We start from the raw sequence: 56,376 nt of genomic DNA on the forward strand, positions 1-56,376 counted from the left end.
ACCGGGGGACCGGTATCGCCTGCGCCGAACTGGCCGTGCTCGCGGGCGCGCAACGCGTGGAAGGCTGTGTCTTCGGCAACGGTGAACGCACCGGCAACGTCGACATCGCCACGCTGGCCCTGAATCTGCACGCCCAGGGTGTCGACCCGATGATCGACTTCTCCGACATCGACGAGATCCGCCGCACCGTCGAACACTGCACCCGCCTGCCCGTGCACGAGAGGCATCCGTACGTAGGCGATCTCGTCCACACCGCCTTCTCCGGCACCCATCAGGACGCGATCGGTAAGGGCATGGCCGAACATCGCGAGCGGGCAGCGGCCCAGGGCATCGCCGAGCGCGAATCACAGTGGCGGGTACCGTATCTGCCGATCGACCCCGCCGACCTCGGCCGCTCCTACGACGCCGTGATCCGGGTCAACTCCCAGTCGGGCAAAGGCGGTATCGCCTACCTGCTGCACACCGAATACGGTCTGGACCTGCCACGTCGTCTGCAGATCGACCTCGCGAAGCGGGTGCAGGAACACACCGACGACACCGGCACGGAAATCACCGCCAAGGATCTGTTCACGCTGTTCGAGCAGACCTACACCGTCTCCGATCAGCGAATCACGCTGGTGGGGTGGCAGATCGCCGACGGCGCCACCGGGATCGTCCTCGACGTGCACGGCAGTGAACGGCATTCGGTGCACCGTGAGGTGGGCCCGGTCGAGGCACTGACCGCCGCACTCGACGAGGCGGGCTATCGCATCGAGATCCTCGGCCTGACCCAGCATTCGGTGGGTGAGGGCGCCGCAGGCGCCGCCGTGAGCTACGTCGAGTACCGAGCGGCGGACCGCATCGGATGGGCATTCGGTCGCGACACCTCGGTCGTCGCGGCCTCGCTGGCAGCGGTGATGAACGCCGTCAACGCGGCGGGATAGGTCGACCGGGGCGGTCGCCCTGTCGGCCGCCCCACCACACCGGGCGAGTCAGTCCGCGTCGCCCTCGCACCAGTCGTCGAACGCGTCGAACTCCGGCTCGTACCGGGGTGGGATCGAATCCTCGACGGCATTCTCGATCGGGTCCCACCTCGCGTTGCACCATTCGGGGGCGGGTGGCCACGACTCGATGTACTCGACCAACGGCGACGAGGGTGGCTCGGCGTCCTCGGCCGCCGCGACGCCCGCGGCGACCAGCGTCACTGCCGCGGCGGCACCCGCGGTGGCGATGATCCGGTACACGCTGTTCATGACATCCTCCTGTCCGCGCCGACCTGCGATGTCCAGCAATCCTAGCTCCGCGACGCGGGCCCGATCAGGCCCCGCGCGCACGTCGGTGGGGCCGTTGTTGTCAGCACCAGCCGGTCACGTACATGAGGCCGAGGCTGGTGGTGCCGAGGATCAGGCCGAGGGTGCCACCGAGGATCAGGGGGCGGATGCCCGCGGTGCGCAGGCGGGCGATGCTCAGCGAGGTGCCGATGGCGGCGAGGACGGCGGCGATCAGCCAACCGCTGACAGTGGCGAGCGGTGCGGTGAGTTCGCTGGGAACGATGCCGAGGCCCGCGATGACGGAGGCGGCCAGGAACAAGATCACGAACAGGGGGACCGCCCGGCGCAGGGAGGCATGGGGGAGATCGGTGTCCTCGGCGATGTGGCGGCGGCCGACGTGCAGGCCGACGCAGAGCGGGATGATGGCGAGGCTGCGAACCATCTTCACGATCACGGCGAACTGTGCGGCGCCCGCGCCGAAGATGACGCCGGCGGCCAGGACGGACGACGTGTCGTTGATCGCGGTGCCCGCCCAGAGTCCGAACGCCTCCTGCGACAGGCCGAGAGCGCGGCCCAGCGGCGGATACACCAGCACGGCCGTGACATTGAAGATGAAGATGGTGCACAGGGCGTAGGCGACCCGTTGTTTGTCGGGCCGCAGGACCGCGGTGGCGGCGGCGATCGCGGACGCGCCACAGATCGTGGTGCCCACGGCGATGAGGGTCGCCGACTCCTTGTCCACCGCGAGCATCCGTCCCACGAAGAACGCCGCCACACCGCCGACGAGCAGCGTCCCGATCAGCACCACCGCCGTCTCGCGCCCCACGCTCATCACCGACCCGAGCGGCAGGCCGAGCCCCAGCAGCACGATCGCCAGCCCGAGCAAGCGCTGGCGGGCAACGTCGAGCCCAGGGCCGAACGTCTCGCCCGTCACGTCCTTGCGACGCAGCACCATCCCGGCGACGGCGCCCGCGCCGAGCGCGAGCACCGGCGTGCCGATCATCGGCAGCGCCTTGCCGAACGGCGTGGCCACGGTGGCCAGGAGCGCGGCGAGGATCAGGCCGGGAGCGAGAGCGGGTGCGCGGTTCACTCCTTCACCTTCGCGGTACGCAGGAGCCCGAGGTAGAGAGCGAATTCGCAGGTGGTCATAATTTCGGCTTATGGCCCTGCCGACGGCGTGTGTGGTTTGCTGGAGACGTGCGGAAACGAACCCGGCTGACGATCGCCACCGGTGTCGGAGTGATGCTGTGGGGCGAATGGGCGAATCGACGGGCCTCCCGTCGGGGCGTCGGAGCCCCACGCTCAGGGTCGGAGGCCGTCGTGGTCCTCGGATATCGCAACACCGGTTCGCGTGCCAACGGCATGAACCGCTGGCGAGTGCGCGCCGGTCTACGTTCCATCGATCCGCACGCGTCCGAGACTCGCCTCGTGCTGTGTGGAGGTGCCTGCGCGGGACCGGAGACCGAGGCGGCGGTGATGGGCCGCTACGCCGTGGAAACCCGCGGTTACGAGGGCGAACTCGTTTTGGAGGAGTCGAGCCGGTCCACCTGGGAGAACATCGCCTTCGCGATCCCGTACCTGAAGGACGTCGACCGGATCAAGATCGTCTCGCTGCCGACGCATGCCGAGACCGCCCGCGCCTATCTCGCGGAACAGAGCCCGGAACTGGCCGCCCGCTTGGTCCCTGGCCGGGAGTATCGGTTCGGTGAATGGATGCCACTGAAACCGGTGTTCGCCCTCTACGGTGTGGCGAAGAAGCTGCGAGGCCGATTCGGTCCCGATCACGACGGCTACGGTGCCTGATGTGGCGTCGCGCCACCCGTCACCCATAATCGGGCCATGACCCTGCCACCCGGAACCCCCGACCTGGAGGTCCTCGATCTCCTGGTGTCGGTGGCGGAGCTGGGCAGTCTGGGCGCCGCCGCCCGCAGGCACGGGGTCAGTCAGCCGGCCGCGAGTATGCGGATCAGCGCACTGGAACGCCGCCTGCACGTGAAGCTGCTCGACCGCGCGCCGACCGGCTCCGAACTCACCGACGCGGGTCGCGCCGTCGTCGCCCACGCGCGCACCGTCCTGGCCGCCGTCACAGACCTCGTCGACGACGTCGCCCGCCTGCGCGCCGCGCAAGCGCCACGCCTGCGCATCGCCGCCTCTAAAACCATTGCCGACCACCGCATTCCGCACTGGCTGGCCGCACTGCGCGCCGATCATCCCGAGGTCGTGATCTCCCTCGAGGTCGAGAACTCGACCCAGGTCGCGGGCCTCGTGCGGGACGGCACCGCCGATCTGGGCTTCGTGGAAGGCCCGCATCCACCGGCCGGGCTCGGCAGCCGCGTGCTGGGCGCCGACGACCTCGTCGTAGTCGTGGCGCCGAATCATCCATGGGCGCAACGGAAGACGCCGGTCACGCTGACCGAGCTGGCAGGCACCGCCCTGCTGTGGCGCGAACCGGGTTCGGGTACCCGCGACACCGTGTGGGACCTGCTCGCCACCGCGGCCCCACCCATGGGCCCGGCGGCCGAACTCGGGTCTACCGCCGCGATCGTGGCCGCCGCCCGAACCGGCATGGCACCCGCGGTCCTGAGTCGATTGATCGCCGCACCCGACCTCGTCACCGGCGCCCTGGTGGAAGTCCCCTCGGCCGAGGCTGCCCGGCTGACGCGCAAATTCCGGGCCATCTGGCGCCGCAACACCCCACCGGCCGGGCCGGGCGAACTGCTCGTGGAGCGGGCCGCGCTGCTCGAGAACGCGCGCGGTTGAGCGTCACCCGAGCGCCTCGAGCACGGCAACGGCTTTCGCCGCGCCGCCGTATGCGCTGATGCCGACGGCCAACTGTTCGGCGGACGAGGCGAAGCTGCTCTCGCCGAGGATCTGAGCGGCGGTCTGTGCGATCACCTCGCTGCTCGCGTCGGGCATCAGCATCAGGCCCGCGCCGAGGGTTCGGACCTGCTCTGCGTTGAAGAACTGATCGCGGCCCATCGGGGTGCACAGCAGCGGCACGCCACGACCGAGCGCGGCCATGGTCGTTCCGAGCCCGGCGTGGGTGATCACCAGTGATGCCGCAGGAAGGATGTCGGCGTGTGGCGCGTACCGCACGACCTGGGTATCCACCCCCGCGCGCACGGTCGCCGGGTCGACCGCCGCTCCGGTCGTGACAATGGCGCGCACCGGCATCCGCGCGACCGCATCGACACAGCGCTGCAACAGATCGGCCTGACCTTGCTCGCTCGTGCTCAGCGCGACCAGAACCAGTGGCTTCGCACCGTCACCGACATCGACCTCGTCGATCTCGCGCGACAACGCGGGCGCGTCGAGCACCGGTCCGATGCGTACCACATTGGCTGCGTCGGCAACGTCGGGCTCGAACTCCTCGGGCACCGCGACGAGCGCCTGCGCGCACGCGTCGTGGATCTCGGCGAGACTCTCGATCGCGGGCAGGCCGAGGTCCGCGCGTGCCGCGTTCGCGATCGCGATACCCGGCGTGAACATCTCGACCAGTGGTCCGCCCCGAAAGATGCTGTACGCCGTGTGGAACAGCGTCGCGGTCGGAGTGCCCGAGGCCAGCGCAACGTCGATTGCGGTGAAGAGCAGACAATCGACGATCACCACATCGGCGGGCTCGCGGTCCAGCTCCCGGGCGAGGTCCCGCGCGATCGCGGAACTGAAGCACAGCTGGTCGATCATGAGTTTCACTTCGGCTTCGAAGTCGTCCGGGGTGTCCATCGCGTCCCAGCCCTCGCTCTGGGTCAAGGTGACGAAGCGGGCGCCGACATCGGCGCATCGTTGAGCGATCGTCTCGTGTCCGAGTATTCGGACATCGTGGCCGCTATCGACCAGCTCGCGGGCGATGCCGAGCGTTGGGACCAGGTTTCCCGCACCGTCCCAGGTGGTGATCAGGTAGCGAGCCATGGCGTTCCTCCTCGGGGATTGCTTGACAGCTTGTAAAGTACGGTAAGGTTGACAGCGTGTCAAGTGGCGGACGACCCCAAACCCGGACTCAGATCCTCGAGTCGGCGCGCGCGATGTTCGAGGAACACGGCTATCACGGCGCCGGCCTCGGAGCAGTCGCGAAAGAGGCGGGAGTCTCACGCCAGGCGATCTACCTGCATTTCCCCTCGAAGGTCGAGCTGTTGACGGCCCTGCATCTGCACATCTACGCCACCGATGTCGTTCCGGTTCTCGAACGGCATCCGGTCACGGACACGATGACCGCGTGGGAGGCGCTCGACGCGACAATCACCGCCGATGTCGAGGTCGCGTCCAGAGTGTGGCGGATTCACGAGGCGCTGGTGGTGGCTCGGCGCCAGTACCCGGAGGTCGAGGAGACATTGCGGGTACGCGAGGCGGATCGCTACGGCGAGTTGCTCGATCTCGGGCGGCGACTCGAGCGAGCGGGCGCACTGCCGCAGCAGGTCGATGTCGATGCGGTGGCCGACATGCTGTGGGGCCTCGTCAACACCGGAACCTACGGCAATCTCGTCAACGAACGAGGCTGGTCGCTCGACCGGTACCGGTGCTGGGTACGCGACACGATCCACCTCCATCTCGGAGCGCAGTGACCGCACAGGGGGGCGGTCCGGCCAGTGCGGTGGTGGTGGGATTCGTAGTGGCGTCGGAATCATCGCAGGTCACGGCCCTCGCCAACGGCCAGGAACTGGCGTAACCACCCGGTAATTGCCCGAAACGTCCGTCGTAACGCGGCGTTCGCAGCATTTGCCGCATGACAGCCACTCTCACCTCCTCGGCGAGGCCACGGCCCCCCGATCCGGGTTCGGGCAGACGCAGCGCACCGGCCCGGCGCATCCGCGACATCCTGCGCGCACGTATCCGCAGCGGCGTCTACGGCACCCGCGCACTGCCCGCCGAAGCCCAGCTCGCCGCCGACTTCGCCACCAGCCGCAATATCGTGCGCGACGCGCTCACCCTGCTCCGCGACGAAGGCCTGATCGACCGGGTCCCCGGTGCGGGTACTTTCGTCGTCGCCGACAAGGCGGTACAGGGCCTCGACCGCCTGCGCGGCCTCGCCGAAACCTTCGAGACCAGCAGCGACCGGGTGGTGAACCAGGTCCTGCTCGCCGAGGTCGTGCCCGCCACACCACTGGTCGCCGAACGGCTCGAGCTCCAGCCCGGCGACCCGGTCGTCGCCCTGGAACGGGTGCGCTACCTCGACGGGGCGCCGCTCTCGCTCGACGCCAGCTACCTCACCGCCGATGTCGGCATCCCGCTCCTGGACAAAGACCTCACCGGGTGCGACGTGTTCGGCCTGCTCGAAGCCGAACTCGGCCTGCCGCTGGGCTCAGCCGCGGTCGCGATCGAGGCGGTCGCCGCCGATCCCACCGTCGCCGGACTGTTGCAGGTCCGTGCGGGATCTCCGCTGCTGTTCCTGGAACGGCTCACCTACACCGACTCCGGTCGGCCCGTCGATCTCGAATACATCCGCTATCGCGGCGACCGGTTCTCCCTGTCCGGGCGGCTCGACCGCATCCCGGTGACCCCGCGGCGCACCCGCGACAACCACGAAAGGGGTTGATCCCCATGCAGATTCCACCGCTGACCGACCGGCGAGAACTGGTCTGCGACGTCCTGATCGTCGGTGGCGGCACGGCGGGCACCATGGCCGCGCTCACCGCCGCCCGCCACGGCGCCAGCGTGCTGCTGCTCGAGAAGGCCCACGTCCGGCACTCCGGCGCACTCGCCATGGGCATGGACGGCGTCAACAACGCCGTGGTCCCGGGCAAGGCGAGCCCGGAGGACTACGTCGCCGACATCACCGTCGCCAACGACGGCATCGTCAACCAGCGCACCGTCTACGAAACCGCCACCCGGGGTTTCGAGATGGTCCAGCGCCTCGAGGGCTACGGCGTCAAATTCGAGAAGGACGAGCACGGCGAATACGCGGTCCGCAAAGTGCACCGCTCCGGCTCCTATGTCCTGCCGATGCCCGAGGGACGCGACGTGAAGAAGGTGCTCTACCGCACCCTGCGCGCCCGCGACGTCCGATCCAAGGTGACCATCAGCAACCGGGTGATGCCGGTGCGGGTGCTCACCGTCGACGGACGCGCGGTCGGCGCGGTCGGATTCGACACGCGCACCGGCGAATTCGTCACCATCTCGGCAGGCGCGGTGATCCTGGCAGCGGGAGCGTGTGGCCGGCTCGGCTTGCCCGCGTCGGGCTACCTCTACGGCACCTACGAGAACCCGACCAACGCCGGCGACGGTTACGCCATGGCCTATCACGCCGGTGCCGAACTCTCCGGCATCGAGTGCTTCCAGATCAACCCGCTGATCAAGGATTACAACGGTCCTGCTTGCGCGTATGTGGCCAATCCGTTCGGTGGCTACCAGGTCAACTCCGAAGGCAATCGCTTCGTCGACTGCGACTACTGGTCCGGTCAGATGATGGCCGAGGTCAAACGCGAACTCGACAGTGCCCGCGGCCCGATCTACCTGAAACTGAGCCACCTGCCCGATGCCACGATCCGCGAGATCGAAGGCATCCTGCACACCACCGAACGTCCCACCCGCGGCACCTTCCACGAAGGCCGCGGCACCGACTACCGCACCAGCGACATCGAGATGCACATCTCCGAGATCGGTTTGTGCAGTGGGCATTCCGCCTCGGGAGTCTGGGTCGACGAACACGCCGCCACCACCGTGCCCGGCCTCTACGCGGCGGGCGATATGGCGCTGGTTCCGCACAACTACATGATCGGCGCCTTCGTCTACGGCGACATCGCCGGTGAGCATGCGAGCGAATTCGCCCGTGGCGCAGCACATCCAGAGCTGCCCACCGATCAGATCGAGGCCGCCCACGAGCTGATCTACCGCCCGCTGCGCAACCCCGACGGCCCACCCCAAACCCAGGTCGAGTACAAACTGCGGCGCTTCGTCAACGACTACCTCCAGCCGCCCAAGGCGCAGTCGTATCTGACGCTCGGCGTCGAGGCCTTCGAACGGATGAACACCGACATCGCCGCGATGGGCGGCCGGACGCCGCACGAACTGATGCGCTGCGCCGAGGTGACCTTCATTCGCGACTGCGCCGAAATGGCGGCCCGGGCCTCACTGCGGCGCACCGAAAGCCGTTGGGGGCTCTACCATCAGCGTGCCGACTGGCCCGGGCGCAACGATGCCGAATGGTTCTGTCATCTGAACCTGTATCGCGGTGCCACCGGTGCGATGGAGTTCCGCACCAGGCCGGTCGCCCCCTACATCGTGCCGGTGCCGGGCTTCGTCCGTCCCGACGGCGTCGCCGACGTCTCCGCACCCGAACTCGTCGGCGCGTGGGGTACGCGATGAGTACACCCGTGCCCGGCCCGCGCGATGTCGGCGACCTCGACGTGAGGGATGTGCGATGAGCGCCCGCCTGCTGGCCCTGCTCGAACTGGCCGACGAGTGCCCCGAGCTCGACGAACTCACCCCGTTCATCACCGATCCCGACCCGGAGGTGCGCCGCACGGCGCTGTCGGTGCTCAGCGAGACCACCGACGCCTGGGCCGAGGCCGCCCCGATCTTCGCCACCGCACTCGCCGATGTCGATGTCGACGTGCGTCACGCCGCCATCGGCTTGCTCACCGAACTCCTCGAGGTCATCGTGCCCGGGCCGGAATTCGATGCGGCGCTGCGCCATTGCGTCACCGCAGCGGAGCCGGCGGTGCGCTCGGCCGCGATCGAGGCGCTGTGGCGGCACCGCAGGACCGACGCGGCGGAGCTGGCGGGGTGGCTCGCCGATCCGAATGCGGCGGTTCGCCGCACCGTCGTGGGCGGGCTCACCTCTGTCGACGCTCTCGACGAACTGAGCCTCGGCGCCGCTGACGAAGACGAGGACGTGCGCATCGCAGTGGCGAAAGGTGTCGCGGCGATCGGTGATCCACGCGGCGCGGTGACCCTGCTCGTCCTCGCCGCCGACCCCCGACCGCTTGTCCGCGCCGCCGCGCTGTCGAGTCTGGCCGGGACCGGCTGCGACGAACACGCTGCCGCGGCGGCCGCCGCATCGATGACCGACCCGGCCTGGCAGGTCCGGCAGGCGGCGGCCATCGCCCTGGCCGCCGCCGACCCCGAACTCGCCGCGGCACCGCTGCTGTCGGCGGTCTCCGATCCCAACCTCGACGTCCGCAAGGCGGCGGTGCGCGCACTGGCCGAGCGGATCGCCGAACGACGCGACATCACCACGGCGCTGCAGGCCGCGCTCGACGACCCGGACGCCGACGTCCGCGCCTTCGCCCGCATCGGCATCGCCAACTCTGGAAAGGAACTCTGATGGCCCAGGCCAATGCCCGTCTCGATGTCCCCGTCTCGGTCGACGAAGCGAAATGTATCGACGGCTGCACCCTCTGCGTGGACATGTGCCCACTCGATTCCCTTGCCATCCACCCGGATTCGGGCAAGGCCTACATGCACGTCGACGAATGCTGGTACTGCGGGCCGTGTGCCGCGCGGTGCCCGGTCGGCGCCGTCACCGTGAACATCCCGTTCCTGTTGCGTTGAGAGAGCCGACCATGAGCACCCGAATCCCCGCGCTGCTGCTCGGCATCGCCGCGGTGGCCGCCCTGGCCACCGGCTGCGGGAGCGCCGACGACGCCAAGACCGTCACCGTGAACATCGGTTACCAGTCCAAGACGATCAACACCGTCACCGCGGGCACGCTGCTGCGTGATCGCGGCACTTTCGAGGCCGAACTCGCCGAACTCGGCAAGACGACAGGGCTCACCTACAAGGTGGAGTGGAAGGACTTCGCCGCGGGCCCACCGCTGACCGCGCAGATGCTGGCGGGCCAGGTCGACATCGGGTCGATGGGAGACGCGCCGATCCTGGTCAACGGCTCCAAGACTCGCGACCACGCCGACGTGAAGTCCGAACTGATCGCCGTCACCGGCTACAACCTGCGCGGTTCGCTGAATCAGATCGTGGTGCCGACGGATTCGAAGGCGGCCACGATCACCGACCTGCGTGGTGAGATCGTGTCGACCAGCGTGGGGTCGGCCGCGCACGGCATGCTCGCCACCGGGCTCTCGGCCGCCGGGATGACTCTAGACGATGTGAAGCTGCTCGGTCAGGATCCGGCCGTCGGCGCCTCGGCGCTGCAGGGGGATCAGGTGGCCGCGCTGGCCCAATTCGTGCCGTGGCCACAGAAACTCGTCTACGACGGTCAAGCCAAGCTGCTCTATGACGGTGGCAGCGCCGGCATCCCGACCTTCCACGCCGTGGTCGCGAGCGAGCGCTTTGGCATCGGTAACCCCGATATCGTCACGGCGTTCCTCACCGCGGTGCGCAAGACCACCGACTACCTCAATCAGAACCCATTGGCGGCCGCACAGCGCGTCGCCGAGATCACCGGGCTGCCTGCCGAGGTCGTGTATCTCTACAACGGCCCGAACGGCCTGGTGAGCTTCGATCCGACGATCAAGCCCCAACAGGTGGACGCTCTGGGCACGCTGTTGCCGTTCCTGAAAAGCCTCGGTGCGCTGTCGGATCTGAACCTCGGCGAATTCGTCGACGACCGTTACCTGCGCACCGTCTACGGTCCCGGCTACGACGCCGCCCGCGCGTCGGTGACGGCTCCCGCACCACTGACCGGTACCGATGCGGCGTGCGGGGGAGCGGTGGACGGCCTTCCCACCGCTTCGGAGGTGTGGTTCGCCGACGCCACGACCACCGCCGTCGCCAAGACCCCGACCTGTCTGCTGCGACAGATCGCGGCCACCGGCAGCACCGTCCGCGCCGCCTACGTGCCCGACCACAGCACCGGCACCCGGCTCTTCGCCGCGACCGCGACCTGGGTCAGCGAACCCACTGCGAGCCCCGACGATCGGTTGCTGCCCTTCGCGACCGGTGCCGCCGCACAGCAGTACGCCGCCGCCCATCCGGGCGTCACGGTGATCGACTACCAAGCAGCACTGAAGGCCCGCTAGATCCGTCACGTGAGACCAGGAGGCTCACCATGACCGTTTCCGCCGAACCCCGCACCGCGCCCGTCGCGAAGCCCGACATCATCACCGCACCACCGAGTTCACCCACCCGATTCATCGTTCCCCGCAAAGCCCGCAAGGCCGTACTGACCGCCGTGCCACTGGCCGCGTTGCTCCTGGCCTGGTACCTGCTCACCACCAATCAGGTCGTGTTCTGGCTGCGTTTCGACAAGATCCCCACGCCCGCACAAGTATTCGACTCCTTTCGTACGCAGCTCGGTGCGGCCACCTACTACCGCGACATCTTCTCCAGCACCCGCCGCATCCTGATCGGCTTCGGCCTCGCCACGGTGTCGGGCGTGCTGATCGGCATGGCGGTCGGTCGCTCGGCCGTGGTCAGCGCACTCGTGCGGCCGGTACTCGAGGTGTTCCGGCCGATCCCCGCGATCGCACTGGTGCCCCTGGCCATCCTGCTGTTCCCGACCGGGGAACAGGGCATCGTGTTCATCACCTTCTTCGCCGCGTTCTTCCCGGTCGCGGTGAGCACCATCCACGCCATGCACGCGCTGCCCAAGGTGTGGGAGGAAGCGGCCCACACCCTCGGCGCGCGTCGACGCGACATTCTGTTCCAGATCGCCCTGCCCGGTGCGCTACCCGGCATCTTCTCGGGCCTGTCGGTGGCGATGGGCGTGGCCTGGATCTGTGTGATCAGCGCGGAGATGATCTCGGGCCAGTTCGGCATCGGGTACTTCACCTGGCAGTCCTACGGGCTCCTGGACTATCCGGGGGTGATCGTCGGGATGCTCACCATCGGGTTGCTCGGCTGGTTCACCGCCTGGCTGGTCGAACTGGCGGGGCGCCGGGTGAACCGGTGGCTGCCCAGGGCGCAGCGATGAGCGCCGGTGCCGCGGTGCGGCTGCACGGATTGCGCATCGCCTACGGCGAAAGTCTCGCCGCCGAAGTAGATCTCGACGTCGATGCCGGCCAGATCGTGGTTCTGCTCGGTCCGTCGGGTTGCGGCAAATCCACGGTGCTGCGGGCGATGGCCGGGTTGCTGCCGCCGATCGGCGGCAGCGTCACCGTCGACGGTGGGCCCAGCGCCCAGCACTGTTCGATGGTGTTCCAGGAGGACGCGCTGCTGCCGTGGCGCACCGCCCGGCGCAATGTCGAATTCGCGCTGAAACTGCGCGGAGTGTCACGGCGCAACCGGCGCGTCGAAGCCCAGGAACTGCTGAACCTGGTGGGGCTCACCGACTTCGGTGACCATCTGCCCGGTGCGCTGTCGGGCGGTATGCGTCAGCGTGTGCAGCTGGCGCGGACATTGGCCGCGCAGCCACGCGTGCTGCTGATGGACGAACCGTTCGGCGCTCTCGACGCCCAGACCCGCGCCGATATGCAGCGCCTGCTCATCTCGGTGTGGCAGCAGCGCCGGACCACGGTGTTGTTCGTGACCCACGACGTCGACGAGGCGCTGTTGCTGGCCGATCGGATCGTCCTGCTCACCCCGCGCCCCGCCCGCATCCAGCGCGTCATCGAGATCGCCGCACCACGCGCACCCGGCGCCCGATTCGAACCCGAATTCGCGCGGCTGCGTTACGAAATCCTCGCCGCCCTCGGCGAGCCCAACGACAAGGAACTACAGCCATGACCTTCGTCATCGGAGCCGCTTGCGTGGACGTCATGGATCGCGCGTGCGTGGAGGAATGCCCCGTCGACTGCATCTACACCGGCGACCGGATGGCCTACATCCATCCGACCGAGTGCGTGGATTGCGGTGCGTGCGAACCGGTCTGCCCCGTCGAGGCGATCTACCTCGACGATGACATTCCGGCCGGCCAGGAAGGTTTCGTCGCCACGAACGCGGCCTTCTTCGACACGGCGCTGCCCGGCCGCGACACCGCGCTCGGCTCGCCGGGCGGCGCGGGCGCGGTGGGCGAGCTCGGCGTGGACACGCCGTTCGTCGCGGGCTACGAGAAATGAGAACTCCACTGCGGGTGGCGATCATCGGCGCCGGGCCCGCCGGTATCTACGCCGCCGACGCGTTGATGAAGTCCGATGCCGACGTGAGCATCGACCTCTACGAGCGTATGCCCGCGCCCTTCGGCCTGATCCGCTACGGCGTCGCCCCTGACCACCCGCGCATCAAGGGCATCATCACCGCCCTGCACAAGGTCCTCGACAAGGACCAGGTCCGTCTGCTCGGCAACATCGACTACGGCACCGACATCACCCTCGACGACCTGCGCCAGTTCTACGACGCGGTCATCTTCTCCACCGGCGCCAACGCCGACCGCGCCCTGGCCATCCCCGGCATCGACCTCGACGGCTCCTACGGCGCCGCGGACTTCGTGTCCTGGTACGACGGCCACCCCGACGTCCCGCGTTCCTGGCCCCTCGACGCCGAGAAGGTCGCGGTCCTCGGTGTCGGCAACGTCGCCCTCGACGTCGCGCGCGTGCTCGCCAAGACCGGCGACGAACTGCTGCCGACCGAGATCCCGCCGAATGTCTACGAAGGTCTCGAGGGCAACAAGGCCCTCGAGGTCCACGTGTTCGGTCGTCGTGGTCCCGCGCAGGCCAAGTTCACGCCCCTCGAGCTGCGCGAACTGGATCACTCGCCGACGATCGAGGTCATCGTCAACCCCGAGGACATCGACTACGACGAGGGCTCCGAAGCCGCGCGCCGTAACTCCAAGCAGGTCGACATGGTCGCCAACACCTTGGAGCAGTGGGCCATCCGCGACCACGGCGACCGCCCGCACAAGCTGTTCCTGCACTTCTTCGAATCGCCCTCGGAGGTCCTCGGCGCCGACGGCAAGGTCGTCGGCCTGAAGACCGAACGCACCCAGCTCGACGGCACCGGCAACGTCAAGGGCACCGGCGAATTTCGGGTGTGGGACGTACAGGCGGTCTATCGGGCGGTCGGCTATCGCTCCGGAGATGTCGCCGACATCCCGTTCGACGACCGCACCGGCACCATCCCCAACGAGGCGGGGCGCGTGCTGATCGACCCGAACGCGCGCGAGGGGGCGCGATACCTCGACGGGGTGTATGTCACCGGCTGGATCAAACGCGGCCCCGTCGGCCTGATCGGCCACACCAAAGGCGACGCCGCCGAAACCGTTGCCTGCCTGCTGGCCGATCAGGCCCGGCTGACACCGGCGCCGCGACCACACCCCGATGCGGTGACCGAACATCTCACCGCATCGGGCATTGCCTTCACCACCTGGGAAGGCTGGTACCGACTCGACGCCCACGAACGCGCGCTGGGCGAAGCCGAAGGACGCGAGCGGATCAAGATCGTCGAACGCGCGGACATGCTGCACGCCAGCTCGGTCCAGTGAGGAGGAGCCCATGACATCACCGACCGAACCACAGATCAGGACCGCGCTCGCCGGAGTGGACGACCCCGAGATCGGCCGTCCCATCACCGAATTGAACATGGTCGAGACCATCGACATCGACGGAGCAGGTCGTGTCGCGGTAGGCATCCTGCTCACCGTCGCGGGATGCCCCCTTCGGACGAAGATCAGTGACGACATCCGCGCCGCCGTCACCGCGGTGCCCGGCGTCGCCGGTGTCGAGATCGACTTCGGGGTGATGAGCGAGGAGCAGCGCCGTAGCCTGAGACTCCAACTCCGGGGACCCGGATCGGAGAGTATCGCTGCTCTCGCGCAACCGGATTCACCGACCCGCGTGTACTGCGTGGTCTCGGGCAAAGGCGGCGTCGGGAAGTCGAGTGTCACCGTCAATCTGGCCGTCGCGCTGGCCCGACGTGGATTGCGCGTCGGTCTCATGGACGCCGACGTCCACGGTCACTCGGTACCCGCGATGCTCGGCATCACCACCGCGCCCACCCTGGTCGAGTCGATGATGATGCCGCCCACCGCATTCGGTGTGCGCGTCGTGTCGATCGGTATGTTCGTCGACGACAACGCCCCCGTCGTCTGGCGCGGGCCGATGCTGCACCGCGCGTTGCAGCAGTTCGTCAACGACGTGTACTGGGGCGAACTGGATGTTCTGCTGATCGACATGCCACCGGGCACCGGCGATGTGGCCATCTCCCTGGCCCAGTTGCTGCCCACCGCGCAGCTGCTGGTCGTCACCACCCCGCAACGCGCCGCGGCTCGCATCGCCGAACGCGCCGGCGCCGTGGCTGCGCAGACCGGTCAGCGGGTGGCGGGCATCATCGAGAACATGTCCTGGTACGACAGTCCCGACGGCACCCGGCAGACCCTCTTCGGCGCGGGCGGCGCCACCGCGGTGAGCCGCGCGCTGAGCGGCCTGCTCGACACCTATTGCCCGGTCATCGGCCGGATCCCGTTCGATCCGGTGGTCTGCGCGGCAGGCGATCAGGGCGCTCCGTTCGTCGACACCGACCCGCACTGCGCGCCCGCCAGAGCGATCGGCGAGATCGCGGCGACCATCGCGCCGATCGTGCGCCGCCGGCTGTCTGTGACGCCGGTCAGCCCGGTGCCTGCCTGAGATCGCGGCGAAATAGTGCGTGAGCGGAGCTGACAGCTCTAGTCTGTTAGCGCTACGCACTGTGGAGGTTGGATCACATGACGGTCGAGATCGTGACCGAACCGGCGCCCGAGAACCTGTGGACCGGATCGGGCCGGGCGACCGGGGCACCGCCGACGTCGATGATCGAGCGGATGACGCTCATCCTGGACGCGTTCGACGCCGCCACACCCACGCTGACGCTGCTCGGGCTCGCCGAACGCACCGGGCTGCCGCGCTCGACCGTGCATCGCATCCTCGACCAGATGATCCGGCTGCGCTGGCTCGCGCACACTCCGGGCGGCTACCGGCTGGGGTTGCGGGTGCTCGAACTCGGCGGGCTCGCGGCCGAGCAGAACGAACTGCGCGAGGTGGTGGGGCCACTGCTCTACGAACTCAGTCAGCGCACGGGGCTGGTGGGGCACCTCGCGGTGCTGGACGGGCGTGAGGTGTTGTTCCTGGATCGTGCGGGGGGCCGCGGCCGGGTGGTCATCCCGACCCGTGTCGGTGGCAGGCTGCCCGCGCACTCCACGGCGGTGGGCAAGGCGCTGCTGGCCACGCTGGAGCCCGGCATCGCCGAGGCCGCGCTGCGGGGCAATGCCGTGGCACGGACCGCGCGCACGATCGTCGACCGGGCCGAACTGCACCGCGAACTCGCCCGTATCCGCAACCGTCAGGGCGTGGCCGTGGACACCGAGGAGTCGCTGCCGGGCGTGGGTTGCGTGGCGGTGCCGATCCGCGGCCGCGGTGTCGCGGTGGCCGCGATCTCCTTGTCGGGCACGGTCAATGGTGAGCGCACCGCGCTCGACACCGCGCGACTGGCTCGGGCGCTGGCCGAGGTGGCCAAGGAAGCGTCACGCACCCTGGCCCCCCGGCACCCGCACTAGGCTGTGCGTCGCGAGATCGCTCGACCGGCCGCCCGACCGGAGAAGATGCACCCGCCCAGGAACGTGCCCTCCAGCGCGTTGTAACCGTGCACGCCGCCACCGCCGAACCCGGCGACCTCACCGGCCGCGTACAACCCGGGGAACACCGAGCCGTCCGGGCGCAGCACCTGCGAATCGAGGTCGGTCTGCAGACCGCCGAGGGTCTTGCGGGTCAGCACATTGAGGCGTACCGCGATGAGCGGGCCGTGGGCAGGATCGAGGATGCGGTGCGGCTTGGCGACGCGGAGCTTGTCGCCGAGGAACTTGCGGGCGCTGTTGGTCGCGGTCACCTGCGCGTCCTTGGAGAAGGAGTTGGCGACCTCGCGATCGCGGCCCACGATCTGGTGCTCGAGGGCGGCCACGTCCAGCTTCGGACCCCGGGAGATGTCGTTCATGCCGTCGACGAGTTCGGCCAGGGAGTCGGCGACCACGAAGTCCACGCCGTGCTGCTTGAACGCCTCCACCGGGCCCGGCGCGCCCTTGGCGAGCCTGCTGCGCACCGTGAACTTCAAGTCCTTACCGGTGATGTCGGGGTTCTGTTCCGAACCCGACAGCGCGAACTCCTTCTCGATGATCGACTGGTTCAGGACGAACCAGGAGTAGTCGTAGCCCGTCGACAGGATCTGACGCATGGTCTCGTTGGTGTCGAAACCGGGGAAACACGGTGCGGGCATGCGGTTTCCGTTCGCGTCGAACCACAGCGACGACGGGCCGGGGATGATGCGGATGGCGTGATCGGGCCAGATCGGATCCCAGTTGTGGATGCCCTCGGTGTAGTGCCACATCCGATCGCGGTTGACCAGCGCCGCCCCGGCTTCCTCGGAGATCCCGAGCATCCGGCCGTCGACATAGGCGGGCACACCGGAGATCATGTGCTCCGGGCACGGGCCGAGCCGTTCGGTGGGCCAGTTGCGGCGGATGAGGTCGTGGGCGTGCCCGATGCCACCCGAACTCACGAGAACCGCAGCGGCTCGGAAGGTGAACTCGCCCACCACATCCCGGTTCGAGGCCTGACCGCGGTCGGTGTCGGAGGGGGCGAGAACGCTGCCGCGCACGCCGGTCACGGCGCCGTCGTCGACGATCAGCTCGTCGACGCGGTGCCGGAAGGCGAAGCGGACCAACCCTTTCGCCTCACCGGCCAGCACCGGCTCGCGGAACACCCGCAGTACCTCGGGCCCGGTGCCCCAGGTGAGGTGGAACCGTGGCACCGAGTTGCCGTGTCCGCCCGCCAGGCCACCGCCCCGTTCGGCCCAGCCGACCAGCGGGGTGAAACGCAGACCCAGGGCGTGCAGGTAATCCCGCTTCTCGTCGGTGGCGAACCGGACGTAAGCCTTCGCCCACTCGCGGCCCATCCGGTCCTCGTCGTCGCGGTCGAAACCGGCCGAACCCAGCCAATCCTGCAGTGCCAGTTCGTAGGAGTCCTTGATGCCCATTCTGCGCTGCTCCGGGCTGTCGACGACGAACAGCCCGCCCAGCGACCAGAATGCCTGCCCGCCGAGGTTGGCGCGATTCTCCTGATCGAGCACCAGGACCTTGCGTCCGGCGAGCACCAACTCGTGCGCGGCCACCAGGCCCGCGAGTCCGGCGCCGACGACAATCGCGTCGGGGGTGAAATCTTCGGTGGGCGCAGGCACTGTGCTCGACATGCCTGGAACGTAGCATTGGTTAGTCGGCAGGTGGGGGCAAGTCCTGTAAAACAGCCTGACCTGCGACATCTCATTCGATGAAAGGCTCGACACGCTCATGAACGCCCGAACCCGTACCGGCGCCGCCGTCCTCACGCTCGCCGTCGTGGCAGGCCTCGGCGCCACCTCGTGCTCGAAGTCGCGCTGGTGTGAACGCGATCAAGGCGACGTTCTCGTCGCGGACTCCTACTGCGAACGTGGTGTGGCGGGCTACGAGTGGGAGCCCGATCACGACAAGCCCAAGTACAAGAAGAAGCCGAAGAAGCACTGAGGTAGCGCAGCGGCGTTGTGCCGCAGGCGATCCGAGATGTAACCGTGGCGCAGCCGATGCCGAGTTCGCGCCATGACGATGCAGGTCAACGGGTATTCCACCACTGAGCACACCGAATGCTGTTGGGCAGGAGGTGAATCGCTCTTTCTCTATTTCTCACAACGGCGTGAGTGGGTGGGCACGATGACCTATCGGAAGGCAATTCGTATCGTCGCAAGGCAAACAGCGCGAGCGCTGTCGGTGTTGCTACTGACCGCGGGAATCGGGACAGCGATGTCCCCGGGACTGACAGCGTGGGCGCAGGATTGCGCCACCCTCGATGTCGTGATCGCCCGCGGCACAGCAGAACCCGGCTATCTGGGAGCCGCGATCGGCGACCCGCTCTACGCGGTACTGAGCGCGCAACTACCGGTGGACACCACCGCCCATCGCGTGGACTACCCAGCCGACCTGCTGGTGCCGACCTCGATGCCCGACGGCACCCGGGCCATGACCGGCCACCTGCTCGAGCAGGCCGCCGCCTGCCCCGACCAGCGTTTCGTTCTCGTCGGCTACTCCCAGGGCGCGGTGGTCACCCACGGTGTCCTCGGCTCCGTCCCGTTGCCCGGAGCGTGGGTGCTGCCGCCGGAGCTGTCCTCGCGCGTCGTCGCGGTGCTCCTGTTCGGTGACCCCCTGCGATTGATCGGCGGCCCGGTCGCACCGCTGTACGCCGACCGCACCGCGAACTATTGCGCCGCAGGCGATCCGGTGTGCGCGGGCGGGGTGTTCCCAGCCGCGCACGGTAGCTACGGGTGGGCGTTCGCGGCCGCGGCCGGACAGGTGAACGCGCGGTTGTGAGCCCGCTCAGAGCGCGGGCATGACCCCCGACAGGACAGCGCCGACCTGCGCCACCGCGCGGTCGACGCTGCCTGTCGGCTGGAACAGATGACTCAGCGTCAACCGGACCATGATCTCGACGACCGAGGTCAGCTCGTCATCGGTGAGGGACGCGAATTCGTACTGCTCGCGGACGGTGGCACTGAGGGCGGCGACGGCCCGCCCGAGTACCGGTTCCGGGTCGCTCACCAGGGCGGGCAGCAAGGCGGTATCGCCGTCCTGGCGAGCTGAGAGCACCGCCTTGATCAGGGTGTTGTCGCCCGCGGCGCGCAGCGTGTACTCGGCGGCGGCGGTCATGCCGGCGAGCGGGTCGGCCGGATGCCGGGCCAGCGTCTCGGCGATGCCGGTCAGGTAGATGCCGGTCTCACGCTCGATCAGGGCATCCGCGAGCGCCTGCTTGGTGCCGATCTCCTTGTAGAGGACCGGCCTGCTGATACCGACCTCCTTGGCCACCCGCGACATGTTGACCGCGCCCCAGCCCTCGCTGACGACCATCGTGCGCGCGGCGTCGATCATCCGGTCGCGCAGCAGTTGGCGCATTTCTGCCTGAAAGTTCGGTGGTTCGGCCACGTGATCATCCTACATGTGCCCATCGATGTGCTCGTTCATTGACAATTTGCGTGATTGTGTATCCAATCGGAACAACACGCGCTAATGTGTAAACGAAGGTGACTTCGAGCGAGAAGGTGTCCGAAGTCTCGGTGATGAGGAGAATGGCAATGACGACATCTCGAATCGGTGACCACGCAGGATCGGCGGCCCCGCCGCAGTGGCGAGATCCCAAGCGATACCTGTGGCTGTTCGGCCTCGTCGCCCCCAGTGCGACGCTGCTGGCGACTGGGTTCGTGTGGGCCTTCAACCAGTTCGGCTGGCAGGCCGTCGCGCCCGTGTGGTGGTGGCTCGGGCCGATCCTGCTGTATGTGCTGCTGCCGACCCTCGACCGGTTCTTCGGGCCCGACGGCAAGAACCCGCCCGAGGAGGTGATGGAGCAGCTGGAGAACGACAAGTACTACCGCTACTGCACCTACGCCTACATTCCGTTGCAGCTGTTCAGCCTGGTGTTCGCCTGCTACCTGTGGACCGCGGACAACCTGTCCTGGCTCGGCATCGACGGTGGTCTCGGCCTGATCTCCAAGATCGGTCTGGCCTTCACGATCGGCGCCATGGGCGGCGTCGGCATCAACACCGCGCACGAACTCGGCCACAAGAAGGACGAACTCGAACGCTGGCTGTCGAAGATCACGCTGGCCCAGACCTTCTACGGCCACTTCTACATCGAGCACAACCGTGGCCACCACGTGCGCGTCGCGACGCCGGAGGATCCGGCCAGTGCGCGCTTCGCCGAATCGTTCTGGAGCTTCTTGCCGCGCAGCGTGTGGGGCAGTTTGACCTCGTCGTGGGAGCTGGAGCGCACCCGCATGCAGCGGCTGGGCAAGAGCACGTTCTCGCTGCAGAACGACGTGGTGAACGCCTGGCTCATGTCGGTGGTGCTGTGGGTGGGGCTGGTCGCGGTGTTCGGTCCGTCGATTCTGCCGTTCCTGGTGATCCAGGCGATCTACGGTTTCTCGCTGCTGGAGACGGTGAACTACCTCGAGCACTACGGTCTGCTCCGGCAGAAGACCGCCTCGGGCCGCTACGAGCGCTGCACCCCCGAGCACAGCTGGAACTCCGACCACATCGTCACCAACATCTTCCTCTACCACCTGCAACGGCACAGCGACCATCACGCCAACCCCACCCGCCGCTACCAGATCCTGCGCCACATGGACGGCGCGCCCGAGCTGCCCAGCGGCTACGCGAGCCTGATCGGCCTGGCCTATGTGACGCCGTTGTGGCGCAAGGTGATGGACCATCGCGTGCTCGCCCACTACAACGGCGACATCACCCGCGTGAACATCCAGCCCAGCAAGCGGGCGCGGGTCCTGGCGAAGTACGGAGTGAACTGATGGCCTACCTCTGCCCGATCTGCGACTACGTCTACGACGAGCGATTCGGCGCTCCCCGTGAGGGTTTCGCGCCCGGCACGGTCTGGTCGCAGATCCCCGACGACTGGTGCTGTCCCGACTGCGGTGTGCGCGAGAAGGTCGACTTCGAACCGAGGGAAGGCGCGACCCGATGAGCGACTATCGACTGTTCCAGTGTGTCCAGTGCGGCTTCGAATACGACGAGGCGCTCGGCTGGCCCGAGGACGGTATCGAACCCGGCACCCGCTGGGACGACATTCCCGACGACTGGTCCTGCCCCGACTGTGGTGCCGCCAAGGCCGATTTCGATATGCGGGAGGTGAGCCGCGGATGAGTGGACGGATCGTCATCGTCGGCACCGGTGTCGCCGGCGCCACCGCCGCCCAGACCCTGCGACGCGAGGGCTACGCCGGTGAGATCGTGCTCGTCGGGGCCGAACCCGACCTGCCGTATCGCCGACCGGCGGTTTCCAAGGAGCTGCTCGCGGGCACTACGCCGTTCCAGCGGGCGGTGCTGAAGCCGGTGAAGTTCTGGGCCGACAACGCGGTCGATCTGCGCCCGGCCACGCTGGTGCGCGCGATCGACACCGACAGCGCGACAGTGCGTTTGAGTACCGGCGAGGTGCTCGGCTACGACAGCCTGCTGCTCGCCACCGGAGCTGGCGCACGCACGATCGACACCGCGTCCACCCGCGTGCACACCTTGCGCGGACAGGCCGACGTCGTCGCACTGCAAACCGCGATCGACGGGGGCGGCTCGCTGCTCATCATCGGTGGCGGGCTCATCGGCTGCGAAGTCGCCGCCACCGCGCGCGGTCTCGGCGCCGAGGTGACGCTGTTGAACGCCGGGCCGGGGTTGCTCGATCGGGTAGTGCCGAACGCCGTGTCGGACCTGGTGCGCGACATCCACATCGAGCACGGCGTCGTCGTCGAGAACAGTGTCACCACCACACAACTGGTCGACACCGCCACAGGCGTCACCGCGACCACCACCGACGGCCGCACGTTCACCGCGGCCGCCGCCCTGGTCGCCATCGGCTCGATCCCCGACACCGCCCTGGCCGAATCCGCCGGCATCGCGGTGAACGACGGCATCATCGTCGACCAGCACTACCGCACCTCGGTCCCCGCCGTCTTCGCCGCGGGCGACGCCACCACCGCATTCAACCCCCGCCGTGGCGAATACGAACGCGGCCAACACTGGAACACGGCGATGTCGGACGGCGCCGCGGCCGCCAGAGCCATCCTCGGCCACCCCGCGGCCCCCGCCGAAGTCCCGTGGGGCTGGACCGACCAGCACGGCCTGTCGATGCACTTCGCAGGCTGGCTGCACCCGCACGACGACCTGGTCATCGACGGCGACCTCGGCTCCCGGGACTTCCTCGCGATCGCCCTGCACAACGGTCACCCCGTCGGTGCCGTAGCCATGGCAAGACCGAGAGAGCTCAGAGCCACCCGTACCCTCATCGCCGCAGGGCAGCCGTGGTCACCGAACGCGTCCCTCGACCTGGTTCGTTCACGCTGAACCGAGAGCCGGCGAATTCGGCGAAATCTGTCGGCTGTTGCGGTCAGGAACTGGCCGCGATGGGTTTTAGCGTGGGGTTATGGAACTGAGAGAGGACGCGAAGAAGGTTGTTGTCACTACGCCGGTCGGGCATGTGGGGGCTCGGGTTGTGCAGTTGCTGGTGCAGGCGGGGGTCCGGCCGACGGTACTGATGCGCGATCCAGGGCGGCTCGATGCCGCGATGCGGGAGTTCGTCGATGTCGTGCGGGTCGATCAGGGGGATTCGGAGGCGGTGGTGCGGGCCACCGTGGGTGCGGATCGGTTGTTCTGGGTGGATCCGCCTGCGCTGGTGGAGGGTGATCCGGTGGCGGGGTTCGCGCGGATGGGAGCGTCTGCGGCGCGTGCTGTTGTCGAGAACGGGATCGAGGCGACGGTGTTCGTCAGCAGTGTGGGTGCTGAGAAGCGGGGTGGGGCCGGGGAAATCGACGGGCTGGCGCGGACCGAGGAGCTGCTCGACAAGACCGGGGCGAATGTGGTGCACCTGCGGTGCGGCTACTTCTTCACCAATCTGCTGACCCAGCTCGACGAGATCCGGGCGGGCACGCTGTCCACACCGTGGCCGCCCGACCATGCGATGGCCTGGGTGGATCCGCGCGATATCGGTGAGGTGGCGGCGGCCCGACTGCTGTCGGATGCCTGGTCGGGGCGTGTCGTGCAGGCCGTGCACGGTCCGCGGGATCTGACATTCACCGAGGTCGCCGAGATTCTCGGCCGGCAGTTGGGCCATGCGGTCACCCCGATCCACCTCGCCGACAACGAGTTCCGGGAAGCCCTGCGATCAGCGGGGCTCGGACAGGGCCAGATCGACGGAATCGCCGGTATGTCCGCGGGATTGAGTTCCGGATTCGTCGCGGAGACCCCGCGAACGGTGCTCACCACCACGCCGACGACCCTCGCCGCCTGGGCGAGCACCTGGCTGCGGTGAACCGAACCGGCCGGTCACGACGAACATCGTGACCGGCCGGGTGTTCAGGGTGATGTCACCAGTGCACGCCGGGCAGCACCCGGCTCATGCGGGCCGCCGAGTTCGGCATCACCATCAGCGGCGCGAAGACCGGGCCGAGGACGGTGAGGGCATTGCGCGTAGGTTCGGCGGGCTCGGTGACCGCGGCGGGAACGGACTTACCCTGTGCCGCAGTGGATTCGCCGAAGAACCGGAACCCGGTGTGCATGATCGTGCGCTTGAGCGAGGGCAGGAACATCTCGACCGCCTGGGCGAAGGTGCCCGCGGGGGTGTCGATGCGGTCGGGGCGTTCCAGCAGAGCGCGGACCACGATGTCGGCCGCCCGGTCGGGGTCGGGCAGGGGCAGCGAGCGGTAGAGATCGGTGGGCGCGATCATCGGGGTGCGCACGAGCGGCATCCGGATCGAGGTGAAAGACACACCGTCGCCACGGTTTTCGACGGCGGCGATATCGCTGAAGTTGTCCAGGGCGGACTTGCTCGCGGCATAGGCGGCGAAGCGAGGTGCCTTGGTCTGCACGGCGATGGAGGAGATGTTGACGATGTGGCCGAAGTGACGTTCGCGCATCGAGGGAAGCAGCCCCAGGATGAGGCGGACGGCACCGAAGTAGTTGACCGCCATGGTGCGTTCGAAGTCGTGCATCCGGTCCACCGAGTTGGCCACCGAACGGCGGATGGAGCGACCGGCGTTGTTGATCAGGTAGTCGACATGGTGGTGCTCGGTCAGCACGGTCTTGACGAGGAGGTCGACCGCCTCCGAGTCGGTGATGTCGCAGGGGTAGGCGAACGCGGTGCCCCCTTCGGCGCGCACGGATTCCGCTGCGGCCGTGAGATCTTCGACGCCACGGGCGATCATCAGCACGATCGCGCCACGGCGGGCGACGGCGTGGGCTGTGGCCAGGCCGATACCCGAGGACGCGCCGGTGATCAGCACCGTGCGGCCCGAGAGCGGGTGCGCGTCGGCGGCGGGACGACCGCGGTGCGGGTCCAGATTGACGCGCCAGAAGTCCCAGAGACGGTCGGCGTAGGTGTCGAAGGCGGGCACGGTGAGGCCGGGCAGTACCGCCTGGGTGGAATCGGAGACGAAGTCGGCGGTGAATCCGACGTGGGGTGCGACCTCGGCGGGAATACCTGCCTGTTCGAACAGGAAGTCGCGCACCGTGTTCGCGCCGGGCACGTGGCCGAGCCCGCTCAGCGCGCGTGCGCTGCCGGGCACGGTGCCGATGCCGACCGGACCGCCCGCGGCGGCGGCCAGTGCGCGGTAGATCTCCCCGAACGGCTGCGGCCGCGGGTTGACCAGGTGGAACGTGCGCCCGTCCAGGCCGTCGCGGCGCACCAGTCGCACCATCGCCTCGGCGACGTAGTCGACCGGCACCACATTGGTCGCACCCAGATCGGGCAGCGGCAGCGGCAGTTCGGACGGCAGACCGGCCAGCGTCGAAATGGCCGAGAAGAAGTAGTAGGGGCCGTCGATCTTGTCCATCTCGCCGGTCCGCGAATCGCCGACGACGATCGCCGGGCGATATACCCGCCAGCGCACGTCGGTGGCCTCGCGAACAAGTTTCTCCGCGGCGAACTTGGTGCGGTGGTACGGCGAGGTCAGGTTCTGGCCGAGGTCGAAATCCTCCTCGAAGAATTTGCCGCGGTGATCGCCCGCCACCGCCACCGAGGACACGTGGTGCAGGGTGGCATCGAGGTTGCGGGCCAATTCGATCACCGAGCGAGTGCCCGCGACGTTGGCCGCGTGGGCGGTCTCCTCGTCGGCGGTCATGTCATAGACCGCGCCGAGGTGCAGTACGTGATCGGCACGCGGTGCGCCGTCACCGAGACCGAGGCCGTCGGCGGTCAGGTCCCCGACCAGCGCGAACACGCGGTCGCTGTCGGGATGTTGCGCATTGTGTGCGGTGAACTTGGGCAGCGACTCGGCGCGCACCAGCACGTGCACGATCGCGGTGGGGTCGGCTGCGAGCAGCCCCCGCACCACGCGTCGACCCAGAAATCCGGTACCGCCTGTCACGATGTAGGAAACCATCGCTCCTCCTGAAAATCTCGAAACACGGTGTCGCGCAACAGTGATCGGCATGCGGCGGTGAATGCGAAATCAACGGTTGAGGTCCAGCAGCAAAGTGGCTGGAGAGAAACCGGGCACATCGTCGTCCCGGCTACGCTTACCGTACTCGCCAGTAACCTAGCCGGGCAAGCTGATGGCGTGGTATCACCGTGTGGGAATTGTCACCCATCGCCGCAGGTCAAAGGGTATGTGTGACAGATACTTTCAGTAACCGAGAGTTTCAGACAACATGTCGCTACCGATCCGCCAGGACGTCGCCGACAGTGCTCGCGATCCTGGTGCGGAACACCTCGGGGGCGAAGGTGCGGGCGTGCTCGCGGATCTTCACGGGATCGTAGGACGCCGAGCGGAATTCGCCCATCACGTCGGCCAGCGCCGCGATGACGTCCGCATCGGATCCGGCCGGTACGTACTCGCCGGTGACGCCGGGGCGCACCGTATCGAGGGCGCCACCGGCACCGACCGCGAGCACGGGCGTGCCGCAGGCCATCGCCTCCACCGGGACGATGCCGAAGTCCTCGATGCCCGGCATGAGCAGGGCTTGGCAGCGCCGGTACATGTCCTGCAACAGCTCGCCGGAGGTGGCGCCGAGGAAGGTCGTCTCCGAGCCCGCGATCTCGTCGAGCTGCGCGCGGAACCGGCCTTCGCCGAGAACCACCAGGCGAACCCCGGCCCGCTGCGCGGCGCGAATGGCGAGGTCGGCGCGCTTGTAGGGCACGAGCCTGCCCGCGCACAGGAAGAAGTCCTCGCGTGCCACCGACCGATCAGGGGTGAAGCGGCTGACCTGCACGGGCGGGTTGACGACCGAGGCGGGCAGCCCCCACCATTCGGTGACCCGCTCGGCGACCGCGTGCGAGTTGGCGATGACGTGGGTGAGCCGCGGGGCGGCGCGCAGTTCGCCCCGCCGGGCCAGGGTGCCCAGCGCGCCCAGCGCCAGCTGCCCGATACGACCGCCTGCCTCCTGTGCGCGGAATTCGCGATCCCACGCCCAGCGGGCGGGGGAGTGCACGTAGGCGACCACCGGTGCGTCGGTGGCCAAGGCGGCCTGGGTGGCGAACGCGTGATGGCTGATCACCACGACATCGAAGTCGCGCAACGGCATTCGCCGCAGCGCGCGCGGGACCAACGGGAGCAGGGGAGCGTGCCTGCCGCCGGTGTAGGTGTGCGCCGTGCTGAGCCAGGTGTCGTGCACAGTGCGCACGGGCTCGCGCAGGCCGCCCGGCGCGACGATCGGTGCGAAAACCTCGGCATCGGGCCAGGTTTCGACGAATTCGGCGACCACAGCCTCGGAGCCGCCGAACTCGGTGAAACGTTCGTGGACGATGGCGACACGGGTCATCGGCGGGTGCTCGCTTCGATCTGTCGGGGCGCGGCGGTGCGACGCAGGGCGGGGGCGACCGGGCGACCGGTCAGCAGGCCGTCGACGGTGCCACGGGCGAGGGCGGTGCGGTACACCCGAGCGGCCTCGGCGAACGCGGCGATGGTGTGGTCGACGGCGGTGTCGTCGTGGGCGGCCGAGGTGACGAACGACTGACCGAGGACGCCTCGGGTCAGCATCTCCTGGATGAACAGGGTTCGAAAGGCTTGGGAAGCAACACCATCGGCGTCGTGCGTACGGAAAATGGAGCAGGACGGGCGCCCCGTCACCGACAGGTGCCCGGCGATGCCGAGCTCGGCGGCGATCGCGTTCGCTCCCGCGGCCAACCGGCTACCGGCCGCTTCCATCCGGGCGACCGGGTCCTCGGTGCGGTAGGCGTGCACCACCGCGCGAAATGCCGCCAGCGACGCGGTCTCCGGGCCGTGCGTGGTCGACAGCAGGAACACGCGGTCGTGGTCGGTCCGAAGCCCGCCGCGTTCCATGTACTCGCGTTTGCCCGCCAGCGCCGCGATGGGGAAACCGTTTCCCATCGCCTTGCCCCAGCACGACAGATCGGGGGCAACGCCGTATACGGCCTGCGCGCCACCCGCCGACCAGCGGAAACCGGTGATCATCTCGTCGAAGACCAGCAGGGCGCCGTACCGGTCGCACAGGTCGCGGACCGCGGACAGGTAGCCGTGTTCGGGTTCGCCGGTGGCGGTCGCGGGTTCCATCACCACGGCGGCGATCGGCGACGCGGCCAGGACCCGACGCAGCGCGGAGAGGTCGTTATAGGGGAAGGTCGCGGTGTCGACCGGGGGGATACCAGCTGACATCGGTGTGGTGCCGATGAACCAGTCGTCGACGGAGAAGAAAGGCTGCTGACAGACCGCGACGCGGTCGCGTCCGGTCACCGCGCGGGCCAAGCGCACCGCGGCGGTGGTCGCGTCGGAACCGTTCTTGGTGAACTTCACCATGTCGGCGCCGGGGACCAGATCCAGGAAGTCCTGGGCGGCCAGCAGTTCCAGCTCGGTGGGGCGGGTGAAGCTGACCCCGTCGGCGATGGCCGACGACACCGCGTCCAGCACGGGTCGGTACGCGTGGCCGAGCGTCACCGACCGCAACCCCATCCCGTATTCGACATAGCGATTGCCGTCGGCGTCCCACACGTGCGCGCCCTTGCCGCGCACCAGGATCGGCGCCATGTTCTCCGGGTACTGATCGGCGCCACGAGCGTAGGTGTGCGCGCCGCCCGGCACCAGATCGTGCAGGCGGGCCTGGATCTCATTGCTGCGCTGGAACGTTCGCATCAGCGGCGACCTCCGTGACTCGGTGGTGTGGTCAGGGCCCACAGGCGATGGTCGGCGCGGACGCCCGTGGGGCCGCAATGGTCGTGCAGCACACCTTCTTCGGTGAAATGGGCGGCAGTCAAAGCGGTGTTCGGCGCGGGGTCGGCGCTGGGGACTTCGGCGGCGATCCGCCGAAGCCCGAGTTCGTCGAACCCGTGTTCGGCGACCGCCCGCAGCGCCGCCCCCAGCTGCGTGGCCTCGACGAGCTCGGGATCCGCCCAGGCCGACAGCCGGGCGACGCGCCCGGTCATCGTCGGTTCGAACAATCGGATCTCCCCGGCGTACCGGCCCTCGGTGCGGAGCACGAGGACCAGCCCGCCGGGTGACCGCAACCCGTGACGGGCGTTGCGCAGGGCGCGGTGCCACTCGCGCCGATGCCGGCGCCGGTCGGTCGGTGCGAGTCGGGCGCGGTGTGCGGTAGCGGCCGCCTGCCAGTCGACCCGGTCGGTGCGGGACAGGCTGCGCACCGCGATGTTCGGTGCGCCGGTGACGGTGATCCGCACCGCCCGGGCGAGCGTGTATCGACGCAGACGGCGAACGACCATCCACAGGAACAGCCGCAGCGCGGCGATCGCGATGATCGCCGGTGCGGGCCCACCGGTGCGCGAGGATGGATCGGTTGCCGGTGCCGGGAACCGTGGCGCAACCGCGAAAGTCTCGGGGGTCGAACTGTCACGTGCGGTCCACGCCCACAACGCGTGGTCACGCAGCGACCCACCCGCGTCGAAGGCCACGGCCATGGTGGCTTCCTTGCGGAAGCCGAGGGCGCGCACCGATCCGGCGGCGGGCAGGTTGGCGGGCGAGATCGGCGCGACAACGCGTACCAGCCCGAGCGCGGTGACCCCGTAGTCGAGCAGCATCGCGCCCGCCACGGTGATCACCCCGTGGCCTGCCCAGCGGGCGTCGATCCAGGCGCTGGACTCGGCGGTCCTCGTCGCAGTGTCGATGACGCAGTACTCCAACTGTCCGACGAATTGTCCGTCGACCTCGATCGCACCCGCGTAGCGGCGTCCGGCGCGCATGTCGGCACGGGCCAGCAGACATTCGCGCGCCCAGCGCCGCGCGGTGTGCCGTCGTTCCCACGGCAGCGGGGAGGTGCTCCAATACGGTTCGATATGGGCGCGATCACGCAGTCGGATCTCGCGCCACGCGGCGAAATCCGACATCCGGGGTGGGCGCAATCGGATCTCGTGGCCGTTGTGCCGCACCGGGCCGAGGGTCAGCTGTGACAATTCGCGGTCGCTCGGCCGTTGTTTGCTTCGGTAGGAGATGGTCACGCCGCGGAGCTAGCTGTCGCGTGGTTCGGTGGGAGTCGCGCGCGGACTGCCCGGCGTGTACCCGACCCGAGGCAGCGCCATGGTCTCGGGATCGTGCGAGAGGGTGGCCGAGCGCGGGGTGACCGGGGCAGCGCGGCGTGGCGGCGTGTCGAACGACGCCGGGGGAGTCGGCGACGCGCGGATCCGGGAATCGGCGGCGGGTGGACGGGTTTCCACCGCGGGAGCACGGTTTTCGGGTGCTCGGGTTTCCGGCGTGGGCGCGACCTTGTCGATGTCGGCCCCCGTGGGATCGGCCGGCTTCTTGCCGCCACGTCGACGGCCACGAGCCACCCCGGCCAGCACCAGACCTTCGGCGACCACGATCACTGTGGCCAGCGCGGCGAACAGCCCTTCCTGCACCGGGTGCGGGGCGACCAGTTCCCAGGAGGGCGCGGTGAGCACCGTCAGACGCGCCGGGCCGAGTACCTGGCGGAACTCGGTCTCGCGCGCGACATCACGGGCGTCGAAACTCAACTCCGGGCGCAGCGGATCATCGGAGAGCCGCTTGGAGAAGGTGTCCTCGACCGCGCGCCGGTGTGCCTCCAGGTCGGCTGCGGACCGGGCGATCGCCTCGGTCCGCATCTGGGAACCGACGCTGTCGAGCGACTGTTCGACCGCCACGACCAATTTCGAGGCCTGCTCGGGCGAGCCGGCCTCGGCGGTGATGATCAGCAACGACGGCGCGGGACCGGTCATCGCCGACACCCGCGAGCGCAGATCCGCTTCCGAGGGTGCGAGCCCGTTCTTCACCACATCCGAGAGCACGCGGGTATCGGTGACCATCACGATGTAGGGCTGGGTCAGTTCGTTGAACACCGCGCCGATCGAGGGCTGCGAGATCTGGACGGTGATGCTCGCCTGGTAGGTCCGCTCGCTCCCGTCACGAACCAACCACACCGCGCCGCCGACGATGATCGCGGCGACCAGGGCGAACGGCAGGACCCGGATCAGCTGGCGGAGGTGGCCCGCGATGTTCACCACGGGCATCGACCGCCCGCCGGAGTCGAGGTCGGCGGTCGACGGCGACTCGGTACTGCTCACACTTCCCCCACATTTCACGCATCAACACTTCTCGATCACCGGCCCCCGAAGCCGGTACGGCCGTCACTTCGGCACGACCGAGTTGCGATGACGATACCTCAGGTCGGCCGGACGGTCGCGTCGGCGAACGCGGCCGAACCCCGCCGAACCTGCACTGTTCACTGTCCGGTAAGTCGCTGGGAATTCCACGGCGAACATCCGCGGGACCCTCCAGGTAGTCTGATCTACGTTCGCCCTTGATGGGTGCGGGACGGCTGAGCCGTCGGCAAATGGATGTCATTGAGGGGTAACGGCTGTGGGGGTTCGAGTGTCGGTATGTGTACCGGCCTTCAACGCGGCGCGCACGATTGTCGAGACGCTGGAGTCGATCAGCGCGCAGGATTTCGACGACCTCGAGATCGTGGTTGTCGACAACGCGAGCACCGATGGCACGGGTGATCTCGTGCGGGCGTTCGACGATGCGCGCATTCGGTTGTACACCAACGACACCACCTTGCCGATCGAGCAGAACTGGAATCGGGCGATCGAACTGGCCGGCGGCGAGCTGGTCAAGCTGGTCTGCGCCGACGACATGATCGCCCCGGGCTGCCTGTCGGCGCAGGTCGAGTCGATGGACGATCGCGAGATCGCGGTCGCCGGCGCCAAGTTCGACGTCGTCGACGACGACGGTGTGGTCCTCGCGCGGGGGCGCGGGCTGCCCGGACTGGTGGGCCGATGCTCGTCGCGGACCGTACTGCGCACGCTCGTACGCAAACTACCCGACGACGTGTGCCCGACCGCGGCGTTCCTGTTCCGTCGCGCTGATTTCGCCGCTACCACCGGTTTTCGCGCGGACTTCCTGTACGCGATGGATGTCGACCTGGTCGCGCGGCTGTGCGGACGCGGAGAGTTCTTCGGCCACGATCGGGTGCTCGCGATCAACCGCGCGTCGGTGTTCAACTACTCGAGTACGACATCGTCGGCGAGCAAATTCGCCGACGTGCTGCGGTTCAACCACCATCACCATCGGCAGTTCGCTGACCGCGTCGGTGTGATCGATGTCCTGATCGGCGACGGTCGCGTGCTGCGCCAGGCGCTGGTCCGGGTATCGGCGCGGGCCGCGCGGTTGTTCGGGCGAGGCGCGCGGCAGTGAGCTCCCTGTTGTACGTGGTGGCCTTGCCGGTGGCATGGGTCTTCCTGCGCTGGATCTGGCATCGGCCCCAACGCGGGGTGTTGCTGGTGGCGGCGTTGGTGCCGTTCAACGGATTGCTGCTGATCGCGCCGGCGTGGATGCGGGTCGACGGCTGGAAAGAAGCGATGCTGCTGCTCACCCTCGCGGTGGCGGCGTTCGTGCCCCACGGGCGAGTCGACCCGCGTCCGGCATTGCCGTGGTGGTCGATCGGCGTGGTGCTGTGTGTGTTCGGGGTCGGTTCGGCGTTCCTGACAGCGGGAATTCTGGGCATTTTCGCGATCAAGATCACGTTCTTCTACTTCATCGTGGTGCCGCTGATCCTGTACCTGCGGCCGTTCACCGCGCGCGATCGCGATCTGCTCATCACGATCATGATGGTCGAGTCGGTCGGAATCGCGGTCTTCGGCTTGGCGCAGCAGGCGATCGGGCCCGCCGGGCTCGCGGAGATGGGCTACAAATTCAACGAGACGATCCGGTTCTCCGGTGGTCTGATGCGCTCGTTCGGATCCTTCAACCAACCGTTCCCGTTCGCGTTCTATCTGGTCACCGTCTTGCTGGTGGGCGGATCAGTCGCGCTGGCCGCGCCGCGACGGCTACGCAATCGACTGTTCCTGCTGACGACTCCGGTGCTGGTGGCCGGTGTCGCGGCCAGCGTCGTGCGCGCCGCGCTCCTCGGGTTGCTGATCGGTGTGCTGGTGCTCGCGGTTGTCCGCTATCGGCGACAACTCAAAGCGGTGATCATCGGCGGGGTCGCGTTGATCGTGGTGGCCGGCGTCGGGGCGTCGTCGCAGGCGCGCAGTTCGCTGTTGTCCTCGGACAGCCTGGCCGCGCGCGAGACCGGGTGGAAGGTCGTGACCAGAACGGTTCCGAGTCATCCGTTCGGTGAGGGCCTCGGCTCGACGGGGGCGGCCAAGGCGGCCCAACTCGTCGCCGAGCTCGGCCCGGCCGCCGAGAAATTGCCCTATGCCACCGGCGAAGTCCAGATTTACGGGCGCCCGTACCAACCCGACAACTACTACGTGAAGCTGCTCATCGAACTCGGGCCGATCGGGGTGTGGTTGTTCTGCGCGATCCTGGTGGTGATCTATCTGCTCGCGCTGCGTTCGGCGCGCACGATGACCGGCAACGACGCCGCACTGGCCCTCGGGGTCGCGGCGGCCGTGTTGTCGAGTGCGGTCGCGGCGGTCGCGTCGAGCTACTTCGAGATCTTTCCCAGCGATTTCTACTTCTGGTTGCTCGCCGCGGTCGTCGGCTGCGCGGTCTCCCAGCACTCCCCAGCCCAGGCCGTCGAGCGCAGCCCCGTCCCCGAGCAGGTGTCATGAATTCTGCTGCGAACAGCCGGCCCACCGTGTGTTTCGGGGCGTTGGCCTACCGACCCGACGGCGCCGGGGTATCGACGTATCAGCGGGAACTGCTGGCGCAGTTGCCCGCGCTGTTGCCGGGTGCCGAGCTGTCGGCGCTGGTCCAAGCCGACGCGGCGAGTTCGCTGCCGTCCACCGTTTCGGCGGTGTCGCGGCCGGTGGCGGCGGGTGCTCGCCGCGCGTGGCACGGCGTCGCGCCGCTGCGCGGATTCGATGTGTTCCACGGCCTCGATGTCGACCTTCCGCTGGTCGGGCCGCGCGCCACGGTCGCCACGGTGCACGACCTGTCGGTTTTCGATGTGCCGTGGGCGTTCAGCCGCTATCGGGCGCGCGGAGAACAGCTGCTGGTCCGGACGTCGTTGATGCGGGCCGATCTGCTGATCGCGGTATCGGAATTCACCGCCGAACGGATCGCGGACAAGTTCGGCCGTACGGCGGTCGTCGTGCCGCTCGCTCCCGCCGACTGGGCGCGCGTCCCCGAGGCCTCCGCGGTGGACCGGGTGCGTGCCGACTACGACCTGCCGCCTCGATTCATCCTCCAGGTGGGGACCGTCGAGCCGCGCAAACAGGTCGGGATGCTCGCGGAAGTGGCGCGTGCCCTCGACATTCCGCTCGTGCTGGCCGGGGCCGGATCCACCGGTCCGCAGGCCCCGGCCACCGCGATCGGTCTCGGTTATGTCGACGCCGCCGATCTGCCCGCGCTGTACGCGGCCGCGACCGTGGTGGCCTACTGCTCGGAGTACGAAGGATTCGGGCTGCCGCCGGTGGAGGCCATGGCGTGCGGTGGCGCGGTGGTGGCCAGCGCGGTCGGCGCGCTGCCACAGGTCTGTGGCGACGGCGCCGTGCTGGTCGCGCGCGCGAATGTCGAGTCGTGGACGGCGGCCGTGCGCCCACTGCTGCACGACAGCGTCGGTAACACCGCACTGCGCGAGCGTGGTCTCGCCGCGGCGTCGACGCTGAGCTGGCGGGCCACCGCCGAGGCGACGGTCGGCGCCTATCGCGGCGCCGGGTTGATTCCGTGACGACCGAGGCGAAACCGTCGGTTCCCGATCGACCGATCGGGGGCCGCGCCGCGCTGTCGGGCCGGGCCGCCGCCAACAACACCGCCGCGATGCTGGCCAGCCGGATCTTCGCCGCGGTGCTCGGCCTGCTCGGCACCATGCTCACCGCCCGCATGCTGCCCGCGGTCGAATGGGGCTACTTCTCCTTCGTGTTCGGTCTGCTCGGCATGCTCGCGATCGTCACCGATCTGGGTGTCGGGCGCGCGGTCATCGGCAAACTCGTGCACGGCGAGCCCGCCGAGGTCGCCGAGATCGCGAGCTCGTTCATCGCGCTGCGGACCGTACTCGGGCTGCTGGGCTACGGGGTGGCCCTGGGCTATGTGGTGGTGCTCGGTTGTCCACCGCAGGTCATCGCGGCGACAGCCATCGCGGGGCTGGTCGTGGTGGTCGCGACGCCGAGCAACGCGCTCACCGTGCTGTTCCAGTCGACCATGCGCTTGACCTTGGTCGCCGCGGCGGAGTCGATCGCCCGCCTTGTCCAGGTGGCGCTGACCGTCGTGGCGGTGCTGTGGGCACCGACCTTGCTGATCGTGGTGATCCCCGCCGTGGTGTACGAACTGATCGCCATCGCGATCAAGATCGTCGGCGTGGGGCGGGGGCTCGGTGGACCGATCCCGGCGCGCCGCGTCGAACTGCGCTGGTGGGGCGGCATGCTGCGCGAGGCGCTGCCGCTGAGCATCGGCCTGGCCTTGATCATCATGCTGCAGAAGGTCGGCCTGCTGCTGCTGGGTCATTTCGACACCTTCGAATCCGTCGGGATGTTCGCGGTCGGCATGAAATTCGCCGACCTCGTCGACACCGCGGCGATCGCTGTCGTCGCCCCGTTGACCACGCTGCTGATCGCGGTATGGCCGGCCGACCCCACCGGATTCCGGCGCTACTTCCGCCAGTCGGGTGCCGCGCTGACGGCCCTCGGTCTTGCCGCGCTGGTCGCCTTCTGGCCGGTCGCGACCCAGGTGATCGACCTGCTCTTCGGTGCGAAGTTCGTGTCCGCGGTCGACGCGAGTCGCTACCAGATCATCGGCGGACTGCTCGGCGCGCTGGCCCATCTGGGCCTGGTCGCGCTGATGGCTGCCGGGCGCAACTACCTGATTCCCTGGATCGCGTTGCTCGCGTTGGCGGTCGACCTGGCGTTGTCGTGGCCGCTGATCGCGTGGCTGTCGTTCGAAGGCGCGGCCGTCGCCGGTCTGGTGGCCAACGTCGTTCTGCTGATCGGGGTGTGGCTCGCGCTCGTCGCCACGGTGCGGATCGGGCGGTTGATCCCGGTCACCTCGGTGGTGTCGGTCAGCGCCGTCGCCGCCGCGGTGATCGTCCCCGCGACGATGATTCAGCAGCGGTGGGAGCCGCCATGGATTGTCACCTCGACGGTGGCCGGTGTGTTGTACCTTTTCCTCGCCGGCTGCGTAGTGCGCTGGACCGACGGATTGACGATACGAAGCGTGCGAGGGCCGAAATCTGATGACACTGTGGCGATTCGCTCGGATGATCACCACCGTGGCTCTCACCCTCACCCTGCTCGGATGCGGGACACCGACGATGTCGACCGCGCTCGATGAGCGCGTGAACGAGACCGGACTCGGCATCGCGGGCGGACACTCGTGGCTCACGCTGAGCACTGGCGAATTGGACCGCCAGATGAAGGGCGTGGTCGACGCGGGCGCCACCTGGATCAGGATGGACCTGGACTGGTCGCTCATCGAGCACGATCGTGGCCGCAAGGACTGGTCGATGACCGATCGGGTGGTGCGGTCGGCGCGCGCCCATGGGCTGCACGTGCTGGCCATCCTCACCTACTCACCGCCGTGGGCACGTCAGGATCCGGGGCCCGGCGGAAACAAGGTCGCCCCGTACCCCGCGCTGTTCGGCCAATTCGTCGCCGACGCGGTCGAGCGCTACCGCGATCAGATCAAGCACTGGGAGGTCTGGAACGAGCCCAATGTCACCAGCTTCTTCGCGCCGCTGCCCCATGTAGGTCTGTACGCCCAGTTGCTCCACCAGGCGGCGACGGCCGTGCGCACCCGCCAGCCGGGTGGTCAGGTGTTGGTCGGTGGCTTGGCGCCCGCCGCCGACAACGGCCGCGACATCGCGCCGTCGACGTTCATCGAGCGCCTCTACGCGCTGGGCTCGGCTCTCGACTTCGACGCCATCGCGGTGCACCCCTATTCCTATCCGGAGCTGCCCTCGTCACCGAGCCGGGACAACGCCTTCCAGAACCTGACTCGAATTCGGGCGATCATGGACGCGCGCGGCGACACGTCGAAGCGGTTGTGGCCCACCGAATTCGGCGCGCCGACCGGTACCGGAGCACGCGCGGTCGACGAGCAGACCCAAGCCGAGATACTCGGCGGCGGCCTGGACTCGATGGCGGCGATGCCCAATATCGGCCCTGTTTTCGTCTACTCCCTGATCGACGCGGGCGACGATCGCCAGAACCTGGAGGACAACTTCGGCATGCTCCGTCGTGACTATTCGGCGAAACCGGCACTGGCGCAGGTCCGCGCCCGCGCGGAGGTGCTCCGTGCCGGACAGTGACCACGGGCGCGAGCTGGTGTTCGTCGCTCACACCGGACAGGCGTCGGGCGCGGAGAACGTGATGCTGGCCCTCGTGGATTTGGCGCTGGAACGTGGCTACCGGGTGCGGGTCGCCTGCCCGGACGGTCCGTTGCGGGAACGGCTGCCCGCCGCAGTCGAGCACATCGGCATCGCCGGGCTGGGGCTGGCGGGTGAACGGGGCCTGCGCCGGTTGACCGCCGCGCTGGAGATGCTGAAGAACTGGATCGGTGCGGCGCGGCGGCTTCGGAAGCCGCTGCGGGACAGCCGAACCCGGATCATCGTCAATTCGACCATGGCGTTGCCCGCGCTGGCGCTGGCCTGTCCGCATCGGCGCTCGGCGGCCTGGTTGGTCCACGACATCCTCGCCAGCCGACGGCAATACGGCGCAGCCTGGGCCGGCCGTGCCGCGGTGGGCCACGCCATCGCGGTCTCCGAGACCGCCGCGGAGCCGCTGCGCCGGCGCGGCTTCGATGTCGATGTCGTGTGCAACGGCGTGACCTGGCCGGTCGAACCCGCGCCCGTCATCGAGCGCACGCCACCGGTGGTCGGCATCCTGGGGGTGGTGACCTCATGGAAGGGCCACCACGTTCTGCTGGAGGCCGTCGCGGGGTTGCCCGAGGTGCGACTCGAAATCGCCGGTCGGGCATTGCCCGGTGACGTGACGTATCTGGCCGAGCTCCGCGAGCGCGCCGAGCAGCCCGACCTCGCCGGTCGGGTCGCCTTTCTCGGTCAGGTCGACGCGATGACCACCCTGCGGGGCTGGGACGCGGTGATCTCGGCCAGCGTGCTGCCCGAGGCCGGTCAGCTCGTCGTCCTCGAGGCGATGAGCCTGGGTGTCCCGGTGATCGCCACCGATCACGGTGGTTACGCCGACGACCGCGTCATGGTGTGCGTTCCCCCCGCCGATCCGGTCGCGTTGCGGGCGGCGATCGAGCGGGTCACCGGTGACCCGCGGTTGCGGTCGCGCTTGCACGAGGACGGTCGGGCTCGTGTCGCGGCGGCACACGATCGGTCGCGCACGCTGCCGCAGATGCTCGACGCTCTGCTCGGCACGGCACCGTGACAGCGACGGACCCGGTGAGTGAGTTCGCTCGCCGGGTCCATCGGGTCGTGATCAGATCGAGAAGGTCTTGCCGTAGGTGACGACGGTGTCGCCGGACGAGCCGACGATCCGCACGAATGGGCGGACATTGGTCTGGCCGAGCACACCGGTGACAGTGCCGTGGAAACCCGAAAGACGCAGTACACCTTCGGCGCCGGCGATCTCACCGCCGGCGACCTCGACCTCCTGGATGCCGGGGCCGAAGCCGGCGGCGAGTTCGATGCCCGCGCGCGGGATGAGGCCGTCGAGCTTCACGGTGGGGCCGTCGGCGCCGACCTCGAGGCCGAGGCTCGGGGTGGACCACTCGAACTTGATCCTGCCGTCGAGGGTGGCGGGGTAGCCGACCTGATAGCCGAGCGTGATGCGACCGGACCAGGTCTCGGCGTCGGGGCCGGTGACCAGGTAGGAGGCCGCGCCGCTGTGGAACCATTCGCGGGTGAGCGGATTGCCGTCCAATGGTGCGACGAAGTCGATCCGGGTGTCGGACTGGATCGCCTCGACGGTGCGGTTCTTGCCGTCGAGAACAGTACTGCTGCTGTCGATTCCGGCAGCAGCGGCGCCTGACCCCATGGCGAGACCGACAGCGATGGCCGATACCATCGCCGCGATCCGGAGCGCGCGTGGTGCGAGCACGGTGGTTCCCCTCATCAGAATTCTTCCCCTGGATACTCGCCCGTCGAACGCTGCGTTCGGCGCCGCATTTCCCCTTGCGACCCGGGCACCGGCCACCGCGACACTGCGGCGGTCCAGCGGTGACCCGAACTCGATCATGGTGCGGCGCTGGGCATTTCCGAGTATCCCACGTCCTGCGATCATGCGCCGATCGACATAAGGTCGGCTATCCCACAGTCTTGCCATGCCTGTCTCGGTTGCGTGGGCCCGCCGGATCGTCGATCATCCACCGCCCGTCGAGTTCGGGCAGTGCGGCGCTCACCTCGGTGAGCAGGTCCGGCAGCGTCAGCAGCACGACGTCGGGCTCGGCGGCGACCAGTTCGGCGGGGGAGATGATGGGCACATCGGTGCCGGGCATCCGGCAGCCCTGCTTTCCCGGAGCGGCGTCAGCGACCCCGGCGAGCACGCCGCGGTGCGCGCCCGCCATGCTCAGCAGGGCCACCGCGCGCGACGCGGCGCCGTAGGCATAGACCCGACGGCCCTGCGTGGCACCGGCGTCCAGCCAATCGCGCAGGGCGCGGACGTGACGGTCGACCGTCTGCTGCAACTCGGCGGCCGCGCTCAGCGCCTCGGCTTCGGCGACGAGAAGGCTGTCGATGGTGGCGTCGGGGGTGTGATCGCCGTGGCGAACGGCCAGGAGCACCGTGCCGCCGTAGAGGTCGAACTCCCACGCGGTGACCACGCTCATCCCCGCCGCCCGCAACAGGGTGCGCAGAGCGGCCAGTGAGTAGTACGCGAAGTGCCCGTGCCGCAACGCGTTCCATTGTCCCTGCGTGACGATGGTGGCCAGTGAGTGGTATTGAACGAGCAGCACCCCGTCGGGCGCTGTCGCCGCGGCCCGTGCCGCGAAGGCCGCGCGCTGATCGGGTTCGTGCATGATCCCGAAGCAGTCGAGCACCACATCGGCCGGTTCCCCGGTGTTCTCGGTGAAGCCGTGCTCGGCGAGCAGGGGCAGCCAGGTGCCGCCGTGCGGGCTACCGAATTCGGTGACCGTCGATCCGCGCAGCAGCCCGGCGGTGTGCACCAGACGCACCGCCTCGGCGGCCTGGTCGCGCAGGGCCAGCGGCTCGATACCGCGGGGCTCCGCGGTGACAGTGTCGTCGTCGGCCAGCTGAGCCAGCCCGCATGCCGCGCACCGGTCCATCCGCAGGGGGTGGCCGGATTCGGTGGCGGCGACCGGAGCGTCACGTGGCGGAAAGTGATCCGCCGCCGGGACCGCGCCGAGATCGAGGACGGGAACGAGCGCGGTCTTCGCGCAGCCGCGGCATCGGTGGGTCATGGGAGTATGGCCTCGTGCGTATCGAGCGGACCGAATTGGCCGACGTAGTGGTACTCGTTCCCGAACCGTTCCGGGACGAGCGGGGGTTGTTCACCCGTACCTTCGACGCGGGTGAGTTCGACGCCCATCTCGGGGTACCGGGTGCGGCGGCGGCCTTCGTGCAGGATTCGCAGTCGCGGTCGGTGCGCGGGGTGATCCGTGGCATGCACGGGCGCGGCGGGCGCGGTGAGGCCAAGCTGGTGCGGTGCGCGCACGGCGCCGTGCACGACGTGCTCGTCGACATTCGTCCCGGTTCGCCGACTTTCGGTGCGCGCCAAGCGTTTCGGCTCGACGACGAGCAGTTCCATCACCTCTATGTGCCGCCGGGTTTCCTGCACGGGTTCCAAGCGCTCACCGAGATCGCCGACGTCTGCTACCGCATCGACCGTCCGCACGATCCCGCCGAGGACCTCGGGGTCGCCTATGACGACCCCGAACTGGCCATCGCATGGCCGTTGCCCGTCGGCCCGGTCTCCGCACGTGACGCGCGGGCCGGGACCTGGGCCGCGCTGCTGGCTACGCTGACGCCGGCGCACTGATCCGGCGCAGCTGTGCGTCGAGCACCCCGGAGTCGCACAGGCCCTGCAAGTGCGGCAGCCGGGTGTACCGGCGGAAGAACGCGTCGGCGGTGAGTCCGCGCGCGGTGTACTCGGTGTAGAGCTCGGCCGCGCCCGCGGGAACCGTCCACTGCGCCTCGAAGCCGAGAACCGCACGCGCGTAGGAGAAGTCGACCCGGTAGGACCGTGGGTCGGCGCCGTTCTCGCCGGTGATCAGCAGCCGGGATCCGGGGACCGCGTCGACCACCGAGGCAGCGATCTCGGCGACGGTGAGGTTGTTGACCTCGGTGCCGATGTTGAACGCCCGGCACGAGATGTCGGCGGCGGGCGCGGTGAGGCAGGTGGCGAACGCGGCGGCGATGTCGGCGGCGTGCACCAGGGGCCGCCACGGGGTGCCGTCGGAGAGCACCTTCACCTCGCCCGTGAGCACCGCGTAGCCGACCAGATTATTGAGCACGATGTCGGCCCGCAACCGCGGCGAGAAGCCGAAAGCGGTGGCGTTGCGCAGGAATACCGGAACGAAGTTGTCGTCGGCCAGCGCGGCCACATCGTCTTCGACGCGGACTTTGCTCTCGGCGTAGGGGGTGATCGGGCGCAGCGGGGCGTCCTCGGTGACGAGGTCGGCTCCGGCGGCGCCGTAGACCGAGCAGGTAGACGCGTAGAGGAACCGCGACACCCCGGCCTCCTTGGCGAGGCGGGCCAGTCGCACCGACGCGTGATGGTTGATGTCGTAGGTGATCTCCGGCGCCAGGGCGCCCAGGGGATCGTTCGACAACGCCGCGAGGTGGATCACCGCGTCGAAACCGCGCAGCTGCTCGACGCTCACCTCGCGCAGGTCCACCGCCGAACCGTCGGGGTCACCGGCGAATTCGCCGAGCAGGCAGTCGGCGAAGTAGCCGATGTCCAGGCCGGTGACCTGGTGGCCCGCCGCCCGCAGCACCGGCACCATCACGGTGCCGAGATAGCCCTGGTGCCCGGTGACCAGTACCCGCATGTTCACGTCTGTTCCCATCTGATGATCGCTTTGTCGAGCACGAACGCCTCGGCATACGGTGCGTGGCACTGCACGCCACGCATCCGGGCCAGCCCGAGGAAGGCCTGTTCGTCGAACCAGTCGCGGCCCGTCTGCGACGGATAGTGTTCGTGCAGCAGACGCGACTTCTGCTGTACGAGTGCGTGACTCAGTGGGTGGTAGAGGGTGGGAGTCGGAGTATCGGTCTCCCATTTGAGGATTTCGTAACCCAGGGTCAGGTGATCACGGAACTCGGTGGGCACCAGTTCGGCGAGCAGCCGGTGGTCCTGGTGGGCATCGCCACGATGCGGCGCGAACACCACCTCGGGTTCACCGCCACGACGAAAGACCGCCAGTGCGTCCTTGATCCGATCCCAGTGCGCGGGCGCGCGGCCGTCGGGCACATCGAGGACGTGCAGTTCCGGCTTGTTGCCCGAGCAGAACGCGGTGAGCGCCGCCCGCTCCTCGTCCTCACGTGCGGTGCCGCCACCGGAGAGGACGAGCGCGCGTACCTCGACCTCGGGATCGGCGCCGGTGAGCGCGAGAAGCGTTGCCCCCATCCCGATCGCGATGTCGTCGCAGTGCGCGCCGAGCACCGCGATCCGGCGCGGCGGGGTGGTGAACAGCCCGATCACGGCCGGTCCCACACCATCCACGGCCGGGTGCCGTTGCGGTAGGCGTCGTCGAGTTCGGCGCGTTCCTTGAAGGTGTCGGCCGGTTTCCAGAAACCCATGTGCTGATACCCGAAGAGCCTGCCCTGCCCGGCGAGCGCGCCGCACGCGTCGGCCACCAGATCGCCGCCAGGGGGCAGCAGATCGAAGATCTCCTGGCTGAGCACGAAATATCCGCCGTTCTCCCACAGCGGCATCTGCGCCACCGGCACGATGTCCTTCACCTCACCGGTCGGCGAGATGTCCACACAGTGGAACGAGGACTGCGGCGGCACCACCATCATCGACGCGGCCGCACCCGAGGCATGGAAACGCTCGATCATGGTGTCCAGCGGTGCGTCTGTGAGGACGTCGGCGTAGTTGGCCAGGAAGTATTCGTCGCCGTCGAGGTGCTCGCGCACGCGGCGCAGTCGCTCCCCGATCGCGGATTCGACGCCGGTGTCGACGAAGGTGATCGTCCAGTCGCTGATGTCGCTGCCCAGCAGCTCCACGTCACCGTTGCGGATCACGAAGTCGTTGGACGCCGACTCCTGATAGGTGAGAAAGAAGTTCTTGATGTGCTCGGCGCCGTAACCGAGACACAGCACGAACTCTGTGTGTCCGTAGTGCGCGTAATAGCGCATCACGTGCCACAGCAACGGGCGCGGCCCGACCAGCTGCATCGGCTTGGGGACGACGTCGTCGGATCCGCCGCGCATGCGCATGCCGTATCCGCCACAGAACAATACGACCTTCATCGGTTCGTTCACCTTCATTCGGAGAGTGCGCCGGCCGCGACCGGTTCGCCCGCCGTGGCGGCGCGATGCAGCACCGGCAGGGGGTAGATCAGTTCGCCACCCCATTCGCCGACGTGGCTGAGTTGAGCGGTGATCTCGGTTTCGAGATTCCACGGCAGGACCAGCACCACATCGGGCTTGTCCGCGTCGATGCGTTCCGGCGGATGGATCGGAATCCGGGTGCCGGGGGTGTAGCGGCTGTGCTTGTAGGGGTTGCGGTCCACGGTGTACTCGAGCAGGTCGGGCCGGATGCCGCAGTAGTTGAGCAACGTGTTGCCCTTGCCCGGCGCGCCGTAACCGACCACCCGCTTACCCGCAGCGCGGCAGTCGAGCAGGAAACGCAGCAGTTCGTGGCGAACCGATTCGGCACGGGCACCCAGCGCGGCATAGCCGGCGGGTTCGTGCAGCCCCGCCGCACGCTCGAGGTCGAGGACCTCGGTGACCCGGGCGGTGGGTTCGGCGACCGCGTCGGGGCGTGCCCACAGCCGGATCGAGCCACCGTGGGTGTCCAGCAGTTCCACATCGACGACGGTCAGGCCGGCGATCGCCAGCGCGCGCTGCGCCGAATGGACGGTGTAGTACTGGAAGTGCTCGTGGTAGATGGTGTCGAACTGGCCGAGCTGGACCAGGTTCAGCGCGTGGTGCACTTCGATGCTGCACCAGCCGTCGTCGCTGAGCAGGGTACGCAGCGCGTGGGTGAACCCGCGCAGGTCGGGTACGTGGGCGTAGACGTTGTTGGCGACCACCAGGTCGGCCGGTCCGTGCTCGGCGCGGATCCGTGCGGCCGAATCCTGCTCCAGGAACGCGGTGTCCGTCGGTACGCCGACCGCGCGGGCCGCGCGTCCGACATTGACCGAGGGCTCGATGCCCAGACAGCGGATGCCGCGCGCGACCGCGTGTCGCAGCAGGTAGCCGTCGTTGCTCGCCACCTCGACGACGAACGAATCGCCGCCGAGGCCGAGTCGTTCGGCGGTCGCGGTGACGAACTGCTCGGCGTGGCGGACCCAGCTGTCGGAGAACGAGGAGAAGTACGCGTACTCGGTGAAGGTGTCCTCGGGGGTGATCAGCGCCGGGATCTGTAACAGCAGGCAGTCCTCGCACAACCGCAGGTGCAGCGGATACGTCGATTCGGGCAGGTCGAGTTCGGCGGCGGACAGAAAGCTCTCGCACGGTGGGGTGGCGCCCAGGTCGAGCACGCTCGTGAGCTGTTCGGAGTCACAGAGTCGACATTGCACGTGGAGCCCCCACCTTCATACCTGTTCACCCGAGCTGTCGCGGCTCATGCCGGTCATGGCGGAAGTCGGATCAGTGGGCACAGACGTTACAGCGCGGCGGGCAGAAAGAGTGCCCCGAAACATTCGGGCGGAAACAGATTCATGGTAATTTTCGGAGTTATGCCAGGCCGATCCGGCACCGGCTAACTGTCGGCGAGGACGACCATTCCTCCTCTGTTTGTGATGGCGATCACTTGTGAAAGTGATTGTCCTGCATTCATATCGAAAGGCAATAGCGGTTCGGTGATAGCTGTCCGATTGCGCTGTGAAGTGGCTAACTACTGGAATCCCTTGTGGCGGTGAGTCTTCGGAAAGAACCCCTGCTGGTGGTCTGTAACAATCAGCAGGCGGGTATCGAATCGACGGGAAGTAGGACGGCCGCAACGGCCGCATTCCGGTCGACGGGGATCGGGAAACGATTCGTCGCCCGAAGGGGAGGTGTGGGTTCATGAGCTACGAGCTCACCGGAAGTGGCGACGTCGATGTTGTCAACGGTGTCCAGGTGCTGCGCCGCACCCAACGCGAGAGTTGGCAGAGCGCACTGGTCCAGCGGTTGGCGGTGACCGATGTGATCGCGGTGTTCGGTGCGGTCGCGGCGGCACAGGTCATTCGCTTCGGCGGTCCCGCCGCGCCGCCGCTGGCCTGGCCGCTGCCCTACGAGGTCGGCTACTCCGTGGTGTCGCTGGCGTTGGCCGCCGGGTGGCTGGCGTTGCTGCACGGCTACGGCAGCCGCACCCCGCAGGTGGTCGGCACCGGGACCGAGGAGTTCCGCAGGCTGGTGTCGGCGACCCTGCGGCTGTTCGGTGTGCTCGCGATCCTCGCGCTGCTGTTCCGGGTGGAGGTCGCGCGCGGCTATCTCGCCATCGCGTTGCCCGCCGGGCTGTTCGCGCTGGTCGTGGGGCGATTGGCGTGGCGATGGCGGTTGCGGCGGTGGCGCGCGCAAGGGCGGTGCCACATCGCGGTGCTGGTCGTGGGTTCGCCGGAGGCCGCGCAGGCGATGGCGTCGGCGTTCACCGGCGATCCCGGCTCCGGCTATCGCGTGGTCGGTGTCTGCGTGCCCGCGGGATCGGTGGGCGCGCAGTTCGATACGTCCGACGGGCCGTCGGTGCTCGGCGACGATCGCTCGGTGCTGGAGGCGGTGCGCCGCAGTGGCGCCGACTCCGTGGCCGTGGCCGCGACCGACCATCTCGGACCCGCCGAGTTGCGGCGGATGGCATGGGCATTGGATCCCCTCGGCGTCGACCTGATCGTCGCGCCCGGCATCGCCGACATCGCGGGGGCGCGGCTGACCAATCGCCTCGTCGCGGGGATGCCGATGCTGCACATCGACCCGCCGCGCTACGGACGGGCGAAGTCGAGCCGCAAAGCGCTGTTCGATGTGTGTTTCGCCGCGACCGTGCTGGTGCTCGTCGCGCCGATGCTGGCCGCCATCGCGATCGCCGTGAAGATGACGAGTGCGGGGCCGGTGTTCTACCTGTCGGAGCGGATCGGGCGCGACGGTATTCCGTTCCGGATGATCAAGTTCCGCAGCATGCTCGTCGACGCCGACCACGCGGTGGAGGCGCTCATCGAGCGCCACGGTGGAAATCCGTTGTTCTTCAAGGTCAAAGACGATCCGCGGGTCACCGCCGTCGGCCGCTTCCTGCGCAAGTACAGCCTCGACGAGCTGCCCCAGTTCTTCAATGTGCTGCGCGGCGACATGAGCGTCGTCGGGCCACGGCCGCAGGTGCAACGTGAGGTCGACAGCTACGACGGGGAGATGCGGCGGCGGCTGCTGGTGAAGCCGGGCGTCACCGGGTTGTGGCAGGTCAGCGGACGGTCGGATCTGTCGCCGGAGGACTCGGTGCGCCTCGACCTGTCCTATGTCGAGAACTGGTCGATGGTGCTGGATCTGGCGTTGATCGCGCGCACCATCGGAGCGGTCACCCGCGGCGACGGCGCGTACTGAAACCGGGGTGGCGAGTCGACTCACCACCCCGGCTCGGCTACGCGGAGCGCGCGCTCCCGGTCAGCGCAGGTCGCGCCGGCGGAAGGCCATGAGCCCCACCGCGATCCCCGCCCCCGCGAGGGCGAGCAGGTAGCCGATCGGCACCATGTCGAACGCCGCACCCGGCAGCTTCGGCGGGTGGACGAAGGGCACCAGATCGAGGATCCACTGCGAGAAGCTGCCCAGCGAGCCCAGCACGAAGATCACGATCATCGCGCTCAGCACGCCCCACGCGAGTGCCGCGTACTTGGGCAGTGCGCCGAACAACAGCATCGCGATGGCGGTGACCACCCAGACCGCGGGCAGTTGTACCGCGACCGCGCCCAAGGACTCGCCGACCTTGCCGGGGAGATCGCCGTCTGTCGCGCCCCAGACAATGCCGATCGCCAGGCCCGCGGTCAGCAGTGCCACGGCGGGTCCGCCGATCGCGAACAGCAGGTGGCTCGACGCGTAGCGCACGCGGCTCACCGCGGCGGCCAGGACCGTCTCCGCGCGCCCGGAGTTCTCCTCCTCGTGCAATCGCAGCAGCGCCGACACGGAGTAGGCGGCGGCCGCGGCGGCCAGCATGGTGACGGCGTAGGCGATGAACGACTTCTCCAGATCGGCCGACCCGCCCATCGAGGTGACCACGTCCTGCAGGGTGCCGCTGTCGTCGAGCATGCCGCCGATGCTGTTGACCGCACCGCCGATGAGCAGACCGTAGAGGGCGAAACCGGTCGTCCAGGCGAGCAGCGAACCTCGCTGCAGCCGCCAGGCCAGACCCACCGGACCCGACAGCGCGGTGCCCGCGACGGCCGGTCCGGGGCGGTCGGCCAGCAATCCCGCGCCGATATCGCGTGTCCGCAGCAACCGATAGGCGAGCAGCGTCGCGCCGGTGGCGAGGGCAGCCATCGGTACGAGCACCCACCAGCGTTCGTCGGCGAACGGGCGGATCTGCAGGCACCACCCCAGCGGCGAAAACCAGGACAGCACACCGTTTCCCGCATCGCCGACCGCACGTACCGCGAACGCCGCGCCCAGTGCGCCCAGCGCGATGCCACGGGCAAGCCGCGCGCCGGTGCTGACCTGCGCGGCGACGGCGGCCACCGCACCCCAGACCACACCGGAGCCGGCGAGTGCGGCGCCGAAGGCGACCGACCCTCCGGCAGGCAGATCGGTGGCCATCAGTGAAGCGGCACAGACGATTCCGGCAACCGCCGAAGCACCGTAGGTGAGCAGGAGTGCTCCGGTGAGGCCGGCGAAGCGGCCGATGCTGGTGGCGCCGACCAGTTCCGCGCGCCCGGTCTCCTCCTCGACCCTGGTGTGGCGGATGACCGTGAGTACCGCGGCGATCGCGATCATCGCGTACATCGCCCCGGCCTTCCAGGTGCCGATGGAACCGAGTGCCGAGCTGAAAACGGGTCCGTACATGGCGATCAGCGCGGGGCTGGCCGCCGTGGTCGCCGCGAAGTGGTCGAGTTGTTCTCCGGTGGTGTAGATGTCCTTGATCGACACGATCTGCAGCGCGGGCATCAGCCCGATCAGCAGCGACCACAGCGGCGCGACCACCCGGTCGCGGCGCAGATACAGGCGCAGCATCTGGCCGGTGCCGGCGAATTCGCCTGCGGTGCGAGCAGTTCCGGCGAAACGGGGGAGAGCGGCTGTCGCAGTCATGCCCGCACCTTCTCCGCGGTCTCGGCGTCGTCGACGTGGTAGTGGCGAAGGAACAGATCCTCTAGCGTCGGTGGTGCGCTGGTCAGGCTGCGGACCCCCGCGTCGCCGAGTACCCGGATCAGTGCGCCGAGGTGGTCGGCGTCGACCTGGCAGCGCAGGGTCGAACCGTCTCGTTCGACATCGCCGACCCCGGGCATCGTGCTCAGATCGCCGGGATCGCCGATCAGGTCGGCGGTGATGGCAGTGCGGCTCAGATGGCGCAGGTCGTTGAGCGAACCGGATTCGACGGTACGCCCGGCGCGGATGATGGTGACCCGGTCGCACAAGTGCTCGACCTCGGACAGGATGTGGCTCGACAGCAGCACCGTCGCGCCACGGGCGGCGGCATCGCGCACGCAGTCCTGGAAGACCTGCTCCATCAGCGGGTCCAGGCCCGAGGTGGGCTCGTCGAGGATCAGCAGATCCGCGTTCGCCGAAAAGGCCGACACCAGTGCGACTTTCTGCCGGTTGCCCTTGGAATAGGTGCGCGCCTTCTTGGTGGGGTCGAGTTCGAAGCGTTCGATCAGCTCGCCGCGGCGTGACTCGTCCAGCCCGCCGCGCATGCGGGCGAGCAGGTCGATCGTCTCACCGCCCGACAGTGACGGCCACAGCGTGACATCGCCGGGGACATAGGCGATCCGGCGATGCAGGTCGACGGCATCGGTCCAGGGGTCTCGGCCGAAGACCGCGGCTTCGCCACCGGTCGCGCGCAGTACTCCGAGCAGGATTCGGATGGTGGTGGACTTGCCTGCGCCGTTGGGACCGAGGAAACCGTGGATTTCGCCGGTGCTGACGTGTAGGTCGAGTCCGTCGAGCGCGGTGAAGCGGCCGAACGTCTTTCGCAGGGCCGCGACATCGATGACCCGGTCGGTGGTGGGGGAGGGCATCGTCTACTCCTCGAAAAGGGTGTCGAGCATGGTGGAATCGGTGAGTAATCCTTGGGTGTAGAGCTCGAGCGCCGGGAAGGTGATCTCGTCGGACAGCTCACGAATCGCCTTGCGGTAATCGAGTTTTCCTTCGCGCTGCATGCGCATCTGGAGGTAGAGGTTCATCGCGCCGACATGGCAGAGCACGATGTAGCGAGCGCGGGCCGCGTGGTCGCGACTCGGCTTGGCCTTGCCCTCGTCGACGGCGGTCTGCATGTACTGCTCCGCGTCGGAGATCATGTGTTCGAGCAATGACTCCGACAGCGGGCCGCCTGCCTGGAAGCTGCGCAGCATGTAGGCCACCAGGGGTGCGTACATCTCGATCTCGGCCATCGCGTTCAAGATCCCCGCGGGACCGGGCGCCTGGATCGCGCGCAGCTTCTCGTCGCGGATGATCTCGAGCACACGATCGTCGCAGACCGCGCGCAGACCGTCCTTGGAGCCGAAGTGATGGTTCACCAGCCCGGGTGACACCCCGGCTGCGGCGGCGATGGCCCGTACGCCGACGCCGAAGCCCTGCTCACCGAACAATTCGATCGCGGCATCACGAATCCTGGCGGCGGTGGTGAGATCGGCTGAACGCATGTTCAATATGTTAAACGCGTGTTCAATCCGTTGGCAAGACTTTCACCCGATCCGAGTTTCGGGCCTGGGTGACCCATCGTGTGCGGGCTAATGTCGAAGCCATGGCTACCGGCACATCGACGACGGCAGAACATCTCCGCGCAGCGCTGGACGGACCGTGGCGCACGGTCAGGGAGCAGGCGCGCACCCAGCTCGCCGGTGCGGAATTCACCGACGATCCCGAACTCGACATCCACGCGGCGAGAGCTCGCGTGCTCGACCAGATGCGGGTCATCGCGACCATGGGCTACCCCGAGCGCGGGTTCCGGCCCGAGAACGGCGGTACCGGTGATCCCGGCGGCGCGGTCGTCGGGCTGGAGATGCTGGCCTACACCGACCTGTCGCTGTGGGTGAAATCCGGCGTGCAGTGGGGACTGTTCGGTGGCGCGGTGGAGAACCTGGGCACCGAACGTCACCGTGACTTCATCAAGCGCCTGATCTCGCTCGATCTGCTCGGCTGTTTCGCGATGACCGAGTCGGGCCACGGCAGCGACGTCGCCGATCTGGAGACCACGGCCACCTATGACCCGGCCACCCAGGAATTCGTCGTCAACACCCCGACCCCGTCGGCGCGTAAGGACTACATCGGTGGTGCCGCGGTGCACGCGCGGATGGCCGCGGTGTTCGCTCAGCTGATCGTCGGCGGCGAGAGCAAAGGGGTGCACTGCCTGCTGGTGCCGATCCGTGACGACCTCGGCGCGGACCTGCCCGGCGTGACCACCTACGACGACGGTATCAAGGGCGGCCTGCCCGGCGTCGACAACGGCCGGATCGTCTTCGACCAGGTGCGGATCCCCCGCGAGAACCTGCTCAATCGCTACGCCGATGTGTCCGCGGACGGCACCTACAGCTCGGAGATCGAGAACCCGAGCCGCCGTTTCTTCACCACCCTCGGCACGCTGGTGCGTGGCCGGGTCAGTGTCGGTGGCGCGGCCGCGGCGGGTGCGCGGGTGGCACTGAGTATCGCCGTCCGCTATGCGTTGGCACGCCGACAGTTCGCCGACCCCGATACCGGTGAGGAGACCCTGCTGCTGGACTACCGCAGCCATCAGCGCAGGCTGCTGCCGCTGGTCGCGAAGTCGTTCGCGCTGGCCTTCGCCCAGAACGACCTCGTGCGCCGGATGGACGAGATCCAGCGCGGGGAAAACACCGAACCGAGCTCACAGCGGGCGCTGGAGAAGCGTGCCGCCGGTCTGAAGGTGGCTCAGACCCGCCACGCCACACGGGCGATTCAGGAATGCCGCGAAGCCTGCGGCGGCGCCGGCTATCTCACCGAGAACCGCCTGGTGACGCTGAAAGCCGATACCGATGTGTTCACCACCTTCGAAGGTGACAACGTCGTCTTGACCCAGCTCGTGGCGAAGGAGCTGCTCACCGCCTACTCCGACGAGGTCCGCGACCTCGACGCACTCGGCTGGGTGCGCTTCGCCGCCACCATGGCCGGTGACGTGGTGCGCAAACGCTCGGGCGTGCGGCAGCTGATCCAGACCCTGCGCGACCGCAACGACGAGTCCGTCGACGAAGGCGACCTGTCCAAACGCGACGTCCAGCTACAGCTGTTCGCCGACCGCGAGGACTACCTGCTGCGCACCGCCGCGCACCGGCTGCGCGCCCGCGCCGCCGACACCGGCCCGTTCGAGGCGTTCAACAATGCCCAGGACCACATCCTGGCCGCCGGCGCCGCGCACATCGACCGGCTCGTGCTCGAGGAATTCGTCGACGGCATCGCCACCATCGAGGACCCGGATGCCAAGGCGCTGGCCGAAACCGTCTGTGACCTCTTCGTTTACGCCTCGCTGGAGGAGAACCTGGCCTGGTACATCATGCACCGGTTCATGTCGGTGGAGCGGGCCAAGGCGGTGCGGCGCGGGGTGAACGAACTCGTCGACCGCCTGCGTCCGGACGCGCTGACCCTGGTGGAGGCGATGGGTGTGCCCGAGACGATGCTGCGCGCCGAAATGCTGCACGACGCCAGCGTTTTCGATCGTCGCTAGGCGGCGCGCCGGGCGTGTAGGGCATCGGAGATCCAGCACAGGCCGATCGCCATCGAGGCGGCCGCCGCCGCCCCACCGAGGACATCGGTGGGGTGGTGGTAGCCCAGCTCGGCCATCGCGGGGGTGATCGCGATCAGGGCGAGCACGGTGAGCGTCGCGACCGCGATCCGTGTCCGCAGGTCGGTCACCAGGCACGCGAAAGTTGTTGCGACAGCCACCATGTGGACGGTGTGCCCGCTCGGGTAGGCGAGATGGTCGTCCAGCTGCCGATCCCACAGTGGTTTCAGCAACCAGGTGTTGACCACCAACGCGACCTCGGGAACCATCAGCATGGTCACGGCCCGCCACCACTGCCGGTGGAGCGCGAAAAAAGCACACGCGGCCAGGAGCAGCGCCACGACCACCGGCGCGTTACTCGGCGTGACGAGTACCTGCGCGAGGCCGGCGGAGACGGTGTTGTCCGGCACCACCGAATCCAGCTCGGTCGGGCCGCCGTCCGCGGGGAACGTCAACGGCAGCGACGCGGTCAGCGCGGCACCGGCGCCGATCGCTGCCACCCGCACAGCGCAGGTACTACCGACACGGTCGATCACGAACGCGACGATAGCCGCCGTCCGGCGCCGCTCAGGCCGGACCGTAGGTGAGCACCGCCGTGACCAGGAACCACAGCACCCACACGATGGCCACGATCATGCCGAGAGCGAGGGTGATCCGCAGGAACGCCCGGCCGAAATCGAGATCGCCGCCGACCCGCGGATACAGCTTCCACGGGCTGTACCACGGCGCGACCATGCCCCGGGACTGCGCCTGGCGTTCGAGCTCGGCCTGTTGCTCGGCATAGGACTCCGCGGCGGCCTGGGTGGGCCCGCCGTGCCACAGCGTCACGTCGATCGGGCCGAGGAAGCCCTCGTTGAGCAGATCCTGTGGCGCGGGCAGGAACGGCAGGATGCCGAGGCCACGGAACGCGATGGCGACGTCGTTGGCCGTCCAGAGGTTGTGTTCCTTCTCGGCCAGCAACTCGAAATACATCTCGAGCCGTTGCGGGTCGTCGGTGACGATCACATCGAAGCTCGGGTCGCTCCAGCCCTGGTGCACGTCGATCTGGGCGCCGGGCATCGGCACGATCAGGCCGAGACCGTGCACCGCGCGCTGGCCGAGCCCGCGCGCGGCGAGATAGTCCTGCAGGGCGAAGGTGTGATCACGCGAACGCTCCAGCGGCGTCGATTTCTCCGCGCCCGCGAACTGGGCGAGTTCGCCGGAGACCATCCACGGACCGTTGAGCGGGATCTCGAGCACGCCGTCCTGCGGGGCGGTGAACGTCTCCGCCTCGATGATCACGCAACTGGTCGGAGTCCAGACCACCGCGTCGAACTGATGCAGCCGATCCTGGTGGAACAGGCTGCAGTTGATCGTGGCGACGCCGTGCGGGCTCGCCGGGTCCTTCCACGTGCGCAACCAGTCGATCAGTGCCGCCTCGGCATCGCTGCCTGCCGCATTCTGCACGCGCACGAGCATGGAGACCGCCCTTCGTTGTGCCGAGAACCGTTGGCGTACATCGTAGCTCGATCAATCCTGTTCGGCGGCGACCGTGCCCGCGTCCACGGCGGCGACGAGGTCGGCGTGATCGGCCTCGGTGCGGTCGGCGTAGCGCACCGCGAAGCGGGCCACCGAGTCCTCGAACCGCTCGTCGTCGTCATCGTCGGTTTCCAGATACCCCGCCAGCGCGCGCGGGTCGAGGGAGCGAGCGTGCGCGCGGGCCAGCAGGGCGCCGGCGAGGCGGCCGTAGTCGTCGAGATCGTCGGCGGACAGTTCCGCCGGGTCGATGCTGCCCTTGAGATTGCGGAACTGACGCACGATGAAGGGCAGCGACTCGTCGAGTTCGACGGTCGTCCAACCGAGCAGGATGTCGGTCTCGGACTGCACGGTCCGCGCGCCGACCACGATCCGTTCACCCTCGTGCCGGGGCTCGGTGGGCGGCAGGAACGGCGCGAGGGCGGATGGGCGCGCCTGCTTGACCTGCAACACCACCGCCTCGCCGTCGTTGCCGTGCAACAGCGCCACATAGCTGTGCAGGCCGACGCTGCCGGTGCCGACGATGCGGAACGCGACATCGGAGACCGCGAACCTGGCCAGCAGGTTGCGCCGGGATTCCCGGATGGTGCTCGCGTAGCGTTGCAGGCCGTCGATCACGGCTTCCGACACCGGCGTGTCGACCGCGGTCAGCACGGGTGGATCGCTGACGAAGCGGTGCTTGCGGATGTCGGTCTCGTGGTCGTCGAGGTGCTCGGTCCACTTCGCCACCACCTTGGCGCTGGTGTTCTTGCGCGCCTTCTTCGCGGCCTTCTTGAAGTCGTCGAGCAGGTCTTCGGCTTTGGCACTGGTGAGGATCGACTCGTCGGGCAACGCCGTCCAGGACTGCATGAACGGCATGTCGGCCAATTCGCCGACGGTATGACGGTAGGAACGGGCGGCATCGCGTGCCGCCCGCAGGCAGTCGTCCTCGTCGACGCCGCTCTCGCGTCCCGCCAGCACGAGGCTTGCCGCCAGACGCTCCAGATCCCACTCCCACGGGCCCATGACCGTCTCGTCGAAATCATTGATATCCATCACGATCTCGCCACGTTGGGTGCCGTAGAGGCCGAAGTTGGCGGCGTGGGCGTCACCACAGATCTGGGCGGCCAGACCACTGTCCGGTCCGGCGGCGAGGTCGGCGGCCATCAGGCCCGCGGCGCCGCGAAAGAAGGTGAACGGCGAGGCGATCATCCGCCCGATCCGCAACGGGATCAGACGTTCGATCCGGCCACGGTTGCTGATGTCGATGAATTCGCGCACCGTCGGCCGATCGGGGCTCGCCGCGGCACGGTCACGCTCGGTGACAGGCACCCGCCGCCGGGCAGCCCGGCCACGCTCGCGGGCGTCCTCGGCGGAGACGTAGGAACGCAGATCAATACCACTGTCGGACACGATTGCCGAGGTTAGCCGGTTGCCGCGCGCCGGGCAGCGTGGCGCTCGGTACACAGCGGAGTTGACGGCGTTTCGGCGTGGCCGGATGGCGCCGGACGGGGTCGGTGCGGTAAGCAGGGGCGTGGCAACCGAATCAGGAACGCCGGGCACGCACGACACCGAAACCGGTGGCGTGTTCAGCGACCGCATCCTGACCGTGCCCAACGCGCTGAGCGTGGTGCGGTTGATCGGCATCCCCGTCTTCCTCTGGCTGCTGCTGGTCCGCCACGCCGACGGCTGGGCCTTCGCCTTGCTGATCGCCAGCGGCTTCACCGATTTCCTCGACGGCAAACTCGCCCGATTGCTCGATCAGTCCTCGCGTCTGGGAGCGCTGCTCGACCCGCTCGTCGATCGGCTCTATCTGGTGACGACCCTGGTGGCCTTCGTTGTGCGCGGTCTGCTGCCGTGGTGGCTGGCAGTGATCTTGATCGCACGCGATCTGGTACTCACCGCGACCCTTTCGGTGTACAAGCGGCGCGAACTACCCGCGCCGGAAGTGATCTACCTGGGCAAAGCGGCCACTTTCGCGCTGATGTCGGCGCTGCCGTGGATATTGACCGGGGAGATGGACTGGGCGGGGGCGAGTTTCGGGTGGGCCTTCGGCTGGGCCCTGCTGATCTGGGGCACGGCACTCTACGTCTGGACCGGGCTGCTCTACGCGGGGCTCGCGGTCGCGGTCGCGCGATCGATACCGCCTGTGCCGCACCGGGGGAGCTAGTCGATACTGTTGCGTGCAACGTCGACGATGAAAGGACGTCCAGTGACCCGGACCCCTGAGGAACTGCGCTACACCGAAGAGCACGAATGGGTGCGGCGGACCAGCCCCACGGCGGTCCGTGTCGGCATCACCGATTACGCCCAGTCACAGCTGGGTGACGTCGTGTTCGTCCAGCTGCCCGACGTCGACAAAGACGTGACCGTCGGCGACAGCATCGCCGAGGTCGAGTCGACCAAGAGCGTGTCCGACATCTACGCTCCGCTCACCGGCAAAGTCGTTGCGGTGAACGAGGATCTGGTCCAGACGCCGGAGACGCTCAACGAAGATCCCTACAACGAGGGTTGGCTGTTCGAGCTCGCGTTCGACGACGAGGCAACCCTCGATTCCGCCCTCGGTGAACTGCTGGATGCAGCGGGTTACCAAGGAGTTATCGGGGGCTGACTCAGCCTTCACAGTTCTCCCTGCACGGGCACGCCCCGGCAGGGTACGGTCAAAGCCAAGCGGATACGTCGGGGAATCGACGCCGGGATCTTTTCCTGGCGATGTGATCGCGCCGGTCGTGTCGCCGAATACAGCACCTGCTTGCATGGATAATCAGGTTCGAGGAGGAGAGAAACGGTGAGCGAGAACAGGGACCCGGGTTACGGGGAAACCGCGGCCGAGACGACGTCGGTCTTCCGCGCGGACTTCCTCAACGAGGTCGACGCGTCGCGCTCCGCAGAGCCGACCGGCGAACAGCCGGTTCAGGGCGTCGAGGGCCTGCCGGCCGGTGCGGCCCTCCTGGTGGTCAAGCGTGGCCCGAACGCGGGCTCGCGTTTCCTGCTGGATCAGCCGACCACTTCGGCCGGCCGCCATCCCGACAGTGA

General features: G+C 68.4%; 54 protein-coding genes and 1 pseudogene (2 of these 55 only partly in view). 33 read left to right on the forward strand and 22 right to left on the reverse strand.

Annotated features, from left to right (window positions below):
- On the forward strand, positions 1-923 hold the 3' portion of the coding sequence (locus ACWDXS_RS02640) for a 2-isopropylmalate synthase (protein ID WP_449961234.1). It extends 823 nt beyond the left edge of the window; the window shows 923 of its 1,746 coding nt (coding positions 824-1,746); its start codon lies beyond the left edge, outside the window; its stop codon occupies positions 921-923.
- 48 nt (positions 924-971) lie between these two features.
- On the opposite strand, the gene ACWDXS_RS02645 is transcribed toward ACWDXS_RS02640, so the two are convergent.
- Together ACWDXS_RS02645 and ACWDXS_RS02650 are read right to left on the reverse strand one after the other, a co-directional pair.
- Positions 972-1,232, reverse strand: a complete 261-nt coding sequence (locus tag ACWDXS_RS02645; protein ID WP_387447381.1) for a hypothetical protein — start codon at positions 1,230-1,232, stop codon at positions 972-974.
- A gap of 100 nt (positions 1,233-1,332) precedes the next feature.
- A complete protein-coding gene (locus ACWDXS_RS02650; protein WP_449961237.1) occupies positions 1,333-2,340 on the reverse strand; it encodes a YeiH family protein in 1,008 nt (335 codons plus the stop codon).
- Positions 2,341-2,447: 107 nt separating this feature from the next.
- Here ACWDXS_RS02650 and ACWDXS_RS02655 point away from each other — a divergent pair, with 107 nt between their 5' ends.
- Positions 2,448-3,053, forward strand: coding sequence for a YdcF family protein (locus ACWDXS_RS02655; RefSeq protein ID WP_449961240.1), 606 nt, complete (start codon positions 2,448-2,450; stop codon positions 3,051-3,053).
- 36 nt (positions 3,054-3,089) lie between these two features.
- Entirely contained in the window at positions 3,090-4,010 is a 921-nt protein-coding gene (locus ACWDXS_RS02660; RefSeq protein ID WP_449961243.1) for a LysR substrate-binding domain-containing protein, read from the forward strand.
- Positions 4,011-4,013: 3 nt separating this feature from the next.
- On the opposite strand, the gene ACWDXS_RS02665 is transcribed toward ACWDXS_RS02660, so the two are convergent.
- On the reverse strand, positions 4,014-5,159 hold the full coding sequence (locus ACWDXS_RS02665) for a glycosyltransferase (RefSeq protein ID WP_449961246.1): 1,146 nt from the start codon (positions 5,157-5,159) through the stop codon (positions 4,014-4,016).
- Positions 5,160-5,215: 56 nt separating this feature from the next.
- Between ACWDXS_RS02665 and ACWDXS_RS02670 the strand changes: the two genes are divergently transcribed.
- The 11 genes and pseudogenes from ACWDXS_RS02670 (at position 5,216) to ACWDXS_RS02720 (ending at position 16,545) form a co-directional block, all read left to right on the forward strand.
- On the forward strand, positions 5,216-5,809 hold the full coding sequence (locus ACWDXS_RS02670; RefSeq protein ID WP_378989993.1) for a TetR/AcrR family transcriptional regulator: 594 nt from the start codon (positions 5,216-5,218) through the stop codon (positions 5,807-5,809).
- 161 nt (positions 5,810-5,970) lie between these two features.
- Positions 5,971-6,780, forward strand: coding sequence for a GntR family transcriptional regulator (locus ACWDXS_RS02675; RefSeq protein ID WP_449961249.1), 810 nt, complete (start codon positions 5,971-5,973; stop codon positions 6,778-6,780).
- Positions 6,781-6,785: 5 nt separating this feature from the next.
- Positions 6,786-9,510 (forward strand): annotated as a pseudogene (locus ACWDXS_RS02680) (fumarate reductase/succinate dehydrogenase flavoprotein subunit).
- Positions 9,510-9,737 (forward strand): 4Fe-4S dicluster domain-containing protein, encoded by a 228-nt coding sequence (locus tag ACWDXS_RS02685; RefSeq protein WP_378989996.1) that lies wholly within the window; start codon positions 9,510-9,512, stop codon positions 9,735-9,737. Before ACWDXS_RS02680 ends, ACWDXS_RS02685 begins: the two are co-directional and overlap by 1 nt.
- 11 nt (positions 9,738-9,748) lie before the next feature.
- The gene (locus tag ACWDXS_RS02690) at positions 9,749-11,161 is read left to right on the forward strand and encodes an ABC transporter substrate-binding protein (RefSeq protein ID WP_387447385.1); all 1,413 of its coding nucleotides are present in this window, start codon (positions 9,749-9,751) and stop codon (positions 11,159-11,161) included.
- Positions 11,162-11,190: 29 nt separating this feature from the next.
- Positions 11,191-12,054, forward strand: coding sequence for an ABC transporter permease (locus ACWDXS_RS02695; protein WP_387447386.1), 864 nt, complete (start codon positions 11,191-11,193; stop codon positions 12,052-12,054).
- Complete coding sequence (locus tag ACWDXS_RS02700; protein ID WP_378990000.1) at positions 12,051-12,806, forward strand: ABC transporter ATP-binding protein; 756 nt, start codon at positions 12,051-12,053, stop codon at positions 12,804-12,806. The genes ACWDXS_RS02695 and ACWDXS_RS02700 overlap by 4 nt, the downstream gene beginning before the upstream one ends.
- Positions 12,803-13,138 carry a ferredoxin gene (gene fdxA, locus ACWDXS_RS02705; RefSeq protein ID WP_378990002.1) on the forward strand — a complete coding sequence of 112 codons (336 nt, stop codon included), beginning with the start codon at positions 12,803-12,805 and terminating at the stop codon, positions 13,136-13,138. The genes ACWDXS_RS02700 and fdxA overlap by 4 nt, the downstream gene beginning before the upstream one ends.
- On the forward strand, positions 13,135-14,499 hold the full coding sequence (locus ACWDXS_RS02710; protein WP_449961255.1) for an FAD-dependent oxidoreductase: 1,365 nt from the start codon (positions 13,135-13,137) through the stop codon (positions 14,497-14,499). The genes fdxA and ACWDXS_RS02710 overlap by 4 nt, the downstream gene beginning before the upstream one ends.
- Positions 14,500-14,509: 10 nt before the next feature.
- Positions 14,510-15,640 (forward strand): Mrp/NBP35 family ATP-binding protein, encoded by a 1,131-nt coding sequence (locus ACWDXS_RS02715; RefSeq protein ID WP_449961258.1) that lies wholly within the window; start codon positions 14,510-14,512, stop codon positions 15,638-15,640.
- Between the two features lie 77 nt (positions 15,641-15,717).
- Positions 15,718-16,545, forward strand: coding sequence for an IclR family transcriptional regulator (locus ACWDXS_RS02720; RefSeq protein ID WP_378997033.1), 828 nt, complete (start codon positions 15,718-15,720; stop codon positions 16,543-16,545).
- On the opposite strand, the gene ACWDXS_RS02725 is transcribed toward ACWDXS_RS02720, so the two are convergent.
- Positions 16,542-18,230 (reverse strand): FAD-binding dehydrogenase, encoded by a 1,689-nt coding sequence (locus ACWDXS_RS02725; RefSeq protein ID WP_449961261.1) that lies wholly within the window; start codon positions 18,228-18,230, stop codon positions 16,542-16,544. The two genes, ACWDXS_RS02720 and ACWDXS_RS02725, sit on opposite strands and share 4 nt — an antisense overlap.
- Before the next feature lie 97 nt (positions 18,231-18,327).
- Here ACWDXS_RS02725 and ACWDXS_RS02730 point away from each other — a divergent pair, with 97 nt between their 5' ends.
- Complete coding sequence (locus tag ACWDXS_RS02730; RefSeq protein ID WP_378997029.1) at positions 18,328-18,540, forward strand: hypothetical protein; 213 nt, start codon at positions 18,328-18,330, stop codon at positions 18,538-18,540.
- A 183-nt stretch (positions 18,541-18,723) separates the two neighbouring features.
- Positions 18,724-19,377, forward strand: a complete 654-nt coding sequence (locus ACWDXS_RS02735; RefSeq protein WP_379318408.1) for a cutinase family protein — start codon at positions 18,724-18,726, stop codon at positions 19,375-19,377.
- Between the two features lie 6 nt (positions 19,378-19,383).
- Here ACWDXS_RS02735 and ACWDXS_RS02740 read toward each other — a convergent pair whose 3' ends face one another.
- Positions 19,384-19,986 (reverse strand): TetR family transcriptional regulator, encoded by a 603-nt coding sequence (locus ACWDXS_RS02740; protein ID WP_449961264.1) that lies wholly within the window; start codon positions 19,984-19,986, stop codon positions 19,384-19,386.
- Positions 19,987-20,135: 149 nt separating this feature from the next.
- On the opposite strand from ACWDXS_RS02740, the gene ACWDXS_RS02745 reads away from it, so the two are divergent.
- From ACWDXS_RS02745 to ACWDXS_RS02765, 5 genes are all read left to right on the forward strand, one after another.
- Positions 20,136-21,362, forward strand: a complete 1,227-nt coding sequence (locus ACWDXS_RS02745) for an alkane 1-monooxygenase (protein ID WP_378997023.1) — start codon at positions 20,136-20,138, stop codon at positions 21,360-21,362.
- Complete coding sequence (locus ACWDXS_RS02750) at positions 21,359-21,535, forward strand: rubredoxin (protein WP_378997037.1); 177 nt, start codon at positions 21,359-21,361, stop codon at positions 21,533-21,535. The genes ACWDXS_RS02745 and ACWDXS_RS02750 overlap by 4 nt, the downstream gene beginning before the upstream one ends.
- Positions 21,532-21,714 (forward strand): rubredoxin, encoded by a 183-nt coding sequence (locus tag ACWDXS_RS02755; RefSeq protein ID WP_266289085.1) that lies wholly within the window; start codon positions 21,532-21,534, stop codon positions 21,712-21,714. The genes ACWDXS_RS02750 and ACWDXS_RS02755 overlap by 4 nt, the downstream gene beginning before the upstream one ends.
- Entirely contained in the window at positions 21,711-22,904 is a 1,194-nt protein-coding gene (locus ACWDXS_RS02760) for an NAD(P)/FAD-dependent oxidoreductase (protein WP_449961268.1), read from the forward strand. The genes ACWDXS_RS02755 and ACWDXS_RS02760 overlap by 4 nt, the downstream gene beginning before the upstream one ends.
- A gap of 79 nt (positions 22,905-22,983) precedes the next feature.
- Entirely contained in the window at positions 22,984-23,868 is an 885-nt protein-coding gene (locus ACWDXS_RS02765) for an NmrA family NAD(P)-binding protein (RefSeq protein ID WP_449961271.1), read from the forward strand.
- 55 nt (positions 23,869-23,923) lie between these two features.
- Here ACWDXS_RS02765 and ACWDXS_RS02770 read toward each other — a convergent pair whose 3' ends face one another.
- From ACWDXS_RS02770 to ACWDXS_RS02790, 5 genes are all read right to left on the reverse strand, one after another.
- Entirely contained in the window at positions 23,924-25,936 is a 2,013-nt protein-coding gene (locus ACWDXS_RS02770; RefSeq protein ID WP_378991880.1) for an SDR family oxidoreductase, read from the reverse strand.
- Positions 25,937-26,210: 274 nt separating this feature from the next.
- Entirely contained in the window at positions 26,211-27,314 is a 1,104-nt protein-coding gene (locus ACWDXS_RS02775) for a glycosyltransferase (protein WP_449961274.1), read from the reverse strand.
- Positions 27,311-28,642, reverse strand: a complete 1,332-nt coding sequence (locus ACWDXS_RS02780; RefSeq protein WP_449961277.1) for a glutamate-1-semialdehyde 2,1-aminomutase — start codon at positions 28,640-28,642, stop codon at positions 27,311-27,313. The genes ACWDXS_RS02775 and ACWDXS_RS02780 overlap by 4 nt, the downstream gene beginning before the upstream one ends.
- A complete protein-coding gene (locus ACWDXS_RS02785; RefSeq protein WP_449961280.1) occupies positions 28,642-29,958 on the reverse strand; it encodes a GNAT family N-acetyltransferase in 1,317 nt (438 codons plus the stop codon). Before ACWDXS_RS02785 ends, ACWDXS_RS02780 begins: the two co-directional genes overlap by 1 nt.
- A 9-nt stretch (positions 29,959-29,967) precedes the next feature.
- Positions 29,968-31,038, reverse strand: coding sequence for a hypothetical protein (locus tag ACWDXS_RS02790; protein WP_449961282.1), 1,071 nt, complete (start codon positions 31,036-31,038; stop codon positions 29,968-29,970).
- A gap of 295 nt (positions 31,039-31,333) precedes the next feature.
- Here ACWDXS_RS02790 and ACWDXS_RS02795 point away from each other — a divergent pair, with 295 nt between their 5' ends.
- Genes ACWDXS_RS02795 through ACWDXS_RS02820 form a run of 6 tightly spaced genes read left to right on the forward strand, consistent with a single transcriptional unit; the run spans position 31,334 to position 38,247 of the window.
- Positions 31,334-32,170 (forward strand): glycosyltransferase family 2 protein, encoded by an 837-nt coding sequence (locus ACWDXS_RS02795; protein ID WP_449961285.1) that lies wholly within the window; start codon positions 31,334-31,336, stop codon positions 32,168-32,170.
- Positions 32,167-33,531, forward strand: coding sequence for an O-antigen ligase family protein (locus tag ACWDXS_RS02800; protein ID WP_379313022.1), 1,365 nt, complete (start codon positions 32,167-32,169; stop codon positions 33,529-33,531). The genes ACWDXS_RS02795 and ACWDXS_RS02800 overlap by 4 nt, the downstream gene beginning before the upstream one ends.
- On the forward strand, positions 33,528-34,592 hold the full coding sequence (locus tag ACWDXS_RS02805; RefSeq protein ID WP_449961288.1) for a glycosyltransferase family 4 protein: 1,065 nt from the start codon (positions 33,528-33,530) through the stop codon (positions 34,590-34,592). The genes ACWDXS_RS02800 and ACWDXS_RS02805 overlap by 4 nt, the downstream gene beginning before the upstream one ends.
- Positions 34,589-36,187 carry an oligosaccharide flippase family protein gene (locus ACWDXS_RS02810; RefSeq protein ID WP_449961291.1) on the forward strand — a complete coding sequence of 533 codons (1,599 nt, stop codon included), beginning with the start codon at positions 34,589-34,591 and terminating at the stop codon, positions 36,185-36,187. The genes ACWDXS_RS02805 and ACWDXS_RS02810 overlap by 4 nt, the downstream gene beginning before the upstream one ends.
- Entirely contained in the window at positions 36,126-37,163 is a 1,038-nt protein-coding gene (locus tag ACWDXS_RS02815; RefSeq protein ID WP_449961294.1) for a beta-xylosidase, read from the forward strand. Before ACWDXS_RS02810 ends, ACWDXS_RS02815 begins: the two co-directional genes overlap by 62 nt.
- Positions 37,150-38,247 carry a glycosyltransferase family 4 protein gene (locus tag ACWDXS_RS02820; protein WP_449961297.1) on the forward strand — a complete coding sequence of 366 codons (1,098 nt, stop codon included), beginning with the start codon at positions 37,150-37,152 and terminating at the stop codon, positions 38,245-38,247. The genes ACWDXS_RS02815 and ACWDXS_RS02820 overlap by 14 nt, the downstream gene beginning before the upstream one ends.
- A gap of 51 nt (positions 38,248-38,298) precedes the next feature.
- On the opposite strand, the gene ACWDXS_RS02825 is transcribed toward ACWDXS_RS02820, so the two are convergent.
- Both ACWDXS_RS02825 and ACWDXS_RS02830 read right to left on the reverse strand, forming a co-directional pair.
- Complete coding sequence (locus ACWDXS_RS02825) at positions 38,299-38,934, reverse strand: MspA family porin (RefSeq protein ID WP_379313018.1); 636 nt, start codon at positions 38,932-38,934, stop codon at positions 38,299-38,301.
- Between the two features lie 190 nt (positions 38,935-39,124).
- Positions 39,125-40,237 carry a class I SAM-dependent methyltransferase gene (locus tag ACWDXS_RS02830; protein ID WP_449961300.1) on the reverse strand — a complete coding sequence of 371 codons (1,113 nt, stop codon included), beginning with the start codon at positions 40,235-40,237 and terminating at the stop codon, positions 39,125-39,127.
- A gap of 14 nt (positions 40,238-40,251) precedes the next feature.
- Here ACWDXS_RS02830 and ACWDXS_RS02835 point away from each other — a divergent pair, with 14 nt between their 5' ends.
- Positions 40,252-40,815, forward strand: coding sequence for a dTDP-4-dehydrorhamnose 3,5-epimerase family protein (locus ACWDXS_RS02835; protein ID WP_378991895.1), 564 nt, complete (start codon positions 40,252-40,254; stop codon positions 40,813-40,815).
- Here ACWDXS_RS02835 and ACWDXS_RS02840 read toward each other — a convergent pair.
- The 4 genes from ACWDXS_RS02840 to ACWDXS_RS02855 are packed head-to-tail and all read right to left on the reverse strand — an operon-like array spanning position 40,793 to position 44,527.
- A complete protein-coding gene (locus tag ACWDXS_RS02840; protein WP_387447465.1) occupies positions 40,793-41,827 on the reverse strand; it encodes an NAD-dependent epimerase/dehydratase family protein in 1,035 nt (344 codons plus the stop codon). The genes ACWDXS_RS02835 and ACWDXS_RS02840 overlap by 23 nt on opposite strands.
- Before the next feature lie 2 nt (positions 41,828-41,829).
- On the reverse strand, positions 41,830-42,480 hold the full coding sequence (locus ACWDXS_RS02845) for a PIG-L deacetylase family protein (protein WP_449963386.1): 651 nt from the start codon (positions 42,478-42,480) through the stop codon (positions 41,830-41,832).
- On the reverse strand, positions 42,477-43,253 hold the full coding sequence (locus ACWDXS_RS02850; protein ID WP_379312903.1) for a glycosyltransferase family protein: 777 nt from the start codon (positions 43,251-43,253) through the stop codon (positions 42,477-42,479). Before ACWDXS_RS02850 ends, ACWDXS_RS02845 begins: the two co-directional genes overlap by 4 nt.
- 14 nt (positions 43,254-43,267) lie before the next feature.
- Positions 43,268-44,527 (reverse strand): methyltransferase domain-containing protein, encoded by a 1,260-nt coding sequence (locus ACWDXS_RS02855; RefSeq protein WP_449961304.1) that lies wholly within the window; start codon positions 44,525-44,527, stop codon positions 43,268-43,270.
- 487 nt (positions 44,528-45,014) lie between these two features.
- Here ACWDXS_RS02855 and ACWDXS_RS02860 point away from each other — a divergent pair, with 487 nt between their 5' ends.
- Complete coding sequence (locus tag ACWDXS_RS02860) at positions 45,015-46,514, forward strand: sugar transferase (protein WP_378991898.1); 1,500 nt, start codon at positions 45,015-45,017, stop codon at positions 46,512-46,514.
- A gap of 60 nt (positions 46,515-46,574) precedes the next feature.
- Here ACWDXS_RS02860 and ACWDXS_RS02865 read toward each other — a convergent pair whose 3' ends face one another.
- The 3 genes from ACWDXS_RS02865 to ACWDXS_RS02875 are packed head-to-tail and all read right to left on the reverse strand — an operon-like array spanning position 46,575 to position 49,756.
- The gene (locus ACWDXS_RS02865; protein ID WP_449961308.1) at positions 46,575-48,206 is read right to left on the reverse strand and encodes an ABC transporter permease; all 1,632 of its coding nucleotides are present in this window, start codon (positions 48,204-48,206) and stop codon (positions 46,575-46,577) included.
- Positions 48,203-49,132 carry an ABC transporter ATP-binding protein gene (locus ACWDXS_RS02870; RefSeq protein WP_449961312.1) on the reverse strand — a complete coding sequence of 310 codons (930 nt, stop codon included), beginning with the start codon at positions 49,130-49,132 and terminating at the stop codon, positions 48,203-48,205. The genes ACWDXS_RS02865 and ACWDXS_RS02870 overlap by 4 nt, the downstream gene beginning before the upstream one ends.
- 3 nt (positions 49,133-49,135) lie before the next feature.
- The gene (locus ACWDXS_RS02875) at positions 49,136-49,756 is read right to left on the reverse strand and encodes a TetR/AcrR family transcriptional regulator (protein WP_378991902.1); all 621 of its coding nucleotides are present in this window, start codon (positions 49,754-49,756) and stop codon (positions 49,136-49,138) included.
- A 101-nt stretch (positions 49,757-49,857) separates the two neighbouring features.
- On the opposite strand from ACWDXS_RS02875, the gene ACWDXS_RS02880 reads away from it, so the two are divergent.
- Positions 49,858-51,789 carry an acyl-CoA dehydrogenase family protein gene (locus ACWDXS_RS02880; protein WP_378991904.1) on the forward strand — a complete coding sequence of 644 codons (1,932 nt, stop codon included), beginning with the start codon at positions 49,858-49,860 and terminating at the stop codon, positions 51,787-51,789.
- Here the strand turns inward: ACWDXS_RS02880 and ACWDXS_RS02885 are convergent.
- The 3 genes from ACWDXS_RS02885 to ACWDXS_RS02895 all read right to left on the reverse strand — a co-directional run bounded on the left by ACWDXS_RS02885 (position 51,786) and on the right by ACWDXS_RS02895 (position 54,753).
- Entirely contained in the window at positions 51,786-52,382 is a 597-nt protein-coding gene (locus ACWDXS_RS02885) for a phosphatase PAP2 family protein (RefSeq protein ID WP_449961317.1), read from the reverse strand. The genes ACWDXS_RS02880 and ACWDXS_RS02885 overlap by 4 nt on opposite strands.
- A 31-nt stretch (positions 52,383-52,413) precedes the next feature.
- On the reverse strand, positions 52,414-53,292 hold the full coding sequence (locus ACWDXS_RS02890; protein ID WP_378991908.1) for a nuclease-related domain-containing protein: 879 nt from the start codon (positions 53,290-53,292) through the stop codon (positions 52,414-52,416).
- Positions 53,293-53,355: 63 nt separating this feature from the next.
- The gene (locus tag ACWDXS_RS02895; protein WP_449961321.1) at positions 53,356-54,753 is read right to left on the reverse strand and encodes a DUF2252 domain-containing protein; all 1,398 of its coding nucleotides are present in this window, start codon (positions 54,751-54,753) and stop codon (positions 53,356-53,358) included.
- 121 nt (positions 54,754-54,874) lie between these two features.
- Between ACWDXS_RS02895 and ACWDXS_RS02900 the strand changes: the two genes are divergently transcribed.
- The 3 genes from ACWDXS_RS02900 to odhI form a co-directional block, all read left to right on the forward strand.
- Complete coding sequence (locus ACWDXS_RS02900) at positions 54,875-55,510, forward strand: CDP-alcohol phosphatidyltransferase family protein (protein ID WP_378631208.1); 636 nt, start codon at positions 54,875-54,877, stop codon at positions 55,508-55,510.
- 27 nt (positions 55,511-55,537) lie between these two features.
- A complete protein-coding gene (gene gcvH / locus ACWDXS_RS02905; RefSeq protein WP_378631210.1) occupies positions 55,538-55,951 on the forward strand; it encodes a glycine cleavage system protein GcvH in 414 nt (137 codons plus the stop codon).
- 177 nt (positions 55,952-56,128) lie between these two features.
- Positions 56,129-56,376: the 5' portion of an oxoglutarate dehydrogenase inhibitor Odhl gene (gene odhI / locus ACWDXS_RS02910; RefSeq protein ID WP_101462719.1), read on the forward strand. The gene runs 238 nt beyond the window's last position; 248 of the gene's 486 nt are visible here — the first part of the coding sequence; the start codon lies at positions 56,129-56,131; the stop codon falls past the right edge of the window.

It is taken from the genome of Nocardia sp. NPDC003183 (assembly GCF_053590715.1).

What these genes read in the sequence shown, in the direction of transcription:
- ACWDXS_RS02645 (WP_387447381.1), bottom strand. Translation starts at nt 1,232, where the DNA reads ATGAACAGCGTGTACCGGATCATCGCCACCGCGGGTGCCGCCGCGGCA.
- ACWDXS_RS02660 (WP_449961243.1), top strand. Translation starts at nt 3,090, where the DNA reads ATGACCCTGCCACCCGGAACCCCCGACCTGGAGGTCCTCGATCTCCTG.
- ACWDXS_RS02665 (WP_449961246.1), bottom strand. Translation starts at nt 5,159, where the DNA reads ATGGCTCGCTACCTGATCACCACCTGGGACGGTGCGGGAAACCTGGTC.
- ACWDXS_RS02675 (WP_449961249.1), top strand. Translation starts at nt 5,971, where the DNA reads ATGACAGCCACTCTCACCTCCTCGGCGAGGCCACGGCCCCCCGATCCG.
- ACWDXS_RS02685 (WP_378989996.1), top strand. Translation starts at nt 9,510, where the DNA reads ATGGCCCAGGCCAATGCCCGTCTCGATGTCCCCGTCTCGGTCGACGAA.
- ACWDXS_RS02690 (WP_387447385.1), top strand. Translation starts at nt 9,749, where the DNA reads ATGAGCACCCGAATCCCCGCGCTGCTGCTCGGCATCGCCGCGGTGGCC.
- ACWDXS_RS02695 (WP_387447386.1), top strand. Translation starts at nt 11,191, where the DNA reads ATGACCGTTTCCGCCGAACCCCGCACCGCGCCCGTCGCGAAGCCCGAC.
- ACWDXS_RS02700 (WP_378990000.1), top strand. Translation starts at nt 12,051, where the DNA reads ATGAGCGCCGGTGCCGCGGTGCGGCTGCACGGATTGCGCATCGCCTAC.
- fdxA (WP_378990002.1), top strand. Translation starts at nt 12,803, where the DNA reads ATGACCTTCGTCATCGGAGCCGCTTGCGTGGACGTCATGGATCGCGCG.
- ACWDXS_RS02710 (WP_449961255.1), top strand. Translation starts at nt 13,135, where the DNA reads ATGAGAACTCCACTGCGGGTGGCGATCATCGGCGCCGGGCCCGCCGGT.
- ACWDXS_RS02715 (WP_449961258.1), top strand. Translation starts at nt 14,510, where the DNA reads ATGACATCACCGACCGAACCACAGATCAGGACCGCGCTCGCCGGAGTG.
- ACWDXS_RS02720 (WP_378997033.1), top strand. Translation starts at nt 15,718, where the DNA reads ATGACGGTCGAGATCGTGACCGAACCGGCGCCCGAGAACCTGTGGACC.
- ACWDXS_RS02725 (WP_449961261.1), bottom strand. Translation starts at nt 18,230, where the DNA reads ATGTCGAGCACAGTGCCTGCGCCCACCGAAGATTTCACCCCCGACGCG.
- ACWDXS_RS02730 (WP_378997029.1), top strand. Translation starts at nt 18,328, where the DNA reads ATGAACGCCCGAACCCGTACCGGCGCCGCCGTCCTCACGCTCGCCGTC.
- ACWDXS_RS02735 (WP_379318408.1), top strand. Translation starts at nt 18,724, where the DNA reads ATGACCTATCGGAAGGCAATTCGTATCGTCGCAAGGCAAACAGCGCGA.
- ACWDXS_RS02745 (WP_378997023.1), top strand. Translation starts at nt 20,136, where the DNA reads ATGACGACATCTCGAATCGGTGACCACGCAGGATCGGCGGCCCCGCCG.
- ACWDXS_RS02755 (WP_266289085.1), top strand. Translation starts at nt 21,532, where the DNA reads ATGAGCGACTATCGACTGTTCCAGTGTGTCCAGTGCGGCTTCGAATAC.
- ACWDXS_RS02760 (WP_449961268.1), top strand. Translation starts at nt 21,711, where the DNA reads ATGAGTGGACGGATCGTCATCGTCGGCACCGGTGTCGCCGGCGCCACC.
- ACWDXS_RS02765 (WP_449961271.1), top strand. Translation starts at nt 22,984, where the DNA reads ATGGAACTGAGAGAGGACGCGAAGAAGGTTGTTGTCACTACGCCGGTC.
- ACWDXS_RS02770 (WP_378991880.1), bottom strand. Translation starts at nt 25,936, where the DNA reads ATGGTTTCCTACATCGTGACAGGCGGTACCGGATTTCTGGGTCGACGC.
- ACWDXS_RS02775 (WP_449961274.1), bottom strand. Translation starts at nt 27,314, where the DNA reads ATGACCCGTGTCGCCATCGTCCACGAACGTTTCACCGAGTTCGGCGGC.
- ACWDXS_RS02780 (WP_449961277.1), bottom strand. Translation starts at nt 28,642, where the DNA reads ATGCGAACGTTCCAGCGCAGCAATGAGATCCAGGCCCGCCTGCACGAT.
- ACWDXS_RS02805 (WP_449961288.1), top strand. Translation starts at nt 33,528, where the DNA reads ATGAATTCTGCTGCGAACAGCCGGCCCACCGTGTGTTTCGGGGCGTTG.
- ACWDXS_RS02825 (WP_379313018.1), bottom strand. Translation starts at nt 38,934, where the DNA reads ATGAGGGGAACCACCGTGCTCGCACCACGCGCGCTCCGGATCGCGGCG.
- ACWDXS_RS02830 (WP_449961300.1), bottom strand. Translation starts at nt 40,237, where the DNA reads ATGACCCACCGATGCCGCGGCTGCGCGAAGACCGCGCTCGTTCCCGTC.
- ACWDXS_RS02840 (WP_387447465.1), bottom strand. Translation starts at nt 41,827, where the DNA reads ATGCGGGTACTGGTCACCGGGCACCAGGGCTATCTCGGCACCGTGATG.
- ACWDXS_RS02850 (WP_379312903.1), bottom strand. Translation starts at nt 43,253, where the DNA reads ATGAAGGTCGTATTGTTCTGTGGCGGATACGGCATGCGCATGCGCGGC.
- ACWDXS_RS02860 (WP_378991898.1), top strand. Translation starts at nt 45,015, where the DNA reads ATGAGCTACGAGCTCACCGGAAGTGGCGACGTCGATGTTGTCAACGGT.
- ACWDXS_RS02865 (WP_449961308.1), bottom strand. Translation starts at nt 48,206, where the DNA reads ATGACTGCGACAGCCGCTCTCCCCCGTTTCGCCGGAACTGCTCGCACC.
- ACWDXS_RS02870 (WP_449961312.1), bottom strand. Translation starts at nt 49,132, where the DNA reads ATGCCCTCCCCCACCACCGACCGGGTCATCGATGTCGCGGCCCTGCGA.
- ACWDXS_RS02875 (WP_378991902.1), bottom strand. Translation starts at nt 49,756, where the DNA reads ATGCGTTCAGCCGATCTCACCACCGCCGCCAGGATTCGTGATGCCGCG.
- ACWDXS_RS02880 (WP_378991904.1), top strand. Translation starts at nt 49,858, where the DNA reads ATGGCTACCGGCACATCGACGACGGCAGAACATCTCCGCGCAGCGCTG.
- gcvH (WP_378631210.1), top strand. Translation starts at nt 55,538, where the DNA reads ATGAAAGGACGTCCAGTGACCCGGACCCCTGAGGAACTGCGCTACACC.